The 57671-nt window shown below is 67.9% G+C and carries 50 protein-coding genes and 3 pseudogenes (1 of these 53 running past the window's edge); 19 read left to right on the top strand and 34 right to left on the bottom strand.

What is annotated here, in order from left to right; all coding sequences use genetic code 11:
* The 17 genes and pseudogenes from nuoL to RJ1_RS20775 form a co-directional block, all read right to left on the bottom strand.
* Positions 1–1809, bottom strand: the 5' portion of a protein-coding gene (gene nuoL, locus RJ1_RS20855) for an NADH-quinone oxidoreductase subunit L (RefSeq protein WP_073363470.1). Its footprint begins 87 nt before the window's first position; only the first 1809 of its 1896 coding nucleotides appear in the window; its start codon is at positions 1807–1809; its stop codon lies off the left edge, out of view.
* 72 nt (positions 1810–1881) lie between these two features.
* Positions 1882–2181, bottom strand: coding sequence for an NADH-quinone oxidoreductase subunit NuoK (gene nuoK / locus RJ1_RS20850; RefSeq protein WP_005239116.1), 300 nt, complete (start codon positions 2179–2181; stop codon positions 1882–1884).
* Complete coding sequence (locus RJ1_RS20845; RefSeq protein ID WP_162850395.1) at positions 2178–2987, bottom strand: NADH-quinone oxidoreductase subunit J; 810 nt, start codon at positions 2985–2987, stop codon at positions 2178–2180. Before RJ1_RS20845 ends, nuoK begins: the two co-directional genes overlap by 4 nt.
* Positions 2988–3018: 31 nt before the next feature.
* On the bottom strand, positions 3019–3591 hold the full coding sequence (gene nuoI / locus RJ1_RS20840; protein WP_073363465.1) for an NADH-quinone oxidoreductase subunit NuoI: 573 nt from the start codon (positions 3589–3591) through the stop codon (positions 3019–3021).
* Positions 3584–4936: an NADH-quinone oxidoreductase subunit NuoH gene (gene nuoH / locus RJ1_RS20835; protein ID WP_073363462.1), complete on the bottom strand. Its 1353-nt coding sequence runs from the start codon at positions 4934–4936 to the stop codon at positions 3584–3586. Before nuoH ends, nuoI begins: the two co-directional genes overlap by 8 nt.
* Positions 4933–7374 (bottom strand): NADH-quinone oxidoreductase subunit G, encoded by a 2442-nt coding sequence (locus RJ1_RS20830; protein ID WP_073363460.1) that lies wholly within the window; start codon positions 7372–7374, stop codon positions 4933–4935. Before RJ1_RS20830 ends, nuoH begins: the two co-directional genes overlap by 4 nt.
* The gene (gene nuoF, locus RJ1_RS20825; RefSeq protein ID WP_073363458.1) at positions 7371–8669 is read right to left on the bottom strand and encodes an NADH-quinone oxidoreductase subunit NuoF; all 1299 of its coding nucleotides are present in this window, start codon (positions 8667–8669) and stop codon (positions 7371–7373) included. The genes RJ1_RS20830 and nuoF overlap by 4 nt, the downstream gene beginning before the upstream one ends.
* 1 nt (position 8670) lies before the next feature.
* Complete coding sequence (gene nuoE / locus RJ1_RS20820; protein ID WP_073363455.1) at positions 8671–9588, bottom strand: NADH-quinone oxidoreductase subunit NuoE; 918 nt, start codon at positions 9586–9588, stop codon at positions 8671–8673.
* The gene (gene nuoD, locus RJ1_RS20815; RefSeq protein ID WP_073363453.1) at positions 9585–10901 is read right to left on the bottom strand and encodes an NADH dehydrogenase (quinone) subunit D; all 1317 of its coding nucleotides are present in this window, start codon (positions 10899–10901) and stop codon (positions 9585–9587) included. Before nuoD ends, nuoE begins: the two co-directional genes overlap by 4 nt.
* Positions 10901–11551, bottom strand: a pseudogene (locus tag RJ1_RS20810) (NADH-quinone oxidoreductase subunit C); the annotation flags it as partial. The gene nuoD and the pseudogene RJ1_RS20810, both read right to left, overlap by 1 nt.
* Positions 11552–11731: 180 nt before the next feature.
* Entirely contained in the window at positions 11732–12286 is a 555-nt protein-coding gene (locus RJ1_RS20805; RefSeq protein WP_005574811.1) for a NuoB/complex I 20 kDa subunit family protein, read from the bottom strand.
* A gap of 49 nt (positions 12287–12335) precedes the next feature.
* Positions 12336–12695 carry an NADH-quinone oxidoreductase subunit A gene (locus RJ1_RS20800; RefSeq protein ID WP_073363447.1) on the bottom strand — a complete coding sequence of 120 codons (360 nt, stop codon included), beginning with the start codon at positions 12693–12695 and terminating at the stop codon, positions 12336–12338.
* Between the two features lie 218 nt (positions 12696–12913).
* Positions 12914–13336, bottom strand: a complete 423-nt coding sequence (locus RJ1_RS20795; protein WP_073363597.1) for an Rv3143 family two-component system response regulator — start codon at positions 13334–13336, stop codon at positions 12914–12916.
* A gap of 106 nt (positions 13337–13442) precedes the next feature.
* Positions 13443–14651 carry a serine hydrolase domain-containing protein gene (locus tag RJ1_RS20790; RefSeq protein ID WP_073363444.1) on the bottom strand — a complete coding sequence of 403 codons (1209 nt, stop codon included), beginning with the start codon at positions 14649–14651 and terminating at the stop codon, positions 13443–13445.
* Between the two features lie 166 nt (positions 14652–14817).
* Positions 14818–15717: a restriction endonuclease gene (locus RJ1_RS20785; RefSeq protein WP_073363442.1), complete on the bottom strand. Its 900-nt coding sequence runs from the start codon at positions 15715–15717 to the stop codon at positions 14818–14820.
* Between the two features lie 42 nt (positions 15718–15759).
* Positions 15760–17172 carry a chloride channel protein gene (locus RJ1_RS20780; RefSeq protein WP_073363439.1) on the bottom strand — a complete coding sequence of 471 codons (1413 nt, stop codon included), beginning with the start codon at positions 17170–17172 and terminating at the stop codon, positions 15760–15762.
* Positions 17169–18797, bottom strand: a complete 1629-nt coding sequence (locus RJ1_RS20775) for an amidohydrolase (protein WP_073363436.1) — start codon at positions 18795–18797, stop codon at positions 17169–17171. The genes RJ1_RS20780 and RJ1_RS20775 overlap by 4 nt, the downstream gene beginning before the upstream one ends.
* Before the next feature lie 139 nt (positions 18798–18936).
* Here RJ1_RS20775 and RJ1_RS20770 point away from each other — a divergent pair, with 139 nt between their 5' ends.
* Complete coding sequence (locus RJ1_RS20770; RefSeq protein ID WP_073363433.1) at positions 18937–20067, top strand: NADH:flavin oxidoreductase; 1131 nt, start codon at positions 18937–18939, stop codon at positions 20065–20067.
* A 9-nt stretch (positions 20068–20076) separates the two neighbouring features.
* On the opposite strand, the gene RJ1_RS20765 is transcribed toward RJ1_RS20770, so the two are convergent.
* A complete protein-coding gene (locus RJ1_RS20765) occupies positions 20077–20601 on the bottom strand; it encodes an OmpA family protein (RefSeq protein ID WP_240319960.1) in 525 nt (174 codons plus the stop codon).
* Positions 20602–20947: 346 nt separating this feature from the next.
* Between RJ1_RS20765 and RJ1_RS46795 the strand changes: the two genes are divergently transcribed.
* Both RJ1_RS46795 and RJ1_RS20760 read left to right on the top strand, forming a co-directional pair.
* On the top strand, positions 20948–21085 hold the full coding sequence (locus RJ1_RS46795) for a hypothetical protein (protein ID WP_162850375.1): 138 nt from the start codon (positions 20948–20950) through the stop codon (positions 21083–21085).
* Between the two features lie 334 nt (positions 21086–21419).
* Positions 21420–22664 (top strand): lipase family alpha/beta hydrolase, encoded by a 1245-nt coding sequence (locus tag RJ1_RS20760; RefSeq protein WP_073363430.1) that lies wholly within the window; start codon positions 21420–21422, stop codon positions 22662–22664.
* 7 nt (positions 22665–22671) lie between these two features.
* On the opposite strand, the gene RJ1_RS20755 is transcribed toward RJ1_RS20760, so the two are convergent.
* Complete coding sequence (locus RJ1_RS20755; RefSeq protein WP_073363427.1) at positions 22672–23442, bottom strand: type II CAAX endopeptidase family protein; 771 nt, start codon at positions 23440–23442, stop codon at positions 22672–22674.
* Between the two features lie 166 nt (positions 23443–23608).
* On the opposite strand from RJ1_RS20755, the gene RJ1_RS20750 reads away from it, so the two are divergent.
* Positions 23609–25306, top strand: a complete 1698-nt coding sequence (locus tag RJ1_RS20750; protein WP_073363424.1) for a fumarate hydratase — start codon at positions 23609–23611, stop codon at positions 25304–25306.
* Between the two features lie 60 nt (positions 25307–25366).
* Here RJ1_RS20750 and RJ1_RS20745 read toward each other — a convergent pair whose 3' ends face one another.
* Both RJ1_RS20745 and RJ1_RS20740 read right to left on the bottom strand, forming a co-directional pair.
* Positions 25367–26035, bottom strand: a complete 669-nt coding sequence (locus tag RJ1_RS20745; RefSeq protein WP_073363421.1) for a L,D-transpeptidase family protein — start codon at positions 26033–26035, stop codon at positions 25367–25369.
* A gap of 50 nt (positions 26036–26085) precedes the next feature.
* Entirely contained in the window at positions 26086–26895 is an 810-nt protein-coding gene (locus RJ1_RS20740; protein WP_073363418.1) for a class I SAM-dependent methyltransferase, read from the bottom strand.
* Positions 26896–27026: 131 nt separating this feature from the next.
* Here RJ1_RS20740 and RJ1_RS20735 point away from each other — a divergent pair, with 131 nt between their 5' ends.
* Complete coding sequence (locus RJ1_RS20735) at positions 27027–28421, top strand: acyl-CoA dehydrogenase family protein (RefSeq protein ID WP_073363415.1); 1395 nt, start codon at positions 27027–27029, stop codon at positions 28419–28421.
* Positions 28422–28434: 13 nt separating this feature from the next.
* Here the strand turns inward: RJ1_RS20735 and RJ1_RS20730 are convergent, their stop codons facing one another.
* The 5 genes from RJ1_RS20730 to RJ1_RS20710 all read right to left on the bottom strand — a co-directional run bounded on the left by RJ1_RS20730 (position 28435) and on the right by RJ1_RS20710 (position 33069).
* Positions 28435–28785 carry a hypothetical protein gene (locus RJ1_RS20730; RefSeq protein WP_073363412.1) on the bottom strand — a complete coding sequence of 117 codons (351 nt, stop codon included), beginning with the start codon at positions 28783–28785 and terminating at the stop codon, positions 28435–28437.
* Positions 28786–28810: 25 nt separating this feature from the next.
* Positions 28811–29380, bottom strand: a complete 570-nt coding sequence (locus RJ1_RS20725; RefSeq protein WP_073363410.1) for a mismatch-specific DNA-glycosylase — start codon at positions 29378–29380, stop codon at positions 28811–28813.
* Positions 29377–30366 (bottom strand): SDR family NAD(P)-dependent oxidoreductase, encoded by a 990-nt coding sequence (locus tag RJ1_RS20720; protein WP_073363407.1) that lies wholly within the window; start codon positions 30364–30366, stop codon positions 29377–29379. The genes RJ1_RS20725 and RJ1_RS20720 overlap by 4 nt, the downstream gene beginning before the upstream one ends.
* 5 nt (positions 30367–30371) lie before the next feature.
* The gene (gene htpG / locus RJ1_RS20715) at positions 30372–32300 is read right to left on the bottom strand and encodes a molecular chaperone HtpG (protein ID WP_073363592.1); all 1929 of its coding nucleotides are present in this window, start codon (positions 32298–32300) and stop codon (positions 30372–30374) included.
* Positions 32301–32376: 76 nt separating this feature from the next.
* On the bottom strand, positions 32377–33069 hold the full coding sequence (locus RJ1_RS20710) for a TetR/AcrR family transcriptional regulator (protein ID WP_073363405.1): 693 nt from the start codon (positions 33067–33069) through the stop codon (positions 32377–32379).
* A gap of 95 nt (positions 33070–33164) precedes the next feature.
* On the opposite strand from RJ1_RS20710, the gene RJ1_RS20705 reads away from it, so the two are divergent.
* A complete protein-coding gene (locus RJ1_RS20705; protein ID WP_073363402.1) occupies positions 33165–34124 on the top strand; it encodes an SDR family oxidoreductase in 960 nt (319 codons plus the stop codon).
* A gap of 9 nt (positions 34125–34133) precedes the next feature.
* Here RJ1_RS20705 and RJ1_RS20700 read toward each other — a convergent pair whose 3' ends face one another.
* Positions 34134–34346, bottom strand: a complete 213-nt coding sequence (locus tag RJ1_RS20700; RefSeq protein WP_073363589.1) for a DUF4287 domain-containing protein — start codon at positions 34344–34346, stop codon at positions 34134–34136.
* 418 nt (positions 34347–34764) lie between these two features.
* Here RJ1_RS20700 and RJ1_RS20690 point away from each other — a divergent pair, with 418 nt between their 5' ends.
* Positions 34765–36420, top strand: coding sequence for an alkaline phosphatase D family protein (locus tag RJ1_RS20690; RefSeq protein ID WP_073363396.1), 1656 nt, complete (start codon positions 34765–34767; stop codon positions 36418–36420).
* Here RJ1_RS20690 and RJ1_RS20685 read toward each other — a convergent pair.
* Positions 36417–36884: an SRPBCC family protein gene (locus RJ1_RS20685; protein WP_073363394.1), complete on the bottom strand. Its 468-nt coding sequence runs from the start codon at positions 36882–36884 to the stop codon at positions 36417–36419. The genes RJ1_RS20690 and RJ1_RS20685 overlap by 4 nt on opposite strands.
* 116 nt (positions 36885–37000) lie before the next feature.
* Here RJ1_RS20685 and RJ1_RS20680 point away from each other — a divergent pair, with 116 nt between their 5' ends.
* Both RJ1_RS20680 and RJ1_RS20675 read left to right on the top strand, forming a co-directional pair.
* On the top strand, positions 37001–39028 hold the full coding sequence (locus RJ1_RS20680; RefSeq protein WP_073363587.1) for an elongation factor G: 2028 nt from the start codon (positions 37001–37003) through the stop codon (positions 39026–39028).
* Positions 39029–39113: 85 nt separating this feature from the next.
* Positions 39114–39527: a hypothetical protein gene (locus RJ1_RS20675; protein ID WP_240319959.1), complete on the top strand. Its 414-nt coding sequence runs from the start codon at positions 39114–39116 to the stop codon at positions 39525–39527.
* Position 39528: 1 nt separating this feature from the next.
* Here RJ1_RS20675 and RJ1_RS20670 read toward each other — a convergent pair whose 3' ends face one another.
* Positions 39529–40572, bottom strand: coding sequence for a helix-turn-helix transcriptional regulator (locus RJ1_RS20670; RefSeq protein WP_073363582.1), 1044 nt, complete (start codon positions 40570–40572; stop codon positions 39529–39531).
* Positions 40573–40658: 86 nt separating this feature from the next.
* Between RJ1_RS20670 and RJ1_RS20665 the strand changes: the two genes are divergently transcribed.
* The 3 genes from RJ1_RS20665 to RJ1_RS20655 all read left to right on the top strand — a co-directional run bounded on the left by RJ1_RS20665 (position 40659) and on the right by RJ1_RS20655 (position 42460).
* A complete protein-coding gene (locus RJ1_RS20665) occupies positions 40659–41120 on the top strand; it encodes a cupin domain-containing protein (RefSeq protein WP_073363391.1) in 462 nt (153 codons plus the stop codon).
* Positions 41117–41521, top strand: a complete 405-nt coding sequence (locus RJ1_RS20660; protein ID WP_073363389.1) for a DUF1304 domain-containing protein — start codon at positions 41117–41119, stop codon at positions 41519–41521. Before RJ1_RS20665 ends, RJ1_RS20660 begins: the two co-directional genes overlap by 4 nt.
* Before the next feature lie 69 nt (positions 41522–41590).
* Positions 41591–42460, top strand: a complete 870-nt coding sequence (locus RJ1_RS20655; protein ID WP_083400671.1) for a cutinase family protein — start codon at positions 41591–41593, stop codon at positions 42458–42460.
* Positions 42461–42470: 10 nt separating this feature from the next.
* Here the strand turns inward: RJ1_RS20655 and RJ1_RS20650 are convergent.
* A pseudogene (locus tag RJ1_RS20650) lies at positions 42471–43001 on the bottom strand (winged helix-turn-helix transcriptional regulator); the annotation flags it as partial.
* A 55-nt stretch (positions 43002–43056) separates the two neighbouring features.
* Here RJ1_RS20650 and RJ1_RS20645 point away from each other — a divergent pair.
* Entirely contained in the window at positions 43057–44457 is a 1401-nt protein-coding gene (locus RJ1_RS20645) for an MFS transporter (RefSeq protein ID WP_073363386.1), read from the top strand.
* Here the strand turns inward: RJ1_RS20645 and ychF are convergent.
* Positions 44447–45526: a redox-regulated ATPase YchF gene (ychF, locus tag RJ1_RS20640; protein WP_073363383.1), complete on the bottom strand. Its 1080-nt coding sequence runs from the start codon at positions 45524–45526 to the stop codon at positions 44447–44449. The two genes, RJ1_RS20645 and ychF, sit on opposite strands and share 11 nt — an antisense overlap.
* A 47-nt stretch (positions 45527–45573) precedes the next feature.
* Entirely contained in the window at positions 45574–45987 is a 414-nt protein-coding gene (locus tag RJ1_RS20635; protein ID WP_073363576.1) for a CD225/dispanin family protein, read from the bottom strand.
* A 121-nt stretch (positions 45988–46108) separates the two neighbouring features.
* Here RJ1_RS20635 and RJ1_RS20630 point away from each other — a divergent pair, with 121 nt between their 5' ends.
* The 4 genes from RJ1_RS20630 to RJ1_RS20615 all read left to right on the top strand — a co-directional run bounded on the left by RJ1_RS20630 (position 46109) and on the right by RJ1_RS20615 (position 51589).
* Positions 46109–47686 carry an FMN-binding glutamate synthase family protein gene (locus RJ1_RS20630; protein WP_073363381.1) on the top strand — a complete coding sequence of 526 codons (1578 nt, stop codon included), beginning with the start codon at positions 46109–46111 and terminating at the stop codon, positions 47684–47686.
* A 126-nt stretch (positions 47687–47812) separates the two neighbouring features.
* Positions 47813–50116, top strand: coding sequence for a carbon starvation CstA family protein (locus RJ1_RS20625; protein WP_073363573.1), 2304 nt, complete (start codon positions 47813–47815; stop codon positions 50114–50116).
* On the top strand, positions 50109–50300 hold the full coding sequence (locus tag RJ1_RS20620) for a YbdD/YjiX family protein (RefSeq protein ID WP_073363571.1): 192 nt from the start codon (positions 50109–50111) through the stop codon (positions 50298–50300). Before RJ1_RS20625 ends, RJ1_RS20620 begins: the two co-directional genes overlap by 8 nt.
* Before the next feature lie 77 nt (positions 50301–50377).
* On the top strand, positions 50378–51589 hold the full coding sequence (locus RJ1_RS20615) for an AI-2E family transporter (RefSeq protein ID WP_073363378.1): 1212 nt from the start codon (positions 50378–50380) through the stop codon (positions 51587–51589).
* Between the two features lie 8 nt (positions 51590–51597).
* On the opposite strand, the gene RJ1_RS20610 is transcribed toward RJ1_RS20615, so the two are convergent.
* Both RJ1_RS20610 and RJ1_RS20605 read right to left on the bottom strand, forming a co-directional pair.
* Positions 51598–54579 (bottom strand): AAA family ATPase, encoded by a 2982-nt coding sequence (locus RJ1_RS20610; protein ID WP_073363376.1) that lies wholly within the window; start codon positions 54577–54579, stop codon positions 51598–51600.
* On the bottom strand, positions 54576–55760 hold the full coding sequence (locus RJ1_RS20605) for an exonuclease SbcCD subunit D (RefSeq protein ID WP_073363373.1): 1185 nt from the start codon (positions 55758–55760) through the stop codon (positions 54576–54578). The genes RJ1_RS20610 and RJ1_RS20605 overlap by 4 nt, the downstream gene beginning before the upstream one ends.
* Positions 55761–55907: 147 nt before the next feature.
* Between RJ1_RS20605 and RJ1_RS20600 the strand changes: the two are divergent.
* Positions 55908–57070 (top strand): annotated as a pseudogene (locus tag RJ1_RS20600) (DNA recombination protein RmuC).
* A 23-nt stretch (positions 57071–57093) separates the two neighbouring features.
* Positions 57094–57671, top strand: a 578-nt coding sequence (locus RJ1_RS20595; protein ID WP_170008896.1) for a DUF6542 domain-containing protein, incomplete at its 3' end; no start/stop codon positions are given.

Below are 57671 nucleotides of genomic sequence, written 5' to 3'. Positions count from 1 at the left end.
CAGACGCCGGAACCGCATCGACGTTCCGCCGACCAGTGCGGCGAATCCGTTGACGGCGCCGTCGACTCCGCGGTCGTCGACGGTCACGAGCGTTCGCGTCAACTCCTGTCCGGGCCGCATCAACGCCGCTTCGTTGAACGCGTCGCCGTACAGGTCCCTTCGGGCGGCGACGGTGAGCGCGGAAACCTCCACCGGGGCGTCCGCGGGAATCGGCTGCCGGGCGTACTGGCGGTAGGCCACCGCGACTCCGGCGAGCACCACCACCAGGGTGAGTCCCGTGATCGCCCATACGGGGAGGGCCGGCTCGCCGTGGTGGGCGCCGACGACAGGTTCCAGCCAATGCTGCAGCGAGGAGCCGATCGCGAGCACGGCACCGGCGGCGACGGAACCCACCGCCAGCAGAATCATCGGCACCGTCATCACCCCCGGCGATTCGTGTGGATCGCTCGCCCCGGAAGCCCAGCGCGGTTGTCCGAAGAAGGTCATCAACATCACCCTGGTCATGTAGAAGGCGGTGAGTCCCGCGCCGAGCAGCGTCACCGTTCCGAGGACGATGCCCTGGGCGCCCTCGGCGGCGAACGCCGCTTCGATGATCTTGTCCTTGGAGAAGAAGCCCGAGAACGGTGGAATCCCGATGATGGCCAGGTATCCCAACCCGAACGTGACGAACGTGATCGGCATGAAGGTGCGCAGCCCGCCGTAGCGGCGCATGTTCACCTCGTCGTTCATGCCGTGCATCACCGAGCCTGCACCGAGGAACAGGCCGGCCTTGAAGAAGCCGTGTGTCAGCAGGAGCATGATCGCGAACGCGTACCCCGCCGGCCCCAGACCTGCGGCCAGCACCATGTAACCGATCTGGCTCATCGTCGACGCCGCCAGCGCCTTCTTGATGTCGTCCTTCGCGCAGCCGATGATCGCGCCGAACAGCAGGGTCACCGCGCCGACGATCACGACGGCCAGTTGGGCATTCGGCGCCAGGTCGAAGATCGCGTTGGACCGGACGATCAGATAGACACCGGCGGTGACCATGGTCGCTGCGTGGATCAGCGCCGACACCGGCGTCGGGCCTTCCATGGCGTCACCGAGCCAGGACTGCAGCGGGACCTGAGCAGATTTGCCGCAGGCGGCGAGAAGAAGCGCCAGCCCGATCGCGGTGAGCATTCCCTCGCTCGCGGCCTCGGCGCCCGTGAACACGTCGGCGAATTCGACCGAGCCGAAGGTCGAGAACATCATCATCATGGCGAAGACGAGGCCCATGTCGCCGACGCGGTTGACCACGAACGCCTTCTTCGCGGCCGCCGCCGCGGACGGCTTGTACTGCCAGAACCCGATGAGCAGGTACGAGGCGAGACCCACACCCTCCCAGCCCACGTACAGGCCCAGAAAGTTGTCGGCCAGGACCAGCAGCAGCATCGCCGCGAGGAACAGGTTCAGGTAGGCGAAGAACTTCCGACGCTCCGGGTCGTGCGCCATGTAGCCGACCGAGTAGATGTGGATCAGCGAACCGACACCGGTGATCAGCAGCACGAAACACACGGACAGCTGGTCGAGTTGGAGTCCGAAGTCCACCTGCAGTTCGCCGACCGGCACCCAGCTGAACAGGGTCTGGTGCATCACCCGGTCGGCGGCGTCCCGGCCCAGCATGTCGACGAAGAAGACGACGCCGAGCGCGAACGAGGCCAGCGCCGTCACACAGCCGAGGAGGTGGCCCCACGAATCGGTGCGCCTGCCCGCCAGCAGGAGCACGGCGGCGCCGAGGAGTGGCAGAAGCGGGAGGAGCCACACGGCCGACGAGAGCGTTCCGCTCATGCCGCACCGCCGACCGGGGTGTCGTCGTCGGGCAAAGTCACCTTCTCGAGGATGTGCGTCATCGGGGACCCGTCAGTTCTTGAGGAGGTTGGCGTCGTCGACGGAAGCCGAACGGCGGGAACGGAAGATGGTCATGATGATCGCCAGACCGACGACCACCTCGGCGGCCGCGACGACCATCGTGAAGAACGCGAAAACCTGCCCGTCGAGGTTGCCGTGCATGCGGGCGAACGTCACGAATGCCAGATTCGAGGCGTTGAGCATCAGTTCGATGCACATGAACACGATGATCGCGTTGCGCCGGATCAGCACTCCCGCCGCGCCGATCGTGAACAGCAGCGCGGACAGGTAGAGGTAGTTCTCCGGATTCATCGCCGGCCCCCTTCCTCGGGCACGCCGGGTTCGGGGGTCGCGACGTCCGCGGTACCCAGTGCCCGGGCGGGCAGGCTCGGCCGCCGTTCGAGCGACCGGCTGACGGACAGTTCGGAGAACGTGCCGTCGGGCAGCAACGCCGGTATGTCGACCGCGTTGTGCCGCGCGTAGACCCCCGGACTGGGCAACGGTGTGACACGGGCACCCTCGCGGACGCGGTCCTGGGACAGCTCGCGCTGGTCCTTCCGCGGCTCGAAGCGCTCCCGGTGGGCGAGCACCATGGCACCGATGGTCGCCGTGATCAGCAACGCACCCGTCAGTTCGAACGCCCACACGTACCGGACGAAGACGAGTTCGGCCAGACCCTCGACGTTGCCCGCCGCGTTGGCCTGATCGAGACCGGTGAACGCGGACACGGACGCACTCCCGATGCCGCCGATCAGCAGCAGTCCGAAGCCCAGTCCCGCCGCGATCGCCGCCACCCGCTGACCGCGCAGATTCTCGACGAGAGATTCGGAGGAATCGACACCGATGAGCATGAGCACGAACAGGAACAGCATCATGACCGCACCGGTGTAGACCACGATCTGGACGACACCGAGGAACAGCGCACCCTGCGCGATGTAGAACACGGCCAGGATGATCATGGTCGTGGCGAGGAAGATCGCCGAATAGACGGCCTTGGTCGCGCTGACCACTCCCAGCGCGCCGATCACGGCCAGGGTCCCGAGGATCCAGAACTGCACACCCTCGCCCGTCGAGGTCTGGGTGAAGGGTTCCGCGACCAACTGGACCGCGGAGGGCATCGTGTTCACCACGTCGGCTCTCCTTGCCGGATCACGGCGTCTCCCCCGCGTTGCGCGTGTCGTCGGTCGCGGAATCGTCCTGCGGCGCCGGTTCCACTCCCCCGGTCACCGTGCCGCGGTAGTAGTCCTCGGCCGTGGTGCCCGGTGCCATCGGGTGCGGCGATTCGGCCATGCCGGGCTCGAGCGGCGCCAGCAGCCGGTCCTTCTCGTAGATCAGGCCGGCCCGGTTGTCGTCGGCCATCTCGTATTCGTTGGTCATGGTCAGTGCCCGCGTCGGGCACGCCTCGATGCACAGCCCGCACCCGATGCACCGCAAATAATTGATCTGGTAGACGCGGCCGTACCGTTCACCCGGCGAGAACCGTTCCTCGTCGGTGTTGTCGGCGCCCTCCACGAAGATGGCGTCGGCGGGGCACGCCCAGGCGCACAGTTCGCACCCGATGCACTTCTCCAACCCGTCCGCGTATCGGTTGAGCTGATGCCTGCCGTGGTAGCGGGGCGCCGTCGGCGTCTTCTCCTCCGGGTAGAACTCGGTATTCGATTTCTTGAACATCGTCGAGAAGGTCACGCCGAATCCCGCTATGGGGCCGAGGAATTTAGTCATCACTGTTCTCCTGGGTCGATCCGGTGGACTGCGCGCCGGTGACGGAGACGGGCGTGCGCCGGAACGCAGGCAGCGTCTGACCGGGCATCGGCGGTACCGGGTAACCACCGGCCATGGGGTCGAACGGTTCGAGCGTCTCCGGGGTGAGGTCGGCGCGTCCCCGCGGTTCGACCGGTTTCTCGGGCGCGCGAACGCGGCCCGGACGCAGGCGGTTCCACAGCAGCGCCACCACGACGACGGCCACGATCAGGCCCGCGACGACGAGCGCGATCGTCCGGCCGTCGTACCCCTCGTTGCGGAAGGCGCGGACGGTGGCGACGATCATCACCCACACCAGCGAGATGGGGATCAGGATCTTCCAGCCGAGACCCATGAACTGGTCGTACCGCAGCCTGGGCAGCGTGGCGCGCAACCAGACGAAGACGAACAGGAAGGCCCAGACCTTCACCGTGAACCACAGCACCGGCAACCAGCCGGAGTTCGCGCCGTCCCACAGGCTGATCGGGAACGGTGCGTGCCAGCCGCCGAGGAACAACGTGGTGGCGAGGGCCGACACCGTCACCATGTTGACGTACTCGGCGAGCATGAACATCGCGAAGCTCAATGAGGAGTACTCGGTGTGGAAACCGCCGACCAGTTCCCCTTCCGCCTCGGGCAGGTCGAACGGTGCCCTGTTGGTCTCACCGACCATCGACGTGACGTAGATGAGGAACGACGGCAGGAGCAGGAAGACGTACCAGGTGCGTTCCTGGGCGGCGACGATGCCGGACGTCGACATGGTTCCGGCGTCCAGGAAGACGGCCGCGAACGACAACGCCATCGCGATCTCGTACGAGATCACCTGTGCCGTCGAACGCAGACCACCCAGCAACGGGTAGGTGGATCCGGACGCCCAGCCGGCGAGCACGATGCCGTAGACGCCGATCGACGTGGCCGCGAGGACGTAGAGGACGGCCACGGGAAGGTCCGTCAGTTGCAGTGCCGTGCGATGCCCGAAGATCGAGACCTCGGGTCCGAACGGGATCACGGCGAACGCCATGAATGCAGGCACCGCCGCGATGACCGGCGCGACGATGTAGATCGGCTTGTCCACGCCCTTCGGGACGATCCCCTCCTTCAAGGCGAGCTTGATGCCGTCGGCGAGGCTCTGCAGCATGCCCCGCGGGCCCACCCGGTTCGGGCCGACGCGCATCTGCATCCAGGCCATCACCTTGCGTTCGGCGAGGATCGTCAGAAGCGGGGTGAGGACGAGGAACACGAAGATGGCCAGGGCCTTGCCGACAACCAGCCACCACGGGTCGTGGCCGAACAGCGCCGGGTCGGGGTAGACGGCCTCGATACTCACAGCGCACCTCCCGGGGCAGCGCCGTTGATGCCTGCCGCCTGGCGGACGTGGACGACGCTCCCCGCGACCGCGGCCAACTGTCGGTGGACGGCGGAGCCGGGCGAGTTGAGGGGCAACCACACCACCCGATCCGGCATGTCGGTGATCACCAGCGGCAGCGTGACGGCGCCCCGGTCCGTCGAGACGGTGACCGGATCTCCGTCACCGGCACCCGTCTCGGCCGCCGACGCCGCGGACATCCGCACAACCGGGGTGCGGGCCGTACCCGCCAGGTACGGTTCCCCGTCCTGCAGCCGTCCCGAGTCGAGCAGCATCCGCCACGTCGCCAGCACCGCCTCCCCCGGCCCGGGGTCCGGTCGCGGTGACTCCGGGTGGTCGGGCGGATCGGGGAAGTCTCCGTCCCAGGCGCCGAGCCTCTCGAGTTCGCGACGCGCGGTCGCGGCGTCGGGAAGTCCGAGCGGGACACCCATTTCGCCGGCGATGGCGTGCAGCACCCGCTGGTCGGGCATGGCGCCGGTGTTGCGGAGCGCGGTATCGAAATCGCGGATGCGGCCCTCCCAATCGAGGAAGGCACCCGGCTTCTCCATAACCGGGGCAATGGGGAACACCACGTCCGCACGGTCGCTGAGCGCACTGTGGCGCAGTTCCAAGCTGACGACGAACCCGGCGGCCTCGACGGCAGCCAACGCGGCCTGCGGGTCGGGGAGGTCGTCGGCCTCGACCCCGCCGATCACCAGCGCGCCGAGGGTCTTCGCTTCCGCCGCCGCGAGGATGCCCGAAGCATCGCGGCCCACGGTGTCCGGCAGATCCGCGACGTTCCACGCCGACGCGACCTGCCGCCGGGCGACGGGATCGCCGACCGGCCTGCCACCCGGAAGCAGTCCGGGCAGCGCACCCGCCTCGAGCGCACCGCGTTCGCCGGCCCGGCGCGGCACCCACGCCAATCGGGCACCCGTCTCTTCTGCCAACCGGACCGCGGCGGACAGCCCCCCGGGCACGCCGGCGAGCCTCTCGCCGACCATGATTACCGCACCCGGTCGACGCAGCAGCCCGGTGACACCCGGATCCTGATCACCGGTCCGGAGCCCGCCCAGGACCGCCGGCTCCGCGTTCGGCGCGGCGCGCAGCAGTGTGCCGGTCATCTTCTCCAGTCCGCGGGACGCGTACGGGGCCACCGAGTAGACCGGAACGGCCTTCGCGCGTGCGGCCTTGCGCAGCCGGAGGAAGACGATCGGCGACTCCTCCTCCGGCTCGAATCCGACGAGGAGGACGACCGGTGCGGCGTCCAGGTCGTCGTAGGTGACGGCAAGGCGCTGCCCCGCCACCCGGGCGGCCAGGAACTCGGCCTCCTCACCGGAGTGGACGCGGCTACGGAAGTCGATGTCGTTGGTGCCCAATGCTATTCGAGCGAACTTCGCGTACGCGTACGCGTCCTCCCAAGTGGACCGGCCCCCGACCAGAACACCCGCGCTGCCCCGCGCGGCGGTCAGCCCGCGGGACGCGACGGCGAGGGCCTCCGACCACGACGCGGGTGCCAGTACGCCGTCGTCGCCGCGGACCAAGGGAGTGGTGATCCGGTCGCGCTGCGTGGCGTACGCGAACGCCCACCGGCCCTTGTCGCAGTTCCACTCCTCGTTGACCTCGGGGTCGTCGCCCGCCAACCGGCGTAGCACCGCGCCCCGGCGATGGTCGGTGCGCTGGGCGCATCCGCTCGCGCAGTGCTCACACACGCTCGGGCTGGAGATCAGATCGAACGGGCGGGCCCGGAATCGATACGCCGTACCCGTCAGCGCACCCACCGGGCAGATCTGGACCGTGTTACCGGAGAAGTACGACTCGAACGGTTCCTTCGCGTAGATCCCCACCTGCTGCAACGCACCGCGTTCCTGCAGTTCGATGAACGGATCACCCGCAACCTGCTGGGAGAACCGGGTGCACCGCGCGCACAGCACACACCGCTCACGGTCCAGGAGCACCTCCGTCGACAACGGAATCGGCTTCGGGAACGTGCGTTTGACCTCCCCGAAACGCGACTCCGCGCGCCCGTTCGACATCGCCTGGTTCTGCAGCGGGCACTCGCCGCCCTTGTCGCACACCGGACAGTCCAGCGGATGATTGATCAGCAGCAACTCCATCACACCCTTCTGCGCCTTGTCGGCGACAGGCGACGTGAGCTGGGTGTGGACGACCATGCCGTCGGTGACCGTCGTGGTGCAGGAGGCGAGCGGCTTACGCTGCCCCTCCACTTCGACCAGGCACTGGCGGCAGGCGCCGACCGGGTCGAGCAGCGGGTGGTCGCAGAACCGCGGAATCTGGATGCCGATCATCTCCGCGGCACGAATCACCAACGTGCCCTTGGGAACACTGACTTCGACACCGTCGATGACAACGCCCACTTGATTGCTCACTTGGTTGCTCACTTCTTTCGCACTCGTCATGCGTGCACCCCCGCCATGAGCGTGGACTGATGCGGGTCGAACGGGCAGCCACCCTGCTCGAAGTGTGCGAGGTACTCGTCGCGGAAGTACTTGATGGAGGACATGATCGGGCTGGCCGCACCGTCACCGAGAGCGCAGAACGACTTGCCGAGGATGTTGTCGGCGATGTCGAGGAGCTTCTCCAGATCGGCGTCGGTGCCCTCCCCTCGCTCGAGGCGTTCCAGGATCTGCACCAGCCAATAGGTGCCTTCCCGGCAGGGCGTGCACTTGCCGCACGACTCGTGCGCGTAGAACTCGGTCCAGCGAAGCACCGCCCGCACCACGCACGTCGTCTCGTCGAAGATCTGCAGGGCCTTGGTGCCCAGCATCGACCCGGCCGCACCGACGCCCTCGTAGTCGAGGGCGACGTCGAGATGTTCGTCGGTGAAGATCGGCGTCGAGGAGCCACCCGGGGTCCAGAACTTCAGCCGGTGCCCGGCGCGAACTCCTCCCGCATACTCGAGCAATTCCCGCAGGGTGATTCCGAGCGGCGCCTCGTACTGCCCGGGTGTGGTCACGTGCCCGGACAGCGAGTAGAGGGTGAACCCGGGCGACTTCTCGCTGCCCATCGACCGGAACCACTCGATGCCGTTCACCATGATCGGCGGGACACTCGCGATCGACTCGACGTTGTTGACCACGGTCGGTGACGCGTAGAGACCGGCCACGGCGGGGAACGGCGGACGCAGCCGGGGCTGGCCGCGGCGCCCCTCCAGCGAGTCCAGCAGCGCCGTCTCCTCGCCGCAGATGTATGCCCCCGCACCGGCGTGCACCACCAACTCGAGATCGAATCCGGTGCCCAGGATGTTCTTCCCGAGATAGCCGGCGGCGTACGCCTCCGCCACCGCAGCCTGCAACCGGCGCAGCACCGGCACCACCTCGCCGCGCACGTAGATGAACGCGTGCCCGGCGCGGATCGCGTACGCCGCGATGATGACACCCTCCACCAGCGCGTGCGGCGTGGCCAGCAGAAGGGGCATGTCCTTGCAGGTGCCCGGTTCCGACTCGTCCGCATTGACCACGAGGTAGTGCGGCTTGTCGTCGCCCTGCGGGATGAACGACCACTTCATCCCGGTCGGGAATCCGGCACCGCCGCGCCCGCGCAGTCCGGCCTCCTTGACGGTCGCGATGACCTCGTCCGGGTCCGTGCGCAGCGCCTTCTGCAAGCCCTCGTATCCGTCGTGGCGCAGGTACGTGTCGAGGGTCCAGGATTCGGGCTCGTCCCAGTAACGGCTGAGGACCGGGGTCAGCGGCATGTCAGTCTCCCTTTCGTCCAGGGTCGGTGGCAGCCGGATCGGTTTCGGAGGTGGACCGCTCGGGAGGCATGGTCGCGGACGGAGCCGGTGCCGGTTCGTCCTTGGTCGACTCCGCCGCCACCGACTCGGTGTCCGGCGAGTGCGGCTCCGGGACAAGCGACGTCTCCGCAGGATCCGGCGCCTCCATACCCCGTTCGCGCGCAACGCGGAGGCCGGCCAGCGTGGCGTCCCCAGCACCGGTCCCCGGCACACCGGGACGCTCGTCGGGGAAACCGGCGAGAACACGGGCCGTCTCCCGGAACGTGCACAGCGTCGCACCCCGGCTCGGCGACACCCGCTCCCCCGAACGCAAGGCATCGACGAGCGACCGAGCCGACTCCGGAGTCTGGTTGTCGAAGAACTCCCAATTGACCATCACCACCGGGGCGTAATCACACGCCGCGTTGCACTCGATGTGCTCCAGCGTGATCTTGCCGTCCGCAGACGTACCGCCGTGGGGAAGGTCGAGGTGCTCCTCCAGCGCGGCGAGGATCGCGTCGCCGCCCATGATCGCGCACAACGTGTTGGTACACACCCCGACGTAATAGTCGCCCGTCGGATCACGCCGGTACATCGAATAGAACGTCGCCACCGCCGACACCTCGGCTCCGGTCAACCCGAGCCGACCGGCACAGAACTCGATCCCCGCCGGCGTGATGTACCCGTCCTCGGACTGGACCAGGTGCAGCAGCGGCAGCAAGGCGGAGCGCGCACTCGGGTACCGCCCGATGGCCGCATCGGCATCGGCGTCGAGCCTCGCGCGGACCTCCGGCGGATACGCCTCCCGCGCACCCGGCCGCACCAGCAGTCCCTTCTCCTCCGGCCGGGGGCCGAACTCGATGAAAACGGGTGTTTGCTGCGGTGCTGCTTGCTCGGTCATCGGTCCACTCCCCCCATGACGGGATCGATGCTCGCGACAGCGGCGATGACGTCCGCGACCATCCCGCCCTCACACGTCGCGGCCACCGCCTGCAGGTTGGTGAACGACGGATCGCGGAAATGCACCCGGAACGGGCGCGTGCCGCCGTCGCTCACCATGTGCACACCGAGCTCACCCCGCGGAGACTCCACCGCCACGTACACCTGACCCGGCGGCACCCGGAAACCCTCCGTCACCAACTTGAAGTGGTGAATCAGCGACTCCATCGACGAATCCATGATCTCGCGGACGTGACCGGGCGAATTGCCCAGACCGTCCGGGCCCAACGTCAGATCCGCCGGCCACGCGATCTTCTTGTCTTCCGTCATGATCGGACCGGGCCGCAACTTGTCGAGACACTGCTCGACGATCTTCAGCGACTCCTTCATCTCGTCCACCCGGATCAGATAACGGCCGTACGCATCGCACCCGGTATCGGTGCTCACCGCGAACTCGTAGTTCTCGTAACCGCAATACGGCTGCGACTTCCGCAAATCGTGCGGCAACCCCGTCGCACGCAGCATCGGACCGGTGATCCCCAGCGCCATGCACCCAGTCAGGTCGAGATACCCGATGCCCGCGGTGCGCCCCTTCCAGATGCGGTTGTCGTTGAGCAGATTCTCCATGTCCCGCAACCGTTCCGGCAGCAGCGTGAGCAACTCGCGCACCTTCTCCACCGCACCCTCCGGCAGATCCTGCGACAGCCCACCCGGTCGGATGTACGCATGGTTCATGCGCAAACCCGTGATCATCTCGAACACATCCAGAACCAGCTCACGCTCCCGGAAACCGAACAGCATCGCGGTGACCGCACCCAACTCCATACCGCCCGTGGCCAGAGCCACCAGATGCGACGAAATGCGATTCAGCTCCATCAACATGACGCGGATGACGCTCGCCCGCTCCGGAACCTGATCCGTGATGTCGAGCAACTTCTCCACACCCAGGCAGTACGCCGTCTCGTTGAAGAACGGCGACAAATAATCCATCCGCGTCACAAACGTCACGCCCTGTGTCCACGTGCGGTACTCCAGGTTCTTCTCGATCCCGGTGTGCAGATACCCGATGCCGCACCGGGCCTCCGTCACCGTCTCACCCTCGATCTCCAAGATGAGCCGCAACACCCCGTGCGTCGACGGATGCTGCGGACCCATGTTGACGACGATCCGCTCCTCGCGACCCTCCGAACCCGCACCACCCGACGACGCCTTCACCGCGTCGACAACCTCGTCCCAATCCTGACCGGCAACCGTAAAAACCGAATCCTCGCTCATCAGTTGTACCCCCGCCGCTCGTCGGGCGGCGCGATCTCCGCACCCTTGTACTCGACGGGAATACCGCCGAGCGGATAGTCCTTACGCTGCGGATGACCCGGCCAATCATCCGGCATCTCGATCCGCGTCAACGACGGATGACCATCGAACACGATCCCGAAAAAGTCGTACGTCTCCCGCTCATGCCAATCATTCGTCGGATACACGTCATACAGAGAAGGAATGTGCGGATCCGCATCCGGCACCGCCACCTCCAACCGAATCCGACGATTATGCGTAATCGACAACAACGGATACACCGCATGCAACTCCCGGCCCACATCCTGCGGGAAATGCACCCCGTTCACACCCAGACACATCTCGAACCGCAAATCCGGCTCATCCCGCAACACCCGCGCCACCAACGGCAAAAACTCCCGCCGCACCCCGAACGTCACCTCACCCCGAAACACCACCACCGACTCGAACGCCACCTCGAAACCCACACCCGACTCCCCCAACGCCGCCTCCAACCCATCCGCCACCTCATCGAAAAACCCCCCGAACGGACGAGGCGTCCTCCCCGGCAACAACACCGGACGCACCAACCGCCCATACCCCGACGTATCCCCACTCCCCCGCACCCCGAACAAACCTTTGCGGACACCGATCTGTTCTGGGACATGGCTCGCGGGGACATGGCTCGCTTCGCTCGCGGGCGTCTGGGCTTCTACGTCCGGCCTTCCCTCGTCACTCACTCGCTACGCTCCCTCGCTCCTCAGTCCAGACCGCACGGCCCAGACGCCGGATCTCGGTACCTCGACCTGGCTCAGCCCACCGATCCACGCCGGTCATCGGAGAAGGCCCTTCATCTGGATGGTGGGGGTGGCTGCCAGCGCTGCCTGCTCCGCCGCACGCGCCACCTCCTCCCGGTGGACGCCGAGCGGCATCTGCTGGATCTTCTCGTGCAGCGCGAGGATCGCGTTCAGCAGCATCTCCGGCCGCGGCGGACAACCGGGCAGATAGATGTCGACCGGGACGATGTGGTCGACGCCCTGCACGATCGCGTAATTGTTGAACATGCCACCCGACGACGCACACACGCCCATCGCCAGCACCCACTTCGGCTCCACCATCTGGTCGTAGATCTGCCGCAGCACCGGAGCCATCTTCTGGCTCACCCGGCCGGCCACGATCATCAGATCGGCCTGCCGGGGTGAGGCGCGGAACGCCTCCATGCCGAAGCGGGCGATGTCGAAGCGCCCGCCGGCGGTGGCCATCATCTCGATCGCGCAGCACGCGAGCCCGAAACTCGCCGGCCACAACGAGCCCTTGCGGACGTAACCCGCCAGGCCTTCGACCGTGGTCAGCAGGAAGCCGCTCGGCAGCTTCTCCTCGATGCCCATATCCGACTCTTCTCTTCCGACTTGGCTTTTGGATCGCTGGCGGGACCGATCAGTCCCAACTGAGACCGCCACGCCGCCACTCGTACGCATAGGCGACGGACACGTTGAAGATGAACAGGGCCATGGCCCCGAGACCGAAGAAGCCGAGGGCGTCGAAATGCACCGCCCACGGATAGAGGAACACGATCTCGATGTCGAAGATGATGAACAGCATGGCCGTCAGGTAGTACTTCACCGGGATGCGTCCCGCGCCCAGAGGTGAGGGCGTCGGCTCGATGCCGCACTCGTAGGCGTCGAGCTTCGCACGGTTGTAGCGCCTCGGACCGACGATCCTCGCCACGATCACGGAGAACACCGCGAACGCGACCGCAATCGCCCCGAGCACGAGGATCGGCACGTAGACATTCATGCCGTCTCAGCTCCCCTCTTCCCGAGCCTTCCCGCCCGATTCCCGGACGGTCGTTTCCGAAGCTACGCTCTTGTGAGTTATGCCACAGCGTACAAGGGAAGTCGTCGGGCCCGGTCGATTTGACCGAGTGAGTTCCGGGCGATCTCGAACCACGGAAAACCCATGCGGCACAGGCGCTCGATGCACCTGCGGACGGCAGGGAAGGAAGTCAGGAGACCCTAAGCGGTGAGTCGGGTGCGCAGCAGCGCTATGACCGCTTCGGACAACCGGATCGGGTCGAGCGGATGCGGCACCGCGGCCTCGGCCCGCGACCAGCTGGCCAGCCAGGCGTCGTCGGCGCGTCCCGTCAGGACGAGGATCGGGGGGCAGTCGTCGACCTCGTCCTTCAGCTGCTTGGCGATGCCCATCCCACCTGCGGGCACCGCTTCCCCGTCCAGAATCGCCAGGTCGATACCGCCGGCATCCATGTTCCGGAACACCACCGGCGCCGTCGCCACCTCGACATATTCCAGCTCCGGCAGATCGGGGTGCGGACGCTTCCCCAGGGCCAGAAGGACCTTCTGGCGGGTGTTCGCGTCGTCGCTGTACACGAGGACACGCAACCGATCAGGACGGCTGGTGGGGGCGGTCGCGTCGGTCACGGACACGATGCTACCGGTCGCCCGCCCTCCAGACCTGCGGCTCGCGGCGATCGAAAAGCGGCGCGTCGAAATCGAATTGGTCCCGCCGGCCGGCGGACGCGCTCGGCTACAGGCTCGAGGCGAGGGCCAGTGCCGTGGAACCCAGCTTCGGCAGGCGCAGATCGGCGATGGGGGTCAGCATGTTGCCGAGCCGGTTGGTGACGAACGCGATCGACAACCCGGTGTCCGCATCGGCGAACGCGCCGGACCCACCCAAACCGTAGTGCCCGAAAGTATTCGACGGCTGCCTGCGCCGCGCCACCATCCCCGCGTGGTAGCCGAGCCGCCAGTTCATCGGAATGCCCAGGACGTAATCGCGGGCCGTGGTCTGCACCTCGCTGAGCTGCGCCACGATCTCCGGCTGCAGGAACTCCACACCGCCGACGGTTCCGCCGTTCGCCAGCGCCCCGTACATCCGCGCCAATGCCCGGGCGCTGAACACGCCGTTCCACCCCGGCATCACGCTGTCGTGGATCGCGGGGTTGCGAACCAGGGCGTCGAAACCGGCGGGCATGCCGGCGTCGGCCACGTTGCGCAGCCCGGGCAGCCGCGACATCGCGAACGACGTGGCTCCCCACGGAACGCCGAAGGGGTTGATGTGCGGGAAGGTCCTGGCGATCCGGTCACGCTCGGGCAGCGGCACCTCGTACCAGAACTCCTTCACCCCGAGCGGCTCGGCGACCTCGGTCCGCACGAGGTCCGTGAACGGTGTTCCGGCCGCGCGGGACGTCAGTTCGGCGACGAGCGAACCGAATGTCACCGCGTGGTACCCGGGGACCTTCAGCCGCCGCCGGTCGGGGGTCGCGGCGGCCAGCGCGGCGCTGACCAGCGAATGGTCCATCAGGCTCAGCGGGCCGGGCACGAGCCCGCGAACCCGGTGGAGGCCCGCACGGTGCGACAGCAGCTCGCGAACCGTGATCTCGTCCTTGCCCTCGGCGGCGAACTCGGGCCAGTACCGCGCCACCGGCGCGTCGTACTCGATGATCCCGCGACCCGCGAGTCGGTGCAGAACGGTGGACGCGACGCCCTTGCCGGTGGAGAACGTGAGGGTGACGGTGTCGTGCTGCCAGAAGGTGTCGCGGCTCGACCACCCTGCCCATACGTCGACGACGGGTTCGCCGTGCAGATAGACGGCCAGCGCGCCGCCGCCCTGACTGCTGTCGTGGAAGAGTCCGAAGAACTGGTCGACGAGCATCCCGAACCGCCGGTCCGCGAGCATCCCTGCCGGCGGCCGTGCCCCGTGACCCTTCAACGGCCACGGCGTCGTGGTCGTCATATCGACTTCCCTCGGTCGTCTTTCACATCAATGACATGTGCATTTAACTTCCTCTTTACACATGCAGAGACGACGCTGGCACCGCTTCAGAGCCTGTGTGATCGCTTCGTGGCCATACCGCAACGGGAAAGTGCGTCCCCGCACCGGGGAGGTGACACGTTGCTGATCATTTCGGTTCCAGCGAGTGGAAGTAGTCCGACCGCACCTCGACGTCTTCGACGAGACGCGTGGTGGTCTGGACACCCAGCGAATGCTCCTTCAGCAGGTCGCACAGCCGGTCGCCGTCGATGAGATCGATCGGCGGCGCGCCGTCCCGCTTGGACTCCGTCCGGGCGTCGCCGGTGAAGGTCCCGGTGGTGATGAGCAGGCCCTTTTCACCGCGGCCCGCCATCGCCCCACGGAAGTCACGCACCGCCCCGGCGCCGACGCTTCCGCTGTAGCGCTTGCACTGGAAGAACACCGGGAAACTGAGCAACGACAACTGGTACACCCCCAGACCCTCGATGTCTCCGTCGCCGCCGCGACCGGTGACGGATGCGCTGGAGAAGCCGGCTTCCCGCAGTAACCGCTGGGTCAGGCGCTCGAACGCGGGCGGCGACATCTTCAGGACCGTGTCGAGCAGGAGGTCCTTCCAGTCCGCGTCGTTCTCGGCCTCGGCGATGTTCGCATCCGGCTCGTCGTTTCTGCGCGACGCGGCCTTCGCCGACTTGCGGGCGGCGTTCTTCTTCCGATTCTCGGCGGAGAACTCGGCGTGCAGGGGGCGGATCTCGGTCTCGGCGACCTCGCGGCCCTTCTCCGTCACACTCCACACCCCGCGCCGGCTGTTCGTGAGCAGACCCATCCCCTTGAGGTAGGTGCGCGCCCACGCCAACCGGTACTCGATCTCGGTGCTGGGGCCGTCTCCGTGCAGCACACCCTGAACGTCGGACGAAAGTCCTTCTCGCTCAACGACGGCGCTGTCGAGCTCCTCGTTGGACGCCGAACCACCGAGAGCAATGGCAGCCTGAAGCGCTGGCCACAGGAGGTCGACGTACTGAGGAACGTGAACAGTCATGGCCACAAGCATGCCGGAATCGACCGGGCCGTCCGCACACGGACCCCGATCCGATCATCCCGGGGAACCGTGGGCGAGCCGCGCCGCCGCACGGTTCTCGAGCTGTGCGCGGTATATGGTCTTCCCCGATCGGCGCACGATGAGATAGGCGAGCCCGACCGCGATCATCCCCGGCACGAGGACGCCGACGCTTCCCGTCATCTCCGCGACCATCAGCATGACCGCGAGCGGAGCGCGGGCGATGCTGCCGAAACAGGCCATCATTCCGACGATGACGAAGGGCGCCGGGTTGTCGGGGACGGCCGGCGCGATCGGTTCCAGCACGCGCCACACCGCGGCGCCGGTGAACGCCCCGATCACCATCCCCGGTCCGAAGATGCCGCCGGACCCACCCGAGCCGATCGACAGCGACGTCGCGAGGATCTTCGCGAACGGCAGCAACAGAACCACCCAGAGTGGGATGTCCGTGAGGGCGCCGCGGGCCATCGACTGCTGGATCCAGCCGTATCCGCTGCCCAGCACCTCCGGCAACACGAGCGCCATCAGTCCGACGAGCAGCCCGCCGACCGCGGGTTTGACGATCCGGCTGCCGGGCAGCCGGTGGGTGAGATCGACGGCCGTGTAGAACGTCCCGCTGTACAGCAGGCCGATCAGGCCGGCCAGCACACCGATGAGCGCGAACCACACCAACTGGACCGGAGTGTCGAAGACGTAGTCCTGCGCGGCGTACCCGAACAGCGGACCGAAACCGAGGAAGCTGCCGAAGACGGTGTAGCTGACGATCGACGTGACCAACGCCGGCACGAGGATCTCGAAGTCGAAGTCCTCCTTGTACGGAATGGTGCAGCACAGCACCGCGCCGCCGAGCGGGGCGCCGAAGATCGCGCCGATGCCGGAGCCGATCCCGATCGCCACCGCGATTCTGCCGTCCCGGGACGACAGGTCGAGCCTGCGGGCGAGGAGCGATCCGAAACCCGCCGAGATCTGCGCGGTCGGCCCTTCGCGGCCGCCCGAACCGCCGGACCCGATGGTGATCGCGGAGGCAACCAACTTCACGAGGACGACGCGGACGCGAATCATGCGCGGGTCTCGGTGAACGGCTTCGATCGCCGCATCGGTGCCGTGCCCCTCGGCCTCAGGCGCCAGGGTGAACACGATGATCCCCGACACCAGACCACCGAGACACACCACCAGGGGAATCGCCCACGGTCGCGTGAACTCCCGGCTGCCGACCGCCCCGCCGTCACCCGCCGCGGTCGGCGGGTGGTAGCCGCCGATGCCGACGATCAGCAGTTGCGTCGCCTCCGACAGCGCGACGTAGAACACGACCGCTCCGAGTCCGGCGACGATCCCGATCACGACACCGAGAACCAGCCATTTGCGGGTATAACCCGAGGTGCGGATCCAGGTTCCCGCCGACGTCCCGATCGACCGCAGGGCCCGGGACCCGGGCGTCACCCGGATCACTCCAGCTTTCCGAAGACCGTCCGACCCTCCAGGATCGTGGCGAGCACTTCCAGGTCCGCGATGTCGTCGGGGTCCACCAGAAGCGGATTCGCCGACAGCACGACGAGATCGGCGTGCATGCCGGGGACGATCGCCCCGATGGCATCCTCGCTCTGCAGGTGCCACGCCGAGTTGATCGTCTCGGCGCGCAGGGCGTCGGGGACGGAGATCCGCTCCTCGGGTGCGAGCACCCGTCCCGACCGCGTGCGGCGGGTGACGGCGTCGGCGATGTTACGCAGCGGGTTGGTCGGGGTGACCGGGCCGTCGTTGTGGAACGAGATCCGCTGCCCCGCCGCGATCGCGGACGCGGCCGACGCCCACTTCGCTCCACGCTCGCCGAACAGGTCGTCGACGAGCACGTCGCCCCAGTAGTAGAGGTGGTCCACGAACATGCTGCACGTGACTCCGAGTTCGGTCGCCCGACGGAACTGGTCCGGCGTCATCGCACCGACGTGCTCGAGCCGGAGACGGTGATCCTCCCGCGGGATGTCGGCGAGCATCCGCTCCCACGCGCCCAGCACCATCGTGACGGCGTCGTCACCGTTCGCGTGACAGGAGATCTGCCAACCCTTCTCGAAGTACGGCCTGCTGATCTCGAGGACCTCGTCCTCCGTGTAGTTGGCCTTGCCGCGGGTGCCCGCGAGACCGAGCGACCGGGTGACGTCCGTGTCGAGGTACGGAAAACTGGTGGCCGCGTTGCCCACCCACGGCGAGCCGTCCGACCAGATCTTGATGCCCACCTGCCGCAGCAGGTCGTTGCCGACCCCCGGTGACACTTCGGAGGCGCGCTCCGGGTTCGACATCTCGTACAGCCGCAGTCGGGTGGTGAGCGCCCCGGATCGGGCGATCGCGGTGAGGGCGCCCCGGAACCGTGGGTCGAACGCCATCTCGCTGGCCGTCGTGATGCCGGCGGCGTTCATCCGCGCGCACTCGGCGGCGAGGAGTTCGGGCAACCGCTCGGTGGCACCGGCGAGGATCGTGGCGGCCACCGCCATCACGGCCGGGGCCTCGAATGCCGAACCGTCGAGTTCCCCCGACTCGTCGCGGCCGAAGCTGCCGCCCTCGGGGTCCGGCGTGTCCTTCGTCAGTCCGGACTCCCGCGCGGCGACGTCGTTGAAGTAGGCGACGTGACCGGTGTTGTGCAGGATCACCAGGGACGTGTCGGGGGCGACGGAATTGAGCCATTCGCGGGTCGGTTCGGGCAGCCCTCTCTGGAGCAGGGGGTCCCAGCCGTTGAGGACGGCGCCGTCGGGGTGTTCGTCGACGGCTCGGCGAACAGCATCGACCACGTCCGCCGGGTCGGCGATGGTGACCGGCCTGATGTCCACGACCGGTTCGCCGAGCAGCACCGCCGAGTTCAGCGGGTGGCCGTGCGCCTCGATGAAGCCCGGGAGTATGCATGCGCGGTGCACGTCCACGGTGATCGTGGCCGGTCCGATCAGCGGAAACACCGCGGCGTCGTTGCCGACGGCGGCGATCCGCCCGTCGCGTACCGCGACCGCCCGAGCGCGCGGGCCGGCGTCGTTCATGGTGACCACGTCACCGAACAGCACCAGATCGGCAGGTTTTGCGTCGTTCGTGCCCATCAGTGCACCCTCCCGTCAGACCGGGCGTCGGGCGAGAGCCCACGCGCCGGCAGCGAGTGTCGACTGTGACTTCAGATTACAACTACACAGCAGGTCATATGCAGGAATAGTGCGTAACCAAGATCAGTTACAGACAGGCATGACCGAAACACCGCTGCCCGTGGACGGCCTCTTCGAGCCGTTCGCCGTCAAATCCCTCCAGCTCCGCAATCGCTTCGCGATGGCACCCATGACCAGGGCTTTCTCCCCCGACGGCGTCCCCGGCGACGACGTGGCGGCGTACTACCGCCGGCGCGCAGCGGGTGGGGTCGGTCTCGTCATCACCGAGGGCACGTACATCCCCGACCCGGCCGCCGGATCACATACCCGCGTGCCCCTTCTGTACGGACAGGACAGTCTCGCGGGCTGGAAGTCGGTCGTGGACGCCGTCCACGACGAGGGCGGGCAGATCATCCCGCAGCTGTGGCATCTCGGCGTCGAACGCGGCCCGCAACCCCGTCTCAATCCCGACGTGACCACCGCAAGCCCGTCCGGAATCGCCCTCGACGGAACCCCGCTGGGACGCGCCTTCACCGAGTCCGATCTCGATGCGCTCCGCGAGGCGTGGGTCGCGGCCGCCGTCAACGCACGCGACGTGGGCTTCGACGGCATCGAACTGCACGGGGCCCACGGCTACCTGCTCGACCAGTTCCTGTGGGACCGCACCAACGTCCGCACCGACGGCTACGGCGGATCCGCCCTGGCCCGCACCCGGTTCCCCACCGAGGTGGTCGCCGCGATCCGTGAGGCCGTCGGCGAGGACTTCGCCATCGTCTACCGCTTCTCCCAGTGGAAGTCGAACCACTACGACTCGCGCATCGCGCAGACCCCCGACGAGCTGGCGGCCGTGCTCGCACCCCTCGTCGCCGCCGGCGTCGACGTACTGCACCCGTCCACCCGCAGGCACTGGGAACCGGCGTTCGCAGAACTCGCCGGCGACGACGGCGAACTGGGTCTGGCCGGGTGGACGAAGAAGCTCACCGGACTCCCGACCATCACCGTCGGCTCAGTGGGTCTCGACGAGGTGTTCACGACGGCCTTCACGTCCGACGGCGCCTCGAACACGGCCGGTATCGACCGCCTGCTCCGGCAGTACGAGAACGGCGAGTTCGATCTCGTCGCGGTGGGTCGCGCGCTGCTGTCCGATCCCGAGTGGGTCCTCAAGCTCCGCGACGGCAGAACCGCCGAGCACGTCCCCTTCACGAACGAGCACCGGGCGGTCCTGCACTGACCGTGCCGGTCAGCTGTCCTCGACGGTGATCTCCACCTGATCGGCGTTCACGCCTTCGGGCGGGTTCGCCGTTCCTTCGACGGAGATACGGCTCTTGTCGACGCCCTTGGCCTCGAGTGCGTTCGCGACGGCCTGGGCACGCTGATCGGCGAGCAGTTCGGCGGCGGCCTCGTCCGAGTTGGTGGCGTACGCCTCGATCTGGATGTTGTTGTCGCTGGCCTTCAGCGCGGCCGCCACCGCGCTGACGGTGACGTCGGAGATCGCGTTGAGCTCGGCGGTTCCCGACTCGAATCCGATGGGGACGGCCGAGATGGCCGAGTTGATCGCGTTCTGTGTGGCCTCACGGGCAGTGTTCACGGCGGACGACGCCGTGGCCTGGACACTGCTGATCGCGCCTTCCACCCGGTCGGACGCGGAAGAGGTCGTCGTGGTCGCGATCGGAGCCTCGTTCGAGCTGTCGTCGGAGCAGCCGGCCACACCGAGCACCGCGATGGCCGCGACAGCGACGCTGCTGACGATCGTCTTGCGAATCATGGATTCCCCTATACGTCGGTATGTCCGGAAAGCGCTACACGTCGTGGGACGAGGATAGCCCCGCCGCGCCCGCCGAAGGCTGGATTCGGGCACCGCCCGGGGCAGGATTCGGGCACCGCCCGGGACGAGATGCGGGCACTGTCCGATATCCCGCATCGTGAGATCCGGGGCATCCGATCCGAATTCGGACACGAGCTTCTCACCTGGGAGGAACCCGGAAATTCGTGCCGCGTTTCATTTTGGTTAATCGCTCCGATTGCGATCTCATTTCAATAACGGTAGGAATGAATCCGGCGCCCGCTCAGCGCCAACGTAAATGCCCACAACCGAGCAAGGAGTTAAAAGCATGGATCTCGCCTTCCTGTCCGAATTCTTCTCCGCCTTCTCCGATCTCGCCGGCGCCCTGGACTTCTTCTCGGGTTCCTCGGACGCGCTGGGCGGTGGCGCAGACGCGGCAACCGCGGCCGCAGCCACGCTTGGCTAGCATTTCCGCTGGCACAGGACTTGAACACCCGCGACGGGGTTCGCACGCTCAGGCGTGCGAGCCCCGTCGCGTTCGTGCCTGCGCCCCGCCTCCACCCCGGTCGGCAGCTTCATCGCATCACTATCACAATGTGATAACTAATAAAATGAACATGTTCATTGGCGCCTCACCTGCATTTTTCCCTATTTGGTCGGTCGACCAATACAGGCATTCACCGGAGAGCGCCCTCCCCGTTCATCGGTCATTAATTGCTGAAATAATCGGTCGCAGCGCACGTTCTCGACACCGACGTATCGCGCGCGCATCTCAGTGCACATGCGTACACTCAAATCTCGTGACCGACCCGCAGATCAGACGCCGCTCGGAAGTGCGGGCGCTCGCTCAGCTGGCGCTCGAGGAAATCGGGGGCGCCGCCGCCGGCATCGGCAGCATTCACCGCGCGATCTCCGACCGCGTCTTCGCCGGGATCCGGCTCGGTGTCGGCTCCCACGCCCTCCCCGCCAAGGCGCTCCACGACGAGATCTCCGGGGCCGTGTACGCACTGGTCGCCGACACCGCGCGCCTCGGCGGTTCCCTCGCGGGACAGTTGCTCGACCTCCCGTCGTCCGAGAACGTCGCGCCCTCGCAGACGCGCCGCGGCGCCCAGGCCATCGCCGCGATCCAGGGCCTGATCGGCGACGTTCTGGAATCCCAGGGGTCACCGCTCGCCGAACCCATGGCGATGCGAGTGAACAGTGTCGCGCTCATGCCGGATGCGGCGACGCTCGCCGACGCATTCCCGTACGCCGGCGGCCGCATCGTCGTCTTCCTGCACGGACTCGTGGAGACCGAGAGCGCCTGGGAACTGGGCGGCCGTGCCACCTACGGTGAGCGGCTCGGGACGGATCTGGGGTACACGGCGCTGCAGATCCGCTACAACTCCGGCCGCCACATCTCGGACAACGGCAGAAGCCTGTCCGAACTTCTGGACTCGGTCACCGATAACTGGCCGGTCGAGGTGGAGTCGATCGCACTCGTCGGGCATTCCATGGGCGGCCTCGTCGCCCGCAGCGCCTGCCGGGTCGCGTTCCTCGACGACCGTCCGTGGGTCGGTCGAGTGCGGCAAGTGGTGAGCCTCGGCTCTCCGCACCTCGGCGCCCCTCTGGAGCAGGCCGTGCACTACGCGAGCGCAGGCCTGGCGGCGCTGCCCGAGACGCGGGCCATCTCCGGGCTGCTACGCCGCAGAAGCGCGGGGATCCGCGATCTGAATCAGGGATCCCTCGTCGACGAGGACTGGCGCGACCGCGATCCCGACGCCCTCCGCGCCGCGGCATGCAGCGAGGTCCCGCTGCTCGACGGGGTGACGTACTGCTTCGTCTCCGCGACCATCACGCGCAGCCCGAAGCACCCGCTGGGCCGCCTGCTCGGCGACGGCATGGTGCTGGTGCCGAGCGCCTCGGGCCGCAGCAGGACGCGGATGCTCGGTTTCCGCGACGAGGACGGCATGCACCTCGCGCCCGCGAACCATTTCACGATGCTCAACCACGAGTCGGTGTACGAGAAGTTGCTCGAGTGGCTCGGTACGCCGGAAGTCGGCTGATCCGCGCTCAGGCCATGGTCGTGTGCCACACGACGGCGGCGGCGAGCGCACCCGCGCCGTTCAGCGACCAATGCAGCGCGATGGGAGCGATCAGGCTCCCGCTGCGGCGGCGCAGCCACGTGAACACGACGCCTGCGGCCGCGGTGGCAACCACCGCCGCGGCGATTCCGAGGACCTGCCCGAGCACGCCGCCACCCAGGAAGCTGGACAGCCCTTTGTTCCCGGACGTCAGCCCCAGCGACGACGCGATGTGCCAGAGACCGAACATCAGCGATCCCGCAGCGAAGACGCCTCGTGCGCCGTACACGCGGTCCAGCGTGCCGTGAAGCACGCCGCGGAACGCGAGCTCTTCCGGGATGACGGTCTGCAACGGGATGACGATCATCGACGCGATGAGCGCACCGGAGATGGTCGCGTAGCGGTCGGCCATGAAGAAGGGGCGGGTGATCGGCAGGGCCGCGCCGATCGCCACGACGCCGATCACGAGCCCCATCGCCGCCAGCGCGTACAGCGAGCCCTTTCGCCAGTGCCGGGGCGAGAGCCCGAGTTCTGCCCACCCGAGTCCGCGGCGACGCGTGAGCACCAGCAGCACGACAGCGGCGATGGGAACGGTCGCGATGCTGGCCCATGCGGTGGTGAAATGGGCGATCAGGTTGGTCGCCGCGAGGACGACCACCACGATCGCGATGTCGAGGTAGGCGTGCAGCACGGGCCGCCTGGCACGTGCACCGTCCTTCTCGAGGTCGACAGGTCCGGCGTACTCGGCTTCCAGGGTCATTCGGCCCACCGATCTCGTTCGTGTTCGCGCATCCAGTCAAGTGTACGGATTTGTTTGTGAAAACCCTGTGACAGCCGCCACAACACGGCCCCCGGCCTCCGCCGCCTCACGTACCCGCGTCTAGCCTGAAGACGAACTTCACACATCCCGCTGTCCAGGAGATAGAATGGCCGACTTCCTCTACGAGGACTTGCTGCCGATCGGTGCGGACCCCACCGAATATCGGCTGCTGACCACCGAGGGGGTGTCGACTGTCGAAGGACCCGACGGCCGCACCTTCCTGTCCGTCGAGCCCGAGGCGCTGCGCCTGCTCACCGAGACCGCGCTCCACGACATCTCGCATTACCTGCGCAGCGATCATCTGACGCAGCTCGCGAGCATCCTCGACGATCCGGAAGCGTCGAACAACGACAAGTTCGTGGCACTGGATCTCCTCAAGAACGCCAACATCTCCGCGGCCGGCGTACTGCCGATGTGCCAGGACACCGGTACCGCGATCGTGATGGGTAAGCGCGGTCAGCACGTCCTCACTCCCGGCGACGACGAGAAGGCCATCGCTCGGGGTGTGTACGACGCCTACACGCGGCTCAACCTGCGGTACTCGCAGAACGCGCCGATCACGATGTGGGAAGAGAAGAACACCGGCAGCAACCTTCCGGCCCAGATCGAGCTGTACGCCGACACGGCGGCCGGCCACGAGAACGCCTACAAGTTCCTGTACATGGCCAAGGGCGGCGGCAGCGCCAACAAGTCGTACCTGTTCCAGGAGACCAAGGCGATCCTGAACCCGGACGGCATGATGCGGTTCCTCGAGGAGAAGATCCGCGCCCTCGGCACCGCGGCCTGCCCGCCGTACCACCTCGCGATCGTCGTCGGCGGCACGTCGGCGGAGTTCGCGCTCAAGACGGCGAAGTACGCGTCGGCGCACTACCTCGACGAGCTCCCCAATGAGGGCGCGATCACCGGCCGCGGGTTCCGCGACCTGGATCTCGAGGAGAAGGTGCTCGAGCTGACCCGTCAGATCGGCATCGGCGCACAGTTCGGCGGCAAGTACTTCTGCCACGACGTCCGGGTGATCCGACTCCCCCGCCACGGCGCCTCCCTCCCCGTCGCCCTCGCGGTGTCCTGCTCGGCTGACCGCCAGGCCAAGGCGAAGATCACCCCCGAGGGCGTCTTCCTCGAGCAGCTCGAGTTCAACCCCGGCAAGTACCTCCCCGAGGTCACCGACGCCCAACTCGACGCCGAGACCGACGGCGTCTCCGGCACCGGCAAGGGTGCGGCCGTGAAGATCGACCTCACCAAGCCGATGCCCGAGATCCTCGCCGAGCTGTCGAAGCACCCGGTGAAGACGCGGCTGTCGCTCACCGGCCCGCTCGTCGTCGCGCGCGACATCGCCCACGCCAAGATCAAGGAACGGCTCGACGCCGGCGAGGAGATGCCGCAGTACCTCAAGGACCACCCGGTGTACTACGCCGGTCCGGCCAAGACTCCCGACGGCATGGCGTCCGGTTCCTTCGGGCCCACCACCGCCGGTCGCATGGACTCCTACGTGGAGCAGTTCCAGGCTGCGGGCGGCTCCATGGTGATGCTCGCGAAGGGCAACCGCTCCAAGCAGGTCACCGACGCCTGCAAGTCGTACGGCGGCTTCTACCTCGGGTCCATCGGCGGTCCCGCGGCGCGTCTCGCCCTCGACTGCATCAAGAAGGTCGAGATCGTCGAGTACGAAGAGCTCGGCATGGAAGCGGTCTGGAAGATCGAGGTCGAGGACTTCCCCGCGTTCATCGTGGTCGACGACAAGGGCGAGGACTTCTTCGCCGGCGTCTCCACACCCACCCTCACCATCGGGAAGCGTCCCGGCCTGTAGGCGGCTTCGCCGCCCGTGAGTGGTTGAGGAGTCTCTGGACTCGTCAACCACTCACGGGCGCTACGCGCCTACGGCGATCTCGATCACCGGGCGCTTCGCCGGGTCGAGCCGGCCGAGGAGTGCGACCAGCGTGTCGCGGTCGGTCGCGACGCAGCCCTCGGTGGTGGTGCCGTCGGTGACGTGCAGGAACATCGCCGAACCCGCTCCGGGAATCCGGGCGGCGTTGTGGCCGATCGCCACCGCGTAGTCGTACAGCGGCCCCGCTTCGTACAGGTTCTCGCTGTTACCGCCGGGGCTCGCGTCCTGACGGACGTGCGTGTTGTACGTCGGGGACAGCGGATTCGAATCCCACCAGTCGCGCCGGTCCGATTGGAAGTAGGGCATCGCCGTCGCCGGTGCGGACTGTCGGCCGAACGCCTGCGTCAGCGGGAAGACACCGGCCGGCGTGCGGGTCGAGAATTCGTCGGCCGCACCGATTCCTTCCGCGCCGACGTCGGCGGCGACGGGACCCGCGAACACCTGCCACGCGCCATCTGCGCCGCGTTCCCAGGCGGTCAGTGTGCCGGCCACCGCTCCGGCGGACGGGACGTGGACCGTGACCACCTGATCGGCGGCACCCGAGAAGACCGCTCCTTCCGGGGCCGCGGAGGCGACCGGAGCGAGCACCATCCCGCCCAAAGCCACCATCAGTCCCAGCACGCACAGTCGACCCACCCGCAACGTCGTCATGGGCCGAGTGTCCCATCCCGGGGCGGGCCTCGCGAGATGTTCGTACGGTCCTACACCCGGCAGAGGATCTCGCTGTGCAGGAGCGCGAACCAGCCGTCGCCCTCCTGCACCCACGCCCGCCACCCCGCCGCGATGCGTTCGAGGTCGTCCTGGGTGGCGAGTCCCAGTTCGAGTGCCCGGTCCGCGTAGGTGGACCGGAGCGTGCGGTCGGCCCAGGACCCACCCCACCACTCGCGATCCTCGTCGGCGGAGAAACACCACGTGCTCGCGGTGTTCACCACGTCGTCGAGACCCGCTTCGTGTGCCCACGCCCGCAGGCGCCTGCCCGCATCCGGTTCTCCGCCGTTCGCCCGTGCGATGTTCTTGTAGAGCGCCAACCACTCGTCGAGTTCCGGCGTCGCCGGAAACCAGGTGAAGGTGCCGTAGTCGGCATCGCGGGCGGCCACGAGTCCGCCGGGCCTGCACACCCGCTTCATCTCGCGCAGCGCCTGGACGGGATCCCCGACGTGTTGCAGTACCTGGTGTGCGTGCACCACGTCGAAGCTGTCGTCGGGAAAGTCGAGGGCGTGCGCATCCGACACGACGGTCTCGACGTTCGCGACGCTCCGCTTCGCGAATTCGTTCCTGGCCAGCGAGAGCGCCTCGTCGTTCATCTCGACGGCGGTGACGACTCCGGAGGCGAGGAGGCCCGCGAGGTCGGCGGTGATGGTGCCCGGCCCGCATCCGACGTCGAGCAGGGTCATGCCTTCGCGCAGGTGCGGGAGCAGATACGCGGCGGAGTTCTCCGCAGTCCGCCATCGGTGATTGCGCAGTACCGATTCGTCGTGGCCGTGGGTGTAGACCGTCTCCTCGCCGTTCATACCTCCGACGCTAGCAACCTGGACCAGACAATGGGATAGCGCTCTCACATGTCAGGATCCAACGATCGGGAGTCGCGGCAGCCTGTGAGTGTTACGTTGGTGCACAGCAACGCGGCAACCGAGGGACTGCCATGACTTTCAGCCTCGCACTCACTCCGGCTCAGCGGGATCTCGTCGAACGGACGCACACCTTCGCGGAGAACGTGATCCGCCCGGTGGCGGCCGAGCACGACCGCGCGCAGGAGTTTCCGTGGGACGTTCTCGAGAAGGCCGCGGAGGAGGGCTTCTACAGTCCGCTGTTCTACCGCGACCTCATCGGCGACCCGACCGGCCTGTCCCTCCCCCTGTTCATGGAGGAGCTGTTCTGGGGTTGCGCCGGAATCGGGCTCGCCGTCGTGATGCCCGCCCTGGCGTTGTCGTCGATCGGGCAGGCCGCGACGCCGGAGCAGATGCTGCGCTGGGCACCCGAATGCTTCGGCGAGCCCGGCAACCTGAAACTCGCCGCGCTGTGCATCTCGGAACCGGAGGGCGGCAGCGACGTCCGCAATCTGCGGACCACCGCGACCCGCGACGGCGACGAGTGGGTGATCGAAGGGCACAAGATGTGGATCGGCAACGGGGGTATCGCCGACGTGCACGTCGTGAACGCCACCGTCGACCCGGACCTGGGCCATCGCGGGCAGGCGCTGTTCGTGGTACCCGGCGGAAGTCCGGGAATCGAACTCGTGCGCAAGCTCGACAAACTGGGCTGCCGCGCGTCGCACACGGCGGAGCTGAAGTTCCATCAGGTGCGGGTACCGACGGACCATCTGCTCGGCGGCGACGACAAGTTGCAGAACCGCATGAGGAAGGCCCGCGAGGTGCAGGAGGAGGTGGCGATGGGCGCCCCGCGACGGAAATCGGCGACGCTCGGCACGTTCGAGCAGACACGTCCGATGGTGGCGGCTCAGGCGCTGGGGATCGCCCGCGCCGCACTCGAGTACGCCACCGAATACGCGAATCGCCGAGAGGCGTTCGGCGGTCCCATCATCGACAACCAGGGCATCGCGTTTCCCCTGGCGGACCTCGCGACCCAGATCGACGCCGCGCGACTGCTCACGTGGCGGGCGTCATGGATGGCGGCGACTGGCGTCGAATTCCGGCACGGTGAGGGCTCGATGGCGAAACTCGCGGCGTCGGAGGTCGCAGTGAAGACCACCGAACGCGCACTGCAGACGATGGGCGGCTGGGGCTACATCAGCGACCACCCCGTCGAGAAGTGGTACCGGGACGCCAAGCTGTACACCATCTTCGAGGGCACCAGCGAGATTCAGCGGATGGTGATCGGGCGCGCTCTCGGTGCCGCGGACGGCGCTCCGCCTCTCCACTTCGATCAGCCGACGGAAGGGTCCGCCTTCAACCGGCTATTCGGCCGGGGCACCTCCGTGCGCACGAAAGCGGGCGAGTTCGCGATGTCGATGAAGGACCGGATGCCCGAGTCCGCACAGCGGCTCGCGATGAAAATCCTTGCCCCGCCCAAGAAGTGAGACTTCGGCGCGATCAGGTCCAGAGAGCGGCCACCAGCACGGTGACGACGCCCAGTCCACCCACCACATGGACGAGGTTCCGGTTCCCCTGCCCCCTCTTCTGCTTGCCGCGGACGATCTCGGCGAGCGCGACCACCACCAGCGAGAGCACGAGTTTCACGCCGATCTTCACGTGGTTGTAGTCCTTGTCGAGTGCGGCCTCGCCGAGCCCGACCAGGATCAGTCCGGTCACGAATTGGAGCCGCGCTCCCCACACGATCACCTCGGAGATCCGCGGCGCCCCGAGCACGGCGAAGTAGCCGCCGACGAGGGCGGCCATACCGAGTAGATGGCAGACGAAGAGGAGGTTGTAGACGACGGTCATCTTCGCAGCCTAGCCACCAGTTCGGTCAGCCGGAAACGATGCCCGCGCGGGTCGCCGCCGCCCGGTACGAGGCGGCCAGGGTGGCGACGGTTTCGTGGGCGTTGAGCCCACTGGGATTGGGCACCAGCCACAGCTCCGCGCCCTCGAGATCGGCCGGTTGCCTCCCCTTCTTCGCCGCACGCTCCCCGAAAGCCGTGCGATAGGCCGTGATCCCGGCGACGGCGACCACCCGCGGAGCGGTGTCGCGAACCACGACGCGCAGGCGGTCGGCGCCGACGGCCAGTTCCTCGCCGGTCAACTCGTCGGCCTTCGCCGTGGCGCGCGGGGCCAGGTTGGTGATGCCGACACCCCTCTCGATCAGGTGATCACGATCGTCGTCCGACATGCCGGCCGTCGGATCGATCGCACGCTCGATGATCCCGGCGGCCAGCAGAGCCGGATAGAAACGGTTGCCCGGCCGCGCGAAATGCGCACCGGTCGCGGCCGTCCACAGTCCCGGGTTGATCCCGACGAACAGCAGCCGGCATCCCGGTCCGATGAGATCCGGGACCTCGGCGTCCCGGAACGACTCCAGTTCCGCCCGCGTGAAACTCACAACCGGCCGGCCTGCGTCAGCCCGGCAACGGTGTCGGCCAGCGTCTGCGCGGAATCGCGGTACTTCACACCCAGTTCGCTCTCGCTCGGCCCGTCGTCCGTGTCCGGCATCCGCGTGTAGTACTCCATCGCCGCCTCCGAGATGGGCGTGTCGAACGGGACGAACCGGTCCACCACGTCCACCAGCCTGCCCACCAGACGCAACGCGGTGTCCGGGACCGGAAGCACACCCATCCGTTTGCCGGTGATCACGCCCAGCATGTCGGCGACCCCGGCGATCGGAACCCGCGGACCGCCGAGCATGTACCGCCGGCCGCGGCGCCCCGGCTCCAGCAGGGCGGCGTGCGCGCTTGCCACTTCCCGGACGTCGACCATCGTCCACGCGGCGCTCCGGCCGGGGAGAAAGCGCAGACGCACAGCGGCCTCGACACCCTGGGCGGCCTCCCCGAACTGGTTTCCCGCGGGTGGGCCGACGACCATGCCCGGGTACGTGATGGCGATCGGCGCGCCGCCGGCCTGCAGGTCTCGTGCGTACTGCTCCACACGCGCCTTGCTCCGTCCGTACGCGTCGGGAGGTCCGCACACCGGCAGCTCCGGGGTGAGCACCCCGACCCCCGGCTGGAACAGGGCGGCGATGCTCGAGACGTACACGATCGGATCGAGGCCCATCTCGACCGCGGTACCCAGGACGTTCTGCGCGCCGGCGAGGTTGGTCTGCAGCATCTCGTCGGCCCGTCGCGGGTCGACCGCGACGACGGCTGCCGCGTGGATGACGGCGTCGCAGCCGTCCAGCGCACGCCGCACCGATTCGTCGTCGGTGATGTCACCGACGACGTGATCGGACGTGTCGAGTCCGAGGGCCGCCGCGCTGGTCACGAGGCGGGCCGGATCCCGCACGAGGAACCGCACCCGGTGGCCGGCGTCCACCGCCGCCTTCGCGCTCCACGCCCCGATGAAACCCGTTCCCCCCGTGACCAGTACCAGCAAGGGTTCTACACCGTCCTGGCGAGGCGGTTGGCGAGCATCGTGGTGAACCGGGCGGGATCGTCGAGTTCGCCGCCCTCGGCCAGCAACGCCATGCCGTACAGAAGTTCCGCGGTCTCCCCCAGCGCCGGATCCTCGTCGCGTTCGCCATGAGCGTCCCGCAGCCCGGAGACGAGCGGGTGGGTCGGGTTCAGCTCGAGAATCCGCTTCGTGGTGGGGACGGGCTGCCCCGACGCGCGGTACATCCGCTCGAGCGCCGGCGACATGCTGAAGGCGTCGCCGACGATGCAGGCCGGTGACGTGGTCAGCCGGGTGGAGAGCCGAACCTCCTTGACCTGCTCGCTCAACGCGTCGGCCATCCAGGAGAGCAGGCCTGCGAAGTCCTTCTCCTGCTCCTCCCGCTCCGACTCGTGCGCCTTCTTGTCTTCCTCGGTGTCGAGGTCGACCTCGCCCTTGGCGATCGACTGGAACGACTTCCCGTCGAACTCCGGAACGGCACCGACCCACATCTCGTCGACCGGGTCCGTCAGCAACAGCACCTCGAAGCCCTTCGCGCGGAAGGCCTCCATGTGCGGCGAGCTCTCCAGCAGCTGCCGGGAGTCGCCGGTGGCGTAGAAGATCTGCTCCTGGCCGTCCTTCATCCGTGCCACGTACTCTTCGAGCGAGGTCGGTTCCTCCTCGCTGTGCGTCGACGCGAACGACGAGATACCCAGCAGCGCATCCCGATTGTCGGTGTCCGACATCAGGCCTTCCTTGACCGCGCGGCCGAACTCCGCCCAGAACGTGCGGTAGTCGTCGGGCCGCTCCGCCTTCAGGTCCTTGATCGTGGTGAGGACCTTTTTCGTGAGCCTGCGCCGGATGGCGCGGATCTGCCGGTCCTGCTGGAGGATCTCCCGCGACACGTTGAGGGAGAGGTCCTGTGCGTCCACCACGCCCTTGACGAAGCGGAGGTATTCCGGCATCAGCTGGTCGCAGTCGTCCATGATGAAGACGCGCTTGACGTAGAGCTGCACACCCGTCTTGCCGTCCCGCATGAACAGGTCGAACGGCGCATGCGAGGGGATGAACAGCAGGGCCTGGAACTCGAACGTGCCCTCCGCCTTCATCGGGATGACCTCGAGCGGCTCGTCCCAGGCGTGGGCGATGTGCTTGTAGAACTCCTTGTACTCGTCCTCGGAGACATCGTCCTTCGAGCGCGCCCACAGCGCCTTCATCGAGTTGATCGTCTCGGACGTCGTCGTGACCTCGTCCTCGCCCTCGCCCTCCGCGGGGACTCTGCGTTCGACGTCCATCCGGATCGGCCACGCGATGAAGTCGGAATAGCGCTTGACGAGTTCCCTGATCTTCCGTTCCGACGTGTAGTCGTGGAGGTGATCTTCGGCGTCCTCGGGCTTGAGGTGCAGCGTGACGGAACTGCCCTGCGGCGCGTCCTCGACCGCTTCGATCGTGTACGTCGCCTCGCCGCTCGACTCCCAGCGCGTGGCCCCGCTCTCGCCGGCCTTGCGCGTCAGCAGGGTCACCTTGTCGGCGACCATGAACGTCGAGTAGAAGCCGATTCCGAACTGTCCGATCAGTTCCTCGGATGCGGCGGCGTCCTTCGCTTCGCGCAGTTTGCGGCGCAGATCCGCGGTGCCGGACTTGGCCAGCGTGCCGATCAGGTCGACGACCTCCTCGTGCGACATGCCGATGCCGTTGTCACGGATGGTGAGTGTGCGGTTGTCCGCGTCGACCTCGATCTCGATGTGCAGATCCGACGTGTCGACGTCGAGGTCCTTGTTGCGGAACGCTTCGAGCCGCAACTTGTCCAGCGCGTCCGAGGCGTTGGAGATGAGCTCCCGCAGGAACGAGTCCTTGCTGGAGTACACCGAGTGGATCATGAGGTCCAGGAGCTGGCGGGTCTCCGCCTGGAACTCCAGTTGTTCGATATTCGTGCTCATTTCGATTCCCTTCGACAGCAGAACCCTCGACACCAGATTCGTCGTCGGAATGATAGCCCGCGGCCGCAGACCGGATTCATTGCGGCGACAGGTCCGGATCCCGGTGCGCGAGGCCGGCGAGAACGGTCGCGATCATCTCCCGGACCGCGGTCTCGAAGTTCAGTTTCATCGCGGCCAGTTCCGGGTCGGCGGCGTAGGCCGCCGCCATTCCGGGCGAGGGTTGCGACGCCGCCCACACCCCGCCGACGAGGACGTTCACCGTCCCGACGAACAACGGCGCGCCCGACGCGGACAGTCCCCCGACGAAAGGTCCGACGAGTTCCGCCAGCCGCACACTGTTCGCGATCGCCGCGTGTTTGTATTCCGCCGCGACGTCGGCGGAGACGTTGTGTTCGAGCACCCCGGCGGCGGAACCGCAGAGATCGCAGAACGCGGGACGCGCGGCGACGGTCTTCGCGATCCTGGCGGCAACGAGTTCCGTGCCGGCCGCGGTGCCGGCCGGTGGGTTCCCGAGCGCCTCCTCGAGGTCGCCCAGCCATTCCCGGGTCTCACGGTCGAGCAGTTCCAGCAGCACAGCCTCGCGGGATTCGAAGTAGCGCAGCACGTTGGACTTCGCCAGCCCGACCCGGCGGGACAGCTCGTTGAGGCTGAGCGAGGCGACGCGCATCTCGTCGAGCATGGCCCGTGCGACGTCGAGGATGGCTTCCCGTCGCTGCGCGCGTTGCTCGTCGCTGTGCGCGCGTCGAAACGCCTTCGGTGCCTCTGACATGCGAATTCTCTCCTCACCCTTGCAATAGACCGACGGTCTGTTAATCTCGGAAGCGGAACAGACCACCGGTCTATTACTACTCTCAGGAGCCGACAATGTACAAAGTTCCCGACCAGTCCGGCCGCCGTGTCGTCGTCACCGGCGCCAACAGCGGAACCGGCAAGGAAGCGACGAAACGCCTCGCCGCGGCAGGCGCACACGTCGTGATGGCCGTCCGCACCCCGGAGAAGGGCGGGGTGGCGCGCGCCGAGATCCTGCGGGAGGTGCCCGGCGCCGAACTCGAGGTCCGGCGCATCGACCTCGCCGACCTGTCCTCGATCCACTCGTTCGTCGACGGCCTCATTGCGGACGGGCGGCCGATCGACACCCTGATCAACAACGCCGGCGTGATGGCACCCCCGAAGCGGTTCGAGACGCCCGACGGATTCGAGTTGCAATTCGGAAGCAACTTCCTCGGACCGTTCGCACTGACCAACCTCCTTCTGCCGGTGCTGCTGAACTCCGGCGCTCCCCGTGTCGCCACCATGTCGAGCGGCACCGCCAACTTCGGGCGCATCAACTTCAAGGACCTGCAGTCAACCGGGAACTACAGCCCCTTCCGGGCCTACGCGCAGTCGAAACTCGCGGACATGCTGATGGCGCAGCACCTCGCCGCGGTCGCCGCCGACCAGCGATGGAATCTGCTCAGCACCTACGCGCATCCCGGCTACACCCGCACCAACCTCCAGACGTCCGGCGCCAACCTCGGTCGCGAGAAGCCACGCCGCCGTCTTCTCGGCGATCGCACCCTGCTCCCCTCCCAGGACGTGACGCAGGGCACGGAGCCTCTGCTGTTCGCGGCTGCGAGCCCCGACGCCGTGCAGGGCGGGTACTACGGACCGGGTGGAAAGTTCGGACTCGTCGGACCCACGAAGAAGGTCGAACCGCCCCGCACGTCTCGCGGGGTCGATCTGGCGGCATCACTCTGGACCGTCGCCGAGACACTCACCGGAACCACGCTTGCCGGAACCACGCTTGCCGCGACGACTCCCCGGCCGGCGGGCGGCATCCGGTGACGCCCGCCGTCAGCCGGCGGCGTCTTCCTTCAGCGTGTGCGCCACCAGCGCGTTGGCATGACCGTGACCGAAGCCGTGCTCCGACTTCAGCCAGCTCACCAACTCCATGTGCTTGGTCAGCTCGGACGAACGGATGAGCGTCTGCCACTCACTGATCGGCCGACCGTACTTCTCCTCTATCGACGGGAAATAGGACGCGGGACCCTTCACTGCTTCAGCCATGCGCGGGAGACTACCGGCACCCGCCGACACATACTGTCCGACAAGCATCTTCGGGAGCGAGGGCACTCGGACACCGTCAAGCACACCGTCACCTCGCAAGGCGGTCCAGCAAGGTTGCATACCGGTCGCGGCCGTGCCGTGCGAGCGCTCGCACGCGTTCATCATGGATATGCGGTGCCGCAGCTTCGATGATCGCGCGCACCGCAGCCTCACGCTTGCCGACACCCTGCGCCTCGGCGAGGAACGTGAGCGCACACTCCTGCTCGTCAGTCGCAATATCAGGGCCATGCCGATCACGATACCGAGGTCGCAGACTTGATTATCTTTCCTCGCGCAGAAGCCTCCTCGCCGTCGCGCAGGGATCCGTAGGCTGATCGTATGTATCTGTCACGCGTGAATATTCCGGCAGGGTGACGTCGTGGCGGAGCTGATTCTGGGGCCACTGCTGAGACACGTCGGCACGCGCGATGCGACTCTCTGGGTCGAGACGTCCGAGGCGTGCATCGTCAGGGTTCTCGGCCACGAGGAACGTACGTGGAACGTGTCGGGCCACCACTATGCGCTCGTCGTCGTGGACGGCCTGGAGCCCGGATCGAGCACTCCGTACGAGGTGACCCTCGACGGCCGCCCGGTGTGGCCGTTGCCGAATGCGGTTCCGTCCCGGATCCGCACCCTCGACCAGGACGATGACACGCTCACGCTGGTGTTCGGGTCGTGCCGGTTCGCGACGATGTCCACGACGGAGGACAACCGGCATCTCGGCGCCGACGCCCTGGACGCGTACGCGGTGCGGATGGCCGAACAGTCGCCCGAGCAGTGGCCGGACGCCCTGCTGCTGCTCGGCGATCAGGTGTACGCCGACGAACTCTCCCCGGAGACGGAGGCTCGCGTCGCCGAGATCCACGACGTGAAGGAGCCACCGGGACCGCAGGTGCGGAATTTCGAGGAGTACACCTGGCTCTACGCCGAGTCGTGGTCGGACCCTCAGGTGCGCTGGCTGATGTCCACGGTGCCCACGTCGATGATCTTCGACGACCACGACGTGCGAGACGACTGGAACACGTCCGAGTCCTGGCGCGACGAACTCGAGGCCACGTCCTGGTGGGAGGAACGCATCGTGGGCGCACTGTCCTCGTACTGGGTCTATCAGCACCTCGGGAATCTTGCGCCGAGCGACCTGGCCGAAAACGAACTGTATCAACGGGTTCGGAAGGACGGCGGAGACGTCGAGCCGATGCTCCGCGAGTTCGCGTCCGCCGCCGACGAGGAAGCGGACGGGGCCAAGGGCACGCAATGGTCGTACCGCCGGGACCTCGGGGTCGCGAGACTCCTCGTCATCGACTCGCGGTGCGGTCGCGTCCTCGCCGGAGGTCGCCGCGAAATGGTGTCCGACCTCGAATTCTCATGGATCGAGAATCAGACCGAGGGCGACTACGACCATCTGCTCGTCGGAACGTCGCTGCCGTGGCTGCTGCCCCGCGCCCTGCACGACCTGGAATCCTGGAACGAACGCCTCGCCGGCGGATCGCGTGGCCCACGCGTCGCAGCCTGGGCCGAGAAGATCCGGCGGGGCGCAGACCTGGAGCACTGGGCGGCGTTTCGCGATTCGTTCGACCGCCTCGCCCGCCTATTCGCCGAGGTCGGACGGGGACATAGATCGGGTCCCGGCGGCCGGGCGCCGTCCACCATCTCGGTGCTGTCCGGCGACGTCCACCACGCGTACGCCGCGCAGGCGCACTACTCCGAGCCGGTGCAGTCACTCGTCTATCAGCTGACGTGCTCTCCCCTGCACAACTACGTTCCGGCTGCGATGAAAGTGACGTTCCGGATCTCGTGGCGTCGCGCCACCGAGAAGACGGTGCGTTTCATCCTCGGCCGGGTGTCGCGGGTGCCGCCCGTCCCGATCGACTGGTCCAAGCTCGCCGGACCGTTCTTCGGCGATCAGGTGGCGACGCTCCACCTGAAGGGGCGGGCCGCCCGCCTCGTGATGGAACAGGCCACCGACGGCGGCGACGGCACACCGCGATTCAGGACCATGACCGATCTCGAATTGACGACCGGGCAGGACCGCTAACGCTCCTCCGCCTCAGCCTTCAGCTGTGCGAGGCCCTTCTCGAAGTCCTTGCCCACCATCTTGTCCATCGGAAAGACGGCGCCGAGGATCTTGAAGAACCGGTTGGTCTTGCCGGTCATCTGCCAGCGGACGGTGGTCCCGGCGCTGTTCGGCTCGAGGAGGAACGTCGTGACGTTGTCCGCCTTGAACGGTTTGAGGAACTTCAGGTCCAGCACGACCTTCGAGCCGGGCACCGACTCGGTGATCACCATCGATCCCGCGCCCGCCTTGCGGTTGCCCTCCCAGGCGTAGGCGGCGCCGACGCCCGACTCCGGGCCGGTGTACGTGCGCTTCAGGTTCGGATCGACGTCTTCCCACGGCGACCACGACTGCCACTGCCGGAAGTTGTCGAGCAATGGCTGAACGACCTCGGGGCTCGCATCGATGACGGTGGAACGTTCGACGAGGAACTCGTCCGCTGCCATGTCGGTCTCCGTTCGGGTCTCGGGGGTCTGCGCACAGAAGATAACGCCTCACCGCCGGTCGCGCGCGCGGTATCGTCGGGGACGACCCATACGACAGTGCTGTGGTGGGGGAAGCCGTGACGACCGAGACCGATCTGATCCGCAATATCGCCCTGGTGGGACATCAGGGCAACGGGAAGACCACACTCGCGGAGGCGATGCTGTACCGCGCCGGTGTCGTCACGCGGCCCGGCCGCGTCGAGAGCGGCAACACCGTGCTCGACACCCAGCCGGAAGAGCACGACCGCACGCAGTCGCTGGCGCTCGGCCTGGCCTCGTTCTCGTGGGGCGATTACCGGATCAATCTCCTCGACCCGCCGGGTTACGCCGATTTCGTCGGCGACGCGACGACCGCACTCCGCGTCGCCGACGTCGCCGTGTTCGTGATCGACGGAGTCAGCGGTCTGCAGGTGAACGACGAGTTGCTGTGGCAGGCGGCCGGCGAGCGTTCCATCCCGCGCATCCTGTTCGTGAACAAGATGGACAAGGAGCGGGCGTCGTTCGACGTCGTCCTGTCCGGGATCCGCGACCATTTCGGGTCCGGGGTCGAGCCGGTCGACCTGCCTGTCGGCGAGGCGTCGGCGTTCACAGGGGTCGCCGATCTGCTCACCGAACACGTCATCCTCTACGACAGCGGGTCGGCGAACACGAGCGACGAACTGCCCGCCGACATCGCGGACCGCGAGCACGAACAGCACGAGCACCTCGTGGAGGACGTCGTCGAGATCGAGGACGACCTGCTCTCGAAGTATCTCGACGGGGAGGACATCGCCGTCGCCGAACTCGAGCACGCCCTCCGCGCCGGTTTCGCCGCCGGCTCGCTGTGGCCGGTGCTGTGCGGGTCCGCCGTCGATGCGATCGCCGTCGACCGGTTGCTCGACTTCGTGTGCCGGATCGCGCCGGCCCCGTCGGAGGTGCCGGGAATCGAGGTTCGCGGTGACGGGGTCGCCGAGGTGGGGTGTGATCCGTCCGGCGATCCGCTGGCGTATGTCTTCAAGACGCAGACCGACGAATACGTCGGGCAGGTGGCGTTGATGAAGATCCTGTCCGGCACCGTGCACGCCGACGACGTCCTCGTGAACCAGCGCACCGGTGCTAAGGAGCGTCTGCACAATCTCCTTCGCGTCCTCGGCAGCAAACACACCGCGATCGGCACGGCAGAGGCGGGCGACATCGTCGGGGCCATCAAACTCACCGACGTCGCGACGGGTGACACGCTCGCGCCGGTCGGCTCGTCGCTGTCGGTGCCGCCGATCCAGCACCGACGTCCCGTGTACGGGATCGCGGTGGCCGCCGAGAGCGCGGGCGACGAGGACAAACTCGCGACCGCCCTGTCCGAACTGGTCAGCGACGACCCGACGCTGGAAGTGTCCCGCGACAGCGAAACCCACCAAACGGTGGTCCGGGGTGCCGGCGACGTGCACGTGCAGGTGGCGCTGACCCGGTTGAAGCGCCGGTACGGCATCACGCTCCAGACCGAACCGGTCAAGATCGCGTATCGCGAGACACTGCTCGGTCCGGTGGAGACGGAGGGCCGTCACAAGAAGCAGAGCGGCGGGCACGGCCAGTTCGGGGTGGCGACGGTCCGGTTCGAGCCGCTCCCCCGTGACGAGGGCTACGACTTCGTCGACGCGACCCGTGGTGGTGTGATTCCCAAGTCGCTCATTCCGGCGGTCGGGAAGGGGATCGCCGAATCGATGGGACGCGGAGGCCGGCACGGGTTTCCGCTCGTCGACCTGAGGGCCACCGTCCTCGACGGCAAGCACCACTCGGTCGACTCCGACGACTTCAGCTTCAGGATGGCGGGCGCGCTCGCCCTCCGCGCCGCCATCGACAAGGTCGGCACTCTCGTGCTCGAACCCGTCGACCACGTCGAGGTCACGGTGCCCTCGGCGCTGCAGGGTGACGTGATGGCCGATCTCGGACGACGGCGCGGCCAGATCGAGGGCACCGAACCGGCGGGCGACGGCGAGGTCACCGTCATCGCCTCCGTCCCGACGAGCGAGATCACCGACTACCCCGTCGCCCTGCGCTCGATGACGCACGGGCGGGGTCGCCTGGCTCTGGAATTCAAGTGCTACCAGGAGCGACCCGAACCACGCTGACAGCGACCTTCCAGCGTGCACGCAATGTTCTCCCAGCTTCCCGCGGTGTAGTGGTGACTCACTCACAGAAGGGACGGCATCGATCATGCGTTCACAATTGGTTCGCGGCCTCGGCGGAGCGGCGATGGCGGCAGGTCTCGCATGTTCCGTCGTCGCGTGTAGTTCGGGCGAGTCCACGTCCGGCGCTTCGTCGACCGACACCGGCAGCACGGTCGTGGAGGGCGGCGCCCCGCCCGCGGCGATGAGCGACGAACTCCAGGCCTGCCTGGAGGAGAATGGCGTGCCCGCGCCACCCGACCAGGCGGGTGCCGGCGGCGGACAGGCCGGGATGGCGCCGCCGAGCGGTGAGATGACTCCACCCGACGGCGGCGACGGTTCCGCCCCGTCGCAGGGTGCCACGCCGGACGCGTCGGCCGCTCCTCCCGGGGTCGACAGCGCGACGTGGGCGGCCGCGCAGGAGGCGTGTTCGTCGCTGGCAACCGGCACCACCGGGTCGTGAGCTAGTTCTCGCGACCGGTCCGCAGCCGCGCGGCGAGTTCCGCGCGGCTGCGGACCCCGGCCTTCGCGTAGACCGATTTCAGGTGGTCCTGGACGGTGTTCACCGTGATCCCACGGCGGTCGGCGATCTCGGACGTCGCATAGCCGGCCAGTACGTCCGCGCACACGTCCCGTTCGCGTGCGGTCACCGCGTAGGCCGCGAGCAGCAACCCGGTGAGCTCGCCGCCGACGGCGGGTTCGAGGGTGACCACCGTCTGCGGTTCGTCGCCGCCGATCAAGGTGGTGGCGCGCACCAGAATCCAGCCGCCCTCCGCGTCGCGGACCCGCGCTTTGAAGATTCCCGAAGGGCTGGAACGCGCGCCGAAGGTCGCGGCCCGCAGCACCACCGTCAGCCTCCCCGGGGCGACTTCGTCGAATCGGTCCTGCCAGCCGCGGGCGGCGGCCGTCAGCGCAACCGGATCACCCGCCGCATCCGTGAGCACCACTGCCGGACCCTGGTCGCCGTCGCCGGAGACCGCCGGGGCGTGCACGGATGCGGCCCGTGTCGCGGCTGCCAACCCGGGGGCAACGAGCGTCAGGAACTCGAGGTCGCGGTCGGTGAAATCCGGCGCGGACCGCACGAATCCGGCTGCGCCCCAGCACACACCGTCGACGCGGAACACGATGCGGACCTCATTGCCGAGCCCCAGCGGACCCCAGACCCCGCCGTGCCGGAGGCTGTGCGCGACCTCGGCGGCGGGCAGATCCGAGGCCCTGGTGACGGTGCGGCCGCTGCGGGCGAGTTCGGCGAATGTCCCCGGATCGTCGCCGTTGTACTCCGATTCGGCGAGCAGAGGTTCGTACTGCTGCGGTATCCGGCAGCGTCCGCTGGTCATCGAACTGATCGCGAGCGTCTCCGGGTCGAGCATCGCCCAGCACGTCAGATCGCTGCGCACCGTGTCACCGACCAGTTCGATGGCGCGCTCGTGGAGTTGCGTGACACCTGCGCCCACTCCCGCGAAGGCGAGTACCTCGCGGCGCAGCTTCTCCGCCCGGACCTCCAGCATGAACACAGTATGCGCTGGTCACAGGCACACCACCATCCCAGATTTCGGGGATGGGCCGCGGCGCGTGCCGGTCATAGCGTCGCAGTATGTCCACCAACGTTCACGTAGTCAGAGCAGGCGACGGCCGCCGCCTCACCGTGCCGGACGCCGACATCACGGTCCTGGTCGGCGGCGGTCACGCCGGCGGCGCGTACGAAATGTTCCTCGTCGAAGCACCCCGCGGAGCGCCCGCCCCGCTCCACTCCGAGCCGTGGTCGAAGTCGTATCACGTGCTGCGCGGCCGGATTCTCGTCCAGGCGGGGGACACCGGATACGAACTCGCGCCGGGAGAAACCATCGTCATCGAGGCGGGGACGATGAATACGTTCACGGCCCTCTCCGAGTCCGCCGACTTCCTCCTCGTCGTCGCCGGGGCGTCCAACAGTGGCTTCTTCGCCGAACTCGACGCGGTCGGACACGGCCACGCGCCGGAGGAAGTGGCCCGACTGCTGCACGAGGCCGCCGACCGCTACGGCGTCGCACTCGGGACCGGGGCGGGTGCGTCATGATCCTCGTAGCGCAGATCGTCACCCTGATCGCCGCGGGAGTGCACCTGCTGGCGTTCGTGTGGGAGTCGTTCCTGTTCCGCCGGCCGTCGGTGCACGAGGGCATTTTCCGGATCCCGAGCAGCGACGTGCATGCCGCCCACCTGTGGGCATTCAACGTCGGTTTCTACAATCTGTTTCTCGCCTCCGGAGCCGTCGCCGGCGTCATCCCGTGGTGGTCCGGTCACGACACTCCGGGCCGCACCCTCGTCGTCTACACCTGCATCTTCATGTTCCTGGCGGGCATCGCGCTGGCCGTCTCGGACCGCATGGCGCTCAGCCGCCGGCGCGGCGACGGCGTCGCCGGCGCACTCTCCCAGACCGTGCCCCCACTGGTGGCGCAGATCGCACTTGCAGTCGGCTGACACCCCTCGCCCACTCGATTGCCAGGAACTTCTCAGGCTCGACCGAACGGATCCTTACTCTCGATCGGCATGATCGAAGCCATGTCCCAGGTGACCGTTCTCGCAGTCGGTGGCACCGGCGAGTCCCACCCCGACGACCACCGGCGCCACGTCTCCGGGCTGCTGAGTGAGGTCACCGGCGCCCTCGACGAGCGCTTCGCGTCCCGTTGGGTCGGGTATCCGGCGTCGTACGGGCCGGTCGCGGCGGGCGGGCTCAGCTACCGGCAGAGCACCGAGGTCGGTGTGGAACGGTTGATCGACGCGATCGAGGACGCGCCCGGACCGGTCATGCTGATCGGCTACTCGCAGGGATGCACGGTGATCCGTGAGGTGCTCGGGCAGATCGCCACGGGAGCCCTTCGCGCCGACAACGTTTCCGCCGTCGGTCTCGTCTCCGACCCCGAACAACCCGCGGGAGCGGTGCCGGGGTGCAGCGGGCGGGGCGTCGCCGGCGTCGGAGCGCCGATCCCCGACTCCGTGCCGGTCCAGTGGATCGCGCACCCGGACGACATGATCTGCAATGCCAGCGAAGACAGCTATGTGCGCGACATCGCGGACCTCACCCGGTCGATGTCGTTCCGCACCCTGCGGACGTGGCTCGCGCACACATGGGTATTGCTCCGCCACAACAGCTTCCAGAACGCAGGCAAGACGCGCGTCAGCCCCCGGCAGTGGCGCACCGACCTGCGGCGCCTACGGACCGCCGTGAATGAGGTGCTCGGCTATCTCCCACCGCGCCTGGCCTGGCGCGGTGTGCGCGTCGTCAACGCGCGGGGCGGGCGGCACATCGCCTACGCCAGCGAACCACTCGACGCCAGCGGGCTCACCGGATGCCAGGTCCTCGCCCAGTGGCTGCAGGTACGGGCGACGTTCGACGCGCCCCTGCGCGTCGCGGCGTGAGGTTCGCGCCGTCGCTGCGCGGACGCAGCGGGGTGAGCATCCGGCGGGGCTCACGCAGCGCCACGGCGACGGCGTCGCCCCGCGGACGGAGGGCCTCGCCCGGCCCCGGCGCGACCACCAGGTCTTCCGGACCCGGGATCGTTCCGCAGTCGGGGCACCGCCCGAAACGATCGAGTTGCGTCCCGCAGTCCACGTGCGAGAAGACCCGACCGGGGTAGCTGCCGGGCGACGCGTACTGCTCACCCCACTGCGAGAGCGCATAGACGCTCGGCCACAGCGCTCTTCCGGACTCGGTGAGTTCGTACTCGGGATGGCCGCCGTCGGTCACGCGAACGAGCACTCCAGCCTCGACGAGAGCGGTCAACCGATCCGTCAGGACGGCGCGCGAGATGTCGAGATGGGCGAGCAGATCACTGAAGCGACGGACGCCGTAGAAGCAGTCGCGCAGCACCAGCATCGTCCACCGCTCGCCCACCACTTCGAGGGCGCGAGCGAGGTTGCAGTTCTGCTGCGAGTACCCGGTTCCCAGTGCCATCTCCACATGCTAGCGCAATTCAGTCTTGTCACCAGACCAAATTAGTTCTAAGTTCAGTCTTGTGAACAGACCAACCACGGTTGCCGCGCCGATCCGAGAACGCTCGCCCCGCGCGGGCACCACCCTGTCCGTCGCGTCACTCGGGACGTTCGTCGCCCTGGTCGCGTTCTGCGCCCCGCTCGGCAACATGCCCACCGTGGCCGCGGCCCTGTCGGCCGGCCCGGCGGCGCAGACGTGGATTCTCAGTTCGATGAGCGTGGGCCTCGCCGCGGTCCTGCTGACCGCGGGGGCGCTCGCCGACGACTACGGCCGACGCCGGGTGTTCCATTGGGGAGCATGGCTTCTCGCCCTCGGCGCGATCATCGGGGCAGTGAGCCAGGAACCGGTCCTGTTCATCGTCGGGCGACTGATCCAGGGAGTCGCGGGCGCCGCGCTGATCGCCGCCAGCCTCGGTGCCGTCGCGCACGCCTTCACCACCCCGGCGGCCCGCGCCACGGCGAGCGGGATCTGGGGTGCCAGCGTCGGAGCCGGCATCGCCGTCGGTCCCGTGCTCGCCGGTCTTCTCGATCTCGCCGGATGGTGGCGCGGCCTGTACGGGGCCCTTGCCGTCGCATCGCTCGTGATCGGTCAGGTCGCCACCCGAGCACTCGCCGAGTCACGATCGGCGGTCCCGAAGCGGATCGACGTCCCGGGGGCCGTCACGCTGTGCGCCGCGATGGTCCTCGTTCTCGTCGCACTCGTCGAGGGCAGGCAGGGCAACACCGCCGCCACCGTGCTGTGCGGCGTCGGCGCCGCCGTGTTCACGATCGCCTTCGTCGGCGTCGAGCGGCGACGGCCCTTCCCGATGCTCGACCTCGACCTGTTCCGCCGACGCGACTTCCTCGCCGCCACCCTCGCCGCCCTCGCGACCGGCGCGGGCATCATCGGGCTGATGTCGTTCGCGTGCACGTTCCTGGTCAAGACGATGCACGTCAGCACACTGACCGCCGCCGGTGTGATCGGCCTGTGGTCGGGCACCAGCGTCGTGGCATCACTGCTGGCGCGGAAACTCCCGGCTCGGCTCGCCGGATCACCGCAACTGGTCCTCGGACTCGCCGGTGTCGGCGTCGCCATGCTCACGATGACAGGCCTCTCCCCCGACTCGTCCCTGCTGCGTCTGGTCCCGGGACTACTGCTCGCCGGCGTCGCCAGCGGACTGCTCAACGCCGGCCTCGGACGCCAAGCCGTCGCCAGCGTGCCCGCCGATCAGGGCGGACTCGGCAGCGGCGCCAACAACACCGCCCGCTACCTCGGCTCGTCCATCGGCGTCACCGTCGTCAGCATCATCGCCCTCGACCCGGCAGGCACCGTCGACGGCATGGTGACGGGCTGGAACCATGCGGCCGTCACAATGGGGCTGATCTCCCTCGTCGGCGCAGGCGTCGTCGGCGTCCTCGTGCGAGGAACCGCCGTCAGACGTTGAAGCGGAACTCCACCACGTCGCCGTCGGCCATGATGTAGTCCTTGCCCTCCATCCGGACCTTGCCCGCTGCCTTGGCGGCGGCCATGGATCCGGCGGCGACGAGGTCGTCGAAGGAGACGATTTCGGCCTTGATGAAGCCGCGCTCGAAGTCGGTGTGGATGACGCCGGCGGCCTGCGGGGCGGTGTCGCCCTTGTGGATGGTCCAGGCGCGGGATTCCTTGGGACCTGCGGTGAGGTAGGTCTGCAGGCCGAGGGTGTGGAAGCCGGTGCGGGCGAGTGCGTGCAGGCCGGGCTCGGACTGCCCGATGGAATCGAGCATTTCCTGCCGGTCCTCCTCGTCCAGCTCGAGCAGTTCCTGCTCGACCTTCGCGTCGAGGAACACGGAGTCGGCGGGGGCGACGGAGGCGCGCAGTTCGGCGACCTTCGCTTCGTCGGTGAGCACGGCCTCGTCGGCGTTGAACACGTACAGGAACGGCTTGGTGGTGAGCAGGCTCAGCTCGCGCAGCAGCGAGAAGTCCAGCTTGTCCTTCGCGCCGAACAGGGTCTTGCCTTCGTTGAGGAAGTCCTGCGCCTTCAGCGCCTCCTCGTGGATCGGCTTGAGTTCCTTGTTCTTCTTCGCTTCCTTCTCCAGACGCGGCAGAGCCTTCTCCAGCGTCTGCATGTCGGCGATGACGAGCTCGGTCTCGATCACCTCGATGTCGGATGCCGGGTCGACGCGGCCGTCGACGTGCACGACGTCGTCGTCGTTGAACACGCGAACCACCTGGCAGATTGCGTCAGCCTCGCGGATGTTGGCGAGGAACTTGTTGCCCAGGCCGGCGCCCTCGGAGGCGCCCTTAACGATGCCGGCGATGTCGACGAACGACACCGTCGCGGGCAGGATGCGCTCGGAACCGAAGATCTCGGCGAGCGCGGACAGCCGCGGATCGGGCAGTTCGACCAGGCCGACGTTGGGTTCGATGGTCGCGAACGGGTAGTTCGCGGCCAGCACGTCGTTGTTGGTCAGCGCATTGAACAAGGTGGACTTGCCGACGTTGGGCAGTCCGACGATTCCGAGGGTAAGGCTCACGGTCGTTGGATTCTACGGCGTCGGGGCCATATCAACGACCATCGGCCTCACCAGCTCGAAGTATTGCTGTTCGCGACCAGCGCGACGATCAGGATGGCGTACCCGATCACGAAGACGACGATCAGCGCCACCCAGATCCAGAGGGCGATCTTGCCGAGCGCCTTGGCGCGGTCGGACGCGTACTGGGCGCCCGGGTAGTCGCCCATCGCCCACTTCGGGTAGACGTCGTGGACGTGGTTGAACGCGGCGAACGCGAGCGGCCAGAAGAACAGCACGGCGGCCACCGCCCACCCGGCGTTCGACGGCGGCAGCGGCGGCGGGCCGTACTGGCCCGGATACGGCTGCGACTGCTGGGGGTGCTGGGGTTGCGACGGATACTGGTAGCCGTACGCGCCCGTGTCGCCGGGCGTCGGCGGCACCGGATTGCTCGACGATTCCGGATTGTTCGGTGACTCCGTCATGAACATCCCCCTGTCCTGGCAGCTGACCTCGTGCGTCCACTATCGCACCCCGCTCCCCATGTGAGTGGGAAAGTGCACCGGAGTACGCGTCGGCACTCACGTGAGGTCTTAGTCTCAGCGAGTGACCCGCTGGCTGATCGTCCTCGCGATATGGATCCTCGGACTGGGTGCGCTCGCCCTGACCCTCGGTGTGGCGACCGCGTGGTGGTTCGGCGCGGTCGTCCTTCTCGCGCTGGCGGCCCTCGGGACGTGGGATCTGCTGCAACGCCGGCACAGCATCCTGCGGAACTACCCGGTCCTGGGGCACGCGCGGTTCCTGCTCGAGAAGATCCGCCCCGAGATCCAGCAGTACTTCGTCGAATCGTCCACGGACGGAACCCCCTTCGACCGCGACACCCGCGACCTCGTCTACGAGCGCGCGAAGGGCACACTCGCCGAGGAGCCCTTCGGCACCGAGCGGGACGTGCACGCCGTCGGCTACGAGTTCATGGTCCATTCGCTGCGAGCGAGAATGGCACCGCAGGAACAGCCCACCGTGCGTCTCGGCGGCCCCGACTGCACACACCCCTACGACATCGCCCTCCTCAACGTGTCGGCGATGAGTTTCGGCTCGCTGTCCGCCAACGCCATCGAAGCTCTCAACGCCGGCGCGGCGCGGGGTGGGTTCGCGCACGACACCGGCGAAGGTGCCATCAGCCCTTACCACCGCAAGCACGGCGGCGACCTGATCTGGGAGATCGCGTCCGGCTACTTCGGCTGCCGCACCGAGGACGGCAGTTTCGACCCCGGCACGTTCGCCGAACACGCGGTGCTCGACCAGGTGAAGGCGATCTCGATCAAGCTGTCCCAGGGTGCCAAACCGGGCCTCGGCGGTGTGCTGCCCGGCGCCAAGGTGTCGCGGGAGATCGCCGAGACACGCGGTGTGCCCGCCGGGAAGACGGTGATCTCGCCGCCCGCCCACACCGAGTTCTCCACCCCGAACGAGCTGATCGACTTCGTCGTCACCCTCCGACGGCTGTCCGGCGGCAAACCCGTCGGGTTCAAGCTCTGCGTCGGATCGCGCATCGAATTCCTCGGCATCTGCAAGGCGATGCTCGAACGCGACATCACCGTGGACTTCGTCATCGTCGACGGTTCGGAGGGCGGAACCGGCGCAGGTCCAGTGGAATTCGAGGACAACATGGGCATGCCCCTCACCGAGGGGCTGATGCTGGTGCACAACGCGCTGACGGGCACGGGCCTGCGGGACCGCATCAAGATCGGCGCCTCCGGGAAGGTCGCCAGCGCATCCGACATCGTCAAGAGAATCATCCAGGGCGCCGACTTCACCCTCGCCGCCCGCGCCATGATGTTCGCCGTCGGATGCATCCAGGCACAGATGTGCCACACCAACCGCTGCCCGGTCGGCGTGACGACCCAGGACCCGGCACGGACCCGCGCGCTCGACGTCCCCGACAAGGCGGCCAGGGTGTTCCGGTTCCAGAAGTCGACGGTGGCCGGCGCCCAGCAGATGGTGGCGTCGATGGGCCTCGACAGCTTCGACCAACTGACCCCGGCGATGCTCAACCGCCGCATCGACGGGGTCACCACCCGCACCTACGCCGAACTGTACGAGTGGCTGATGCCGGGCGAACTGCTCGAGGATCCGCCCTCCGACTGGCTCACCGACTGGATCGATGCCGACTCGACTCGCTTCTGACGTCGTTTTTTCGTCGAACGGAACGTCGGCGCAATAGGGTGACGGGGGCCACAAAAGATGTGGCATCTGTCGACAGCGGTCCTCCTGCCACACAATGAGTACGGGGACGTTGGGAAGGAGTTCGCGATGGCCCTGAGAGCCGCCCCCGAATCCGAGGTCGAGTACCTGAAGACGGATCCGGATCTGCCACCGGTGGGCGTCGTGGACCGCACCCCCATCTCACCGACGGCACGAATCGTGTTCGCCGTCCTCGGCCTTCTCGGCGGTATCGCCTGGGTGATGATCGCGTTCGTGCGCGGCGAGAACATCAACGCCGTCTGGTTCGTGGTGGCCGCCGTCTGCACGTATCTCATCGCGTACCGCTTCTACGCGCGCCTGATCGAGCGCAAGATCGTTCAACCCCGCGACGACCGCGCCACTCCCGCCGAGATCCTCGAAAACGGCAAGGATTACATGCCGACGGATCGGCGGGTGCTGTTCGGGCACCACTTCGCCGCCATCGCCGGCGCGGGCCCGCTCGTCGGCCCCGTCCTCGCCGCGCAGATGGGATACCTGCCCGGCACGCTGTGGATCATCATCGGTGTCGTCTTCGCCGGGGCCGTCCAGGACTTCCTCGTCCTGTGGATCTCGACGAAACGCCGCGGACGCAGTCTCGGTCAGATGGCCCGCGACGAACTTGGCGTCGTCGGCGGTGTCGCCGCCATGATCGGCGTGTTCGTGATCATGATCATCCTCATCGCGGTGCTCGCCCTCGTCGTCGTCAATGCGCTCGCGGAAAGCCCCTGGGGCGTCTTCTCCATCGCCATGACCATCCCGATCGCCCTCTTCATGGGCGTCTACCTCCGCTACCTGCGCCCCGGCAAGGTCGCCGAGGTGTCGCTGATCGGCGTCGTGCTGCTGCTCCTGGCCATCGTGTCGGGCGGTTGGGTGGCCGACACCGGGTGGGGCGCCGACTGGTTCACGCTGTCCAAGGTCACCATCGCCTGGCTGATGATCGCCTACGGCTTCGCCGCATCCGTCCTGCCCGTGTGGCTACTCCTGGCCCCGCGCGACTACCTGTCGACGTTCATGAAGATCGGCACGATCCTCCTGCTCGCCATCGGCATCCTGGTCGCACGACCCACGATTCAGATGCCCGACGTCACCACCTTCGCCATCCAGGGCAACGGTCCCGCGTTCGCCGGTTCGCTGTTCCCGTTCCTGTTCATCACCATCGCGTGCGGCGCACTGTCCGGCTTCCACGCCCTGATCGCCTCCGGCACCACTCCCAAACTGCTGCAGAAGGAGAAGCAGACCCGCCTGATCGGCTACGGGGGCATGCTCACCGAGTCGTTCGTCGCGATCATGGCGCTCGTCACCGCGTGCATCATCGACCAGCACCTGTACTTCGCGCTGAACGCCCCGGCCACCCTCACCGGTGGAACCCCGGAGACGGCCGCCGCGTATGTGAACAGTCTCGGACTGTCCAGCCCGAACATCAGCGCGGACACCCTCTCGCAGGCCGCGGCGGGGGTGGACGAGGAGTCGATCATCTCGCGCACCGGCGGTGCGCCCACCCTCGCGTTCGGCATGTCGCAGGTGCTCAGCCAATTCCTCGGCGGCGCCGCCCTCAAGGCGTTCTGGTACCACTTCGCGATCATGTTCGAGGCGCTGTTCATCCTCACCACCGTCGACGCCGGTACCCGTGTCGCCCGGTTCATGCTGTCCGACTCGCTCGGCAATTTCGGCGGCCCCGCCCGCAGGTTCAAGGATCCGTCGTGGCGGGTCGGGGCCTGGGTGTGCTCGCTGGCCGTCGTCGGCCTGTGGGGCGCCATCCTCCTGATGGGCGTCACCGACCCGCTCGGCGGAATCAACACCCTCTTCCCGCTCTTCGGCATCGCGAACCAGTTGCTCGCCGCGATCGCCCTCACCGTGGTCCTCGCCGTCGTCATGAAGAAGGGCCTCTTCAAATGGGCATGGATTCCCGGTGTGCCCCTCGTCTGGGATCTCATCGTGACCATGACCGCGTCCTGGCAGAAGATCTTCTCTGCCAACACGTCCGTCGGTTACTGGTCCCAGCACGCCGCGTTCAAGGAGGCGAAGGAAGCCGGTAAGACCAGTTTCGGATCGGCCAAGACACCCGAGGCGATCGACGCCGTCATCCGCAACACGTTCATCCAGGGCACCCTGTCGATCGTCTTCGCCGGACTCGTCCTCGTCGTCGTGGTGGCCGGAGCGCTCGTGTGCATCAAGGCGTTCCGGGCCGGCGGACTCCCGACCACCGAGTCACCCGAGGAACCGTCGAAGATCTTCGCCCCGGCCGGGTTCGTCCCCACCGCCGCCGAGAAGGCACTCGACAAGGAATGGAACGAACTGATCGCTTCGGGTGCGGTCCGCGCACCCGGCGCGGCACACACCCATACGGACAGGGCGCATCACCATGATGAATAAGGTGGTCGGCGCGGTGCGGGCCGCGTGGTGGTGGACGGGATCGCTGATGGGCGATCACGACTACAGCAGGTACGTCGAGCATCTCCGCCGGAACCACCCGGACGCGGAGGTGCCGACCGAGCGCGAGTACTGGAAAGCGCGCTACGCGGACGCCGACGCCAACCCGGGTGCCCGCTGCTGCTGACCTCACCGTGCCGCCCCGCCGACCCCCAGTACTGTCGGTACTGATCGGCTGAGCAGACACGGCAGGGAGGACCATCTGTGACGGAGAAGGAAACCCCGGCACCGTCCGGGACCGCAGTCACGAAACCGGACCGCGGGCACCTCATCGGGGTGGGAGCGATGTGGCTGGCCAAGTGGTCGCTGGTCCTCGTCGCGATCGCGCTGGGCGCGTTGTTGTTCGGGTGGATCATCGAGAAGCTGTGGGTGATCGTCCTCCCCGTGCTCCTGGCCGTCGTGGTGTGCACGGTGCTGTGGCCGCCGACGCGGGCGATGACGAAACGGCGTATCCCCCCGGCGGCGGCCGCTGCGACGACGCTCGTCGTGTTCATCGCCGTCGTCGCCGGGATCATCGCGGGCATCGTGCCCTCGGTCGTCCGCCAGGCCCCCGAGCTGGCCAACAAGGCCACCCAGGGCATCAACCAGGTTCAGGACTGGTTGAAGGGCCCGCCGATCAACCTCCAGGACGATCAGATCGACCAGGGCATCCACACCATCATCGTGAAGGTCCAGGAGAGTGGAACGGTCATCGCCTCCGGTGTGTTCACCGGTGTCAGCACCGCCAGCTCCCTGCTGATCACGCTCGGCCTCGTGCTGGTCCTGTCCTTCTTCTTCATCAAGGACGGCCCCCGCTTCATCCCGTGGCTGCACTCCATCAGCGGCGGCCGCGCGGGTCGACACCTCGAAGTGGTGCTGGGCCGCATGTGGGACACGCTCGGCGGATTCATCCGGACCCAGGCGCTGGTCAGCCTCATCGACGCCGTGTTCATCGGCGCCGGACTGCTGATTCTCGGGGTGCCACTCGCACCGGTCCTCGCGATCCTGACGTTCATCGGTGGCTTCGTCCCGATCGTCGGTGCGTTCGTCGCCGGCGCGCTCGCCGTGCTCGTCGCGCTCGTCGCCAACGGCCTCACCACCGCGGTGATCGTGCTGATCATCATCATCGTGGTGCAACAGATCGAGGGCAACGTGCTGCAGCCCGTTCTGCAGAGCAAGAGCATGAAACTGCACGCCGTCGTGGTTCTGCTCGCCGTCACCGCCGGCGGCTCCGTGTTCGGGATCGTGGGCGCCTTCCTCGCGGTGCCCGCCGCCGCGGTCGCCGCCGTGGTCGTGCGCTACATCGGTGAACAGATCGACGCGCACAGCGCCGAGAGCAACATCGCCGACTCCGTCGCCGCGGACGAAGATCTCGGTGACGCCGAACAGGAAGGCGTCACCGTCGACCGAGCCGCCGTCGCCCCGAAGGCGGACTGACCCGGCGGTCAGCCGGCGACGACCTCCACGGTGGAGCCGGTGCGTCCGCGAATCACGTGCAGGCGGCTCGGGATTCGCTGACGCATCTCGTCGACGTGACTGACGATCCCGACCACCCGTCCGCCGTCACGAAGCTCGTCGAGGACACCCATCACCGAGTCGAGGGTGTCCGCATCGAGCGTGCCGAATCCCTCGTCGATGAACATCGTGTCGAGCACGACGCCCCCCGATTCCGCAGCGACGACATCGGCGAGACCGAGCGCCAACGACAGGGACGCCAGGAACGACTCCCCACCGGACAGGGTCTTGGCCGACCGCACCACCCCGGTGTAGTCGTCGCGAATGTCCAACCCCAGTCCGCCGCGCCGGCCTCGCGGACCGGCCTCGTCACTGTGGACGAATTCGTATCGCCCCGACGACATCCGGCCGAGCCGCGCCGACGCCGAGACCGCCACCTCCTCCAGCCGGGCGGCCAGCACGTACGACCGCAGCGACATCTTGCGGGAGTTCTGGCCACGGCCTGCGATGACCTCGGCCAGCGCGGCCAGTTCCTCGTGCGCGGCCTGCAGCGGAGCGATCGCCTCGGCAGCCTTGTCGAGCTGACCGACGTACCGTTCGAGGTCGAGCAGCCGTCGCTCCGCGTCGGACGCCGCCGCGACGGCGACGTTCACGACCTCCGCCGCCACGTCGTGCGCGCGCTGAACAGACGCCAGTTCCACGGGATCCGCGTCGGCGACGGCCGCGACCTCGGGGTCGTCGAGCACGCTGCGCGCGCCGACCTCGGCATCGCGTGCCGCGGAGAGAACGGCCTCGATCTCTCCCTGTCGGGCGGCCGTGCGGACCGCGGCCTCGGCGTCGTCGACACTGCCGAAACCGGCGGTCGCGGCAAAGCTGTCGGCCTTGGCAGCGAGTTCGCGGGCCGCCGACTCGGCTCCCGCACCCGCGTCGCGCGCGTCGAGGAGGTCCGATGCGGCCTCGGCGAGTGCCTCGAGCCGGGCGCGGCGATCCGCGACACTCGGGTCGTCGCCCGCTGCCTCGGCGACCCGGGCCCGGATCTCCCCGAGCTGCGTCGTGCTCGCGGCGATCTTCTCGGCGACGGTGGCGGCGTCGACCCCCACCTCCCGGGACCGTTCCTGTAGTTGGTTCTCCCGGTCGCGCAGTGCGGTGAGCGATCGGGACCGGCGCTCGGCCTGATCGGCGAGCGCACTCGCCTCCCGCACCGCCGTGTCAGCGGCCGCGAGTGCCTGCACGAGTTCGTCCGCGTCGCCGTCGCCGCCCCGCTGGATCAACAGGTCGATGGCTCGCTCGACCGCGCCCAGCTTCTCGGTGGCGGTCGACAGCGCCGCCGCGGCCTTCTGCTCCGCAGCACGTGCCGCCTCCTCGTCGGCCTTCGTGACCGAGAGCTCGGACGGTTCGGCGGGCCGCGGGTGCTCGGGTGAGCCGCACACCTGGCACGGAACACCGTCCTCGAGCTTGCCTGCCAGTTCCGCGGCCATGCCCGCAATCCGGCGTTGCAGCAGATCGAGCCAGTGCTCGCGAGCATCCTGATGCTTCTGCCGGGCACCCAGCACCGCGCGGTCGAGCCGACCGTGCTCGGCGCGGCGGGTGCGCAGATCCGCGGCCGCGGAGGCGGCATCGGCCGCGCGGTCCCGGGCGTCCACCAGGGCGGGCAGTGCGGCGCGGGCCTTCTCGGCGGCGTCGAGCGCCTTCTCCGCTTCCCGCAGGGCAAGTGGAAGTTGGTCCCGTTCGCGGGACAGTGCATCACCGGCATCGGTGAGTTCGACCTGCCGGGCCCGCAACCGATCGAGTTCGACGGCGAGCCGGTCGGCGGCGACGGATTCGCCGAGTGCCCCGTCGAGGCGCACGATCTCGTCCCGCCAGACCCGGATGCTCGACCGGATGGGCTCCCGTTCGTCCGGGGTCGGTGGCCACGACAACTCCGCCACGAGATCGGCGCCGCCTGCAGTGGAGCGCAGTCCGCCGGTGATCGCCTCGACCTTTCGAGCCGAGGCCGCCGCCTTGGTGCGCGCGGCGTCGGCGTCCCGTGCCACCGTCGCCACCGGTTCGGCGCGGCGCGCATCGGCCAGTTCGGCGACGAGGACAGCCCGCCCGTCCGCCCCCGCCGCGTGGGTGTCGAGTTCCGACCCGGCTCGCCGCCTGCGGTTCTGCAGTTCCAAGACGCGGCGCGCCTCCGTGAGCGCGTCACGGGCCACCTTCGCCTGACTCTTGGCTTTCTCCAGGTCGTCCGCGGCAAGGTCGCGGGTCTCGCGCGCCTGTTCTTCGAGTTTGTGGGCCCACGTCACCGGATCGGCGTCGGCGCCGCCCTCGATGCCGGCGGCTGTCGCGACTCTCGCGAGCAGGACCTCGACGGCACGTTGATGCTCGTCCAAGTCGTGGGCACTGGTGCGCCTGCGGTCGAGGAACCACTCCTCCACCGTCCCGAATCGGGTGGTGTCGAACAGCCGCTCCAGAAGCTGACCGCGTTCCTCGTTGTCGGCGCGCAGGAATTTCGCGAACTCCCCCTGCGGCAGCAGGACCACCTGGAAGAACTGGTCGGCGCTCATGCCCATCAGCCGCCCGACCTCCTCGGCGACGTCGGGGATCCGGGACAGGTTTTCCCCGCGACCGTCGAGCCAGGTGAGCGTGACCTTCGCGTTCTCCTTGATCGTGCCCGACCCCCGGCGCTTGGGACGCTCGAACTCGGGGCTGCGCACGAGGCGGAGATGCCGGCCCGCGATCGTCGCCTCGAGCGTCACCGTCGGGACGGAACCGGCAGGTGCGTGGTCGGACAGCAGGCGCTTGCCGTCCTTCCGCGCCCCGGGGACCGTGCCGTAGAGCGCGAACGCCACCGCGTCGAGCACCGTCGACTTACCGGCGCCGGTATGACCGTGCAGCAGGAAGAGGCCATCGGCGCCGAGCCGATCGAAGTCGACTTCCACGGATCCTGCGAACGGCCCGAAGGCTTCGACCTCGAGTCGATGCAGCCTCATGCCGTCTGTTCCAGCGCAACGACCTCGGCGGTGTTCTCGCCGGCCCGGTCGGCGAAGCCGAGTGCGGCCTCCACCAGCCGGATCTCGCCGGGCGACGGTTCGCTCCGCACGTCGGTGAGGAAGCTGCGCGTGATCTGCAGATCGCTGCGTCCGTGCACCTTGTCGCGGTAGCGCAGGTCGTCGACACCGTCCGGGCGCTGCCACTCGAGGTGCACGGCGAACGGGAATCGGGTCTGCAGCGATCGCATGGCGTCGACCGGACGTTCCGGGTCGGTGAGCACCGCCGACACGTAGCAGTCCTCGGCGTCGCGGTACGACTCGTGCTCGAGCAACTCCTGCACCGTCCCGGTCAGTTGCCGCAGACCGCGGACCACGGGCAGATCGACGCGTTCGACGGCCCGCAGTCCGTCGGCGTCGAGGTCCACGAGGAACACGGCCTTGGCGTGGGTGCGCTCACCGAAGGAGTACGGCAGCGGCGAGCCCGAATACCGGATGTTCTCGGCGAGGGTCTGTGGTGAGTGGAGGTGGCCCAGCGCGACGTAGTCGACATCGCCGAACGCCGACGCCGACACCGTCTCGACACCGCCGACGGAGATCGACCGCTCCGATCCGGTGGCCTCGGCTCCCACGACGAACGCGTGGGCGAGGACCACGGACCGGGTGCGCGCACCGGTCTCGTTCCGCGCGTCGAGGTCGGAGCGGACGCGGCCCATCGCGGCATCGAGGATCTCGGCGTGCGAACGGGCGGTCGGCACGTCCAGTTGGGCGCGGGTGATCTCGGGCTCGAGATAGGGAATTCCGTAGAACGCGACCGGACCGTGCGCGTCCTCGAGCACGACGGGAGAGTTGATCCCGGCGACCGTCGTCATGAGATGCAGTCCGCCGGCCCCGGAGAACGCGGCGCCCGCGCCGAGTCGCGCAGCCGAGTCGTGGTTGCCGGAGGTGGCGACGATGACCGCGCCAGCGTTCCGGATCGCTTCGAAACCGCGGTTGCACACGGTGACGGCGTCGGCGCTGGGGATCGAACGGTCGTAGACGTCTCCCGGGACGACGACGACGTCGACGCCGTGCTCGGTGACGAGCGCAGCGATCGCGTCGAGCACACGGGCCTGGTCGGCGAGCAGGTCCACCCCGTGGAACGTGCGTCCGATGTGCCAGTCCGAAGTGTGCAGGATCCTCATGTCCCGAGACCGTAGAGCACCCCGCCGACAACCTCGAACACCTCGGCCGCGTGGCGCCGGACCGATTCGACTTGTCGCTGGGGCGGTGCCCCACATGTCGCTGGGGCGGTGCACCACATGTCGGTGGGGCCGTGCACCATAAGCCCCATGAATGCACTCGCTGCACTCGGAATGCTGCTGGCGCTGGCCGCGGGCACGGCCCTCGGGTGGCTGCTGCACGCGGCGCGGAGCGGCGATCGGGCCGCGCGGGCGGAGGCCCAGCTGGCTGCGCTGCGGGAGAACGAGGCCCTGCTGCGGCAGTCGCTCGGCGCGGTCAGCGAGGATTCCGCCCGCCGCCACTCGGGAGCGATCGGCGAGCAGATCTCACGACTGGTCGGGCCGCTGCACGAGGCCGTCGGTGCCCTGGCGGAACAGGTGGACACGTCGAACGCAACCGGGTTCACGCGTACGCCGGACTCAGTGAGCAGGTCGAGGGCATGCACCGCACCTCACAGATGCTGTCCACGCAGACGAACAGACTCGTCACGGCGCTGCGGGCGCCGCAGATCCGGGGCCGGTGGGGCGAGATCCAGCTGGAGCGGGTGGTCGAACTGGCCGGGATGGTCCGGCACTGCGACTTCGACACCCAGGTGTCGAAGGAGGGTGTCCGTCCCGACCTACTCGTGTACCTGGCGGGTGGCAAACAGATCGTGGTCGACGCCAAGGTCCCGTTCGCGGCCTACCTCGACGCCGCGCAGACGGAAGACCCGGCCGCCCGGGAGCAGCACCTCACCCGGCACGCCCGGCAGCTCCGGACGCACATCGACCAGCTGGCCGACAAGACGTACTGGGAGTCGTTCGACCCGACCCCCGAGTTCGTCGTGCTGTTCGTGCCGGGCGATCCGTTCCTCGACGCCGCCCTGACCGCCGACTCCGGGCTGCTCGAGCACGCCTTTGCCCGGAACGTGATCCTCGCCACTCCCACCACCCTCATCGCCCTGCTGCGGACCATCGCGCATACCTGGCGGCAGGAGGCGCTGTCTCAGGACGCCGCGAAGATCCACCAGCTCGGCCGGGAGCTGTATTCGAGGCCGGGCACCGTCGGCGCGCATCTCGACCGCCTGGGCTCGCAACTCGGCAAGGCCGTCGACTCGTTCAACCTCACCGTCGCGTCGATGGAGTCACGAGTCACAGTCACCGCGCGCAAGCTGCACGACCTCGACGTGTTCGACGGCGACGTCACCGAGGTCAGCGCCGTCGATTCGTGGCCGCGGCGCACAAATCTCGAGGATCTCTCAGGCTCCACCGGTCACGCCAACGAGGCTAGTTAACGAGTTGCCGCTACTGTCGTTGTGTGTCTGCAACCCAACGTGCTCGCTCTGGGGTGCCGCTCGACAGGCGGTCGATTGTCCCTACGGTCCCCGGTCTCCCCTGGTGGGGTGTCATTCTCCTGGCCGTCGGAGTCACCTTTGTCGGATTCGCTGTCGATGCGGCTGGTGGCACGGAACTCACAGCGGCGTTCTCCACGTTCTATTTCCTCGGCTGCGTCCTCGCCGTGGCGGCTGCCAGCAATCGGGCGCTGTTCACCGCGATCGTCCAACCCCCGCTGATCCTGTTCGTCGCGGTGCCGCTCGGGCAGAGCCTGATCGCGGACGAGAACAGCACCGCGCTGAAAGACCTGGCGATCAACGTCGCGTATCCGCTGGTCAACCGCTTTCCGGTGATGCTCGCCGCCACCGTGGTGGCGCTGCTGATCGGCGGACTCCGCCTGTTCCTGTTGCAGCAACGCAAGACCGGGCCCGCACGCACGTCGGAACGGCGACGCGCCCAGCGTGCCCCGCGCTCCGCCCGCCCGCGCCGTGCCGCCGACGAGTCCGAGCAGACTCCACCGCCGCGCAGGGCGCGTGACAGGGACGCGGCCCGGGAGCACCC

Origin of the sequence: Rhodococcus jostii NBRC 16295 (assembly GCF_001894825.1) — a bacterium.
GTDB classification, from domain to species: domain Bacteria; phylum Actinomycetota; class Actinomycetes; order Mycobacteriales; family Mycobacteriaceae; genus Rhodococcus_F; species Rhodococcus_F jostii.
This window is presented reverse-complemented; position numbering and strand designations above follow the sequence as displayed.

Bases quoted from the DNA above. Each gene is read 5' to 3' on its own strand.
- nuoK (WP_005239116.1), bottom strand. From the start codon at position 2,181: ATGAATCCGGAGAACTACCTCTACCTGTCCGCGCTGCTGTTCACGATC.
- RJ1_RS20845 (WP_162850395.1), bottom strand. From the start codon at position 2,987: ATGCCCTCCGCGGTCCAGTTGGTCGCGGAACCCTTCACCCAGACCTCG.
- nuoI (WP_073363465.1), bottom strand. From the start codon at position 3,591: ATGACTAAATTCCTCGGCCCCATAGCGGGATTCGGCGTGACCTTCTCG.
- RJ1_RS20830 (WP_073363460.1), bottom strand. From the start codon at position 7,374: ATGACGAGTGCGAAAGAAGTGAGCAACCAAGTGAGCAATCAAGTGGGC.
- nuoF (WP_073363458.1), bottom strand. From the start codon at position 8,669: ATGCCGCTGACCCCGGTCCTCAGCCGTTACTGGGACGAGCCCGAATCC.
- nuoE (WP_073363455.1), bottom strand. From the start codon at position 9,588: ATGACCGAGCAAGCAGCACCGCAGCAAACACCCGTTTTCATCGAGTTC.
- nuoD (WP_073363453.1), bottom strand. From the start codon at position 10,901: ATGAGCGAGGATTCGGTTTTTACGGTTGCCGGTCAGGATTGGGACGAG.
- RJ1_RS20805 (WP_005574811.1), bottom strand. From the start codon at position 12,286: ATGGGCATCGAGGAGAAGCTGCCGAGCGGCTTCCTGCTGACCACGGTC.
- RJ1_RS20800 (WP_073363447.1), bottom strand. From the start codon at position 12,695: ATGAATGTCTACGTGCCGATCCTCGTGCTCGGGGCGATTGCGGTCGCG.
- RJ1_RS20790 (WP_073363444.1), bottom strand. From the start codon at position 14,651: ATGACGACCACGACGCCGTGGCCGTTGAAGGGTCACGGGGCACGGCCG.
- RJ1_RS20785 (WP_073363442.1), bottom strand. From the start codon at position 15,717: ATGCTTGTGGCCATGACTGTTCACGTTCCTCAGTACGTCGACCTCCTG.
- RJ1_RS20775 (WP_073363436.1), bottom strand. From the start codon at position 18,797: ATGGGCACGAACGACGCAAAACCTGCCGATCTGGTGCTGTTCGGTGAC.
- RJ1_RS20770 (WP_073363433.1), top strand. From the start codon at position 18,937: ATGACCGAAACACCGCTGCCCGTGGACGGCCTCTTCGAGCCGTTCGCC.
- RJ1_RS20765 (WP_240319960.1), bottom strand. From the start codon at position 20,601: ATGATTCGCAAGACGATCGTCAGCAGCGTCGCTGTCGCGGCCATCGCG.
- RJ1_RS46795 (WP_162850375.1), top strand. From the start codon at position 20,948: ATGGATCTCGCCTTCCTGTCCGAATTCTTCTCCGCCTTCTCCGATCTC.
- RJ1_RS20755 (WP_073363427.1), bottom strand. From the start codon at position 23,442: ATGACCCTGGAAGCCGAGTACGCCGGACCTGTCGACCTCGAGAAGGAC.
- RJ1_RS20750 (WP_073363424.1), top strand. From the start codon at position 23,609: ATGGCCGACTTCCTCTACGAGGACTTGCTGCCGATCGGTGCGGACCCC.
- RJ1_RS20745 (WP_073363421.1), bottom strand. From the start codon at position 26,035: ATGACGACGTTGCGGGTGGGTCGACTGTGCGTGCTGGGACTGATGGTG.
- RJ1_RS20740 (WP_073363418.1), bottom strand. From the start codon at position 26,895: ATGAACGGCGAGGAGACGGTCTACACCCACGGCCACGACGAATCGGTA.
- RJ1_RS20735 (WP_073363415.1), top strand. From the start codon at position 27,027: ATGACTTTCAGCCTCGCACTCACTCCGGCTCAGCGGGATCTCGTCGAA.
- RJ1_RS20730 (WP_073363412.1), bottom strand. From the start codon at position 28,785: ATGACCGTCGTCTACAACCTCCTCTTCGTCTGCCATCTACTCGGTATG.
- htpG (WP_073363592.1), bottom strand. From the start codon at position 32,300: ATGAGCACGAATATCGAACAACTGGAGTTCCAGGCGGAGACCCGCCAG.
- RJ1_RS20710 (WP_073363405.1), bottom strand. From the start codon at position 33,069: ATGTCAGAGGCACCGAAGGCGTTTCGACGCGCGCACAGCGACGAGCAA.
- RJ1_RS20705 (WP_073363402.1), top strand. From the start codon at position 33,165: ATGTACAAAGTTCCCGACCAGTCCGGCCGCCGTGTCGTCGTCACCGGC.
- RJ1_RS20700 (WP_073363589.1), bottom strand. From the start codon at position 34,346: ATGGCTGAAGCAGTGAAGGGTCCCGCGTCCTATTTCCCGTCGATAGAG.
- RJ1_RS20685 (WP_073363394.1), bottom strand. From the start codon at position 36,884: ATGGCAGCGGACGAGTTCCTCGTCGAACGTTCCACCGTCATCGATGCG.
- RJ1_RS20675 (WP_240319959.1), top strand. From the start codon at position 39,114: ATGCGTTCACAATTGGTTCGCGGCCTCGGCGGAGCGGCGATGGCGGCA.
- RJ1_RS20670 (WP_073363582.1), bottom strand. From the start codon at position 40,572: ATGCTGGAGGTCCGGGCGGAGAAGCTGCGCCGCGAGGTACTCGCCTTC.
- RJ1_RS20665 (WP_073363391.1), top strand. From the start codon at position 40,659: ATGTCCACCAACGTTCACGTAGTCAGAGCAGGCGACGGCCGCCGCCTC.
- RJ1_RS20660 (WP_073363389.1), top strand. From the start codon at position 41,117: ATGATCCTCGTAGCGCAGATCGTCACCCTGATCGCCGCGGGAGTGCAC.
- RJ1_RS20655 (WP_083400671.1), top strand. From the start codon at position 41,591: ATGATCGAAGCCATGTCCCAGGTGACCGTTCTCGCAGTCGGTGGCACC.
- RJ1_RS20635 (WP_073363576.1), bottom strand. From the start codon at position 45,987: ATGACGGAGTCACCGAACAATCCGGAATCGTCGAGCAATCCGGTGCCG.
- RJ1_RS20625 (WP_073363573.1), top strand. From the start codon at position 47,813: ATGGCCCTGAGAGCCGCCCCCGAATCCGAGGTCGAGTACCTGAAGACG.
- RJ1_RS20620 (WP_073363571.1), top strand. From the start codon at position 50,109: ATGAATAAGGTGGTCGGCGCGGTGCGGGCCGCGTGGTGGTGGACGGGA.
- RJ1_RS20610 (WP_073363376.1), bottom strand. From the start codon at position 54,579: ATGAGGCTGCATCGACTCGAGGTCGAAGCCTTCGGGCCGTTCGCAGGA.
- RJ1_RS20605 (WP_073363373.1), bottom strand. From the start codon at position 55,760: ATGAGGATCCTGCACACTTCGGACTGGCACATCGGACGCACGTTCCAC.